Genomic DNA, 57671 nt, shown 5'->3' on the forward strand with positions numbered 1-57671 from the left:
GCCAACTCTTCAACAGCAATTGACGTAGACGGGCCACCAATACCGGTAGAACAAACAACAACAGACTTACCATCCAACTTAGCGCGGTACACCGTGTATTCACGAGAGCTTGCTAGAAACTCAGGGTTATCCATTAGGTTAGCGATTTTTTCAACTCGTGCCGGGTCACCAGGAATAATGGCTAGCTCTGCACCGTTAAGATCTGCTTTGTTCACACCTAAATGGAATACTGCGTTGTCAGACATAATCATATCCTTTCTATTGTTGCCGCCTGATAGGGAAATTGAGGCCAGCGGCTGATTCATTTTGTTTATACCCAAATGGCTTCAATAGGAAGACTCCAGCGTTGTAGCAACTTACTGGTAATCATTTGGGTATAAACAGTTTCTGCATAACAGTGCTCGTAACACATGCAATTACGATAGCTGATTAAAACCAACAATTGAGTGATCATAGTCACAGTAAGCCAAATTCAATGAATTTCAAATTTCATAAAATAGTGATTGAGATCACCAAAAATCGTTTGCGCGTGCGGTTTATCACACTATTTTTTCTCATAGAGTTAGCAGATAATAACAGCCTATTTATCCCAAAAACTGCACTACCCAGTCAGTATAGTTAACTGCAAGGAAGTTACTTGATGATCGACTTCGCCATTTTGGCTGTATTTATTCCCACTTTCTTTTTCGTCTCAGTAACACCCGGTATGTGCATGACACTTTCTATGACGCTCGGAATGACAATTGGCGTGCGCAGAAGCCTGCCGATGATGTGGGGAGAGCTCATTGGTGTGGCACTGGTGTCCATCGCCTCGGTCATCGGCGTGGCCGCGATTATGCTGAACTACCCAGCTGTCTTCTTGCTTTTGAAATATCTCGGCGGCGGTTATTTGTTCTGGCTGGGAATCCAGATGTGGCGCTCTCGAGGCAAGTTGGCCATTCCGGATAACCTCGATGAAGAAGTCGATACCTCCCCAATTGGGCTGGCGATGCAGGGCTTTGTTACTGCCATTGCTAACCCTAAAGGCTGGGCATTTATGATTTCGCTCTTGCCTCCTTTCATCAATACCGACAATACTCTGGTACCGCAATTATCAGTGCTGATCACTATTATCCTAATCACAGAGTTTAGCTGCTTGCTACTTTATGCAAGTGGTGGCCGTACCCTACGCCGTTTCCTGCAGCAGCGCGGCAATGTCCAGATGCTAAACCGTATCGCAGGCTCCTTGATGATGGGGGTTGGGGTATGGCTAGCAGCAGGATAAAACGTGTAATTGTTAGGCTTCCCTGAATAAAGGAAGCCTAATCAAATCCAAGTTTTATCGGTAAGAGCTAACTCTTAGGCTGGTAAACATACGGCGTTGTGGTGGAAACAAACACAAAGCCATGCTTTTCAACAATCGGCCTGCTCATTTCAGAAGCATCAATAATCAAATATTGTTTGCCCCTCTCTTTGGCTTCATTGATTCGCTTGTTGAGCAACAACGAATAATGCCCCCTTCCACGGTATTCAGCGATAGTACTACCACCCCAGATCCCCGCAAACGGGCTCTTAGCGTTATACACTATCCAGGCCGAGGTGACTGGTTTGCCATCCTCATACACTACGTAGATAGAGAGTTCATCTGGGGTTTGGGTCTTCATATTGAGCAAATGGGCATATTGCCATTCGTAATTTCTGCCCCATACTTGCTCCTGGACACTGACTGCATCTCGGATCCCTTTGGCGTCAATGACTTCAACAATCCGGCTCTCATCAACCTCACGCTCGGAAGCAGCTAAGAGATCTAGCGCCATAAATGACTCTGACTCTTCTTGCTCGAAACCATTGCTAAGTAACAGCTCACCAATATGGCTCGGTTCATCGGTAGAATAGGTTTTCCACTCAAACGGCTTACCGAGTGAGTAAAAGTAAGCCATCTCCTTTTCTACCGCCGCCTGGGCGGATTGTTCTGTGAGAGAAAAATAGGAGATGTAGCTTCCTTCAGGGCTGTCAGAAACAAACTTAATCACACCATCCGTATCAATGACCTTTCCACCAATAGCATTGATCACTTTTCTTTCATGCTCGTTGTAAGCATGCATAACATCCGTTGTATTCATGAAGTCCTTGTCTCTGATAAGTGTTCACATTATAAAAACGTTAGGGGTTAACTGTTGTTTTGAACAATAAAGGCGGGACTTTTAACTCAAGCACGGCGCTCTCCTTGGCCAATAATGAAAATATCTATACCCTAACGTGGCTAGGCTTTTCTAGCACGTTAGTGACAGCATCTGCAATATCTTCCATTACTTTTACGCGAGATAGTTTCACCTGTTAAATCTCCGGGCTACAAGCTTGTTAACAGATTTCGCGTCACTTCATAGTTTACGGTAATATGCCTTAAATCAAAGGCACCTTCAGGTGCCTATCGTTAGCTGTAAGCTAGCTTGTCGAAGAGACTTCGAACCGATCAACCAGCTGATGCAGTCGAATAATCGAGTTTTTCACCAAAGTTGTTCGGCGTGTTAACTGCTGCGAGGACAACTCGAGCGATGACATACTATTCTGCGCCTTTTCTGCTGTCTCACTATGCCGCTCGCTGGTGGAAGCAATGACATTAATAGTCTGGAACATAGAGTCCACGGCTTGCTGCAGCTTGTCACTGCGCTGGCTTGAATCCAATATCATCGAGCTTTGCTCGACATTATGAACGCCCTGCTCCATATAGCTGACCGCTGTTCTGGATTGGCCCCGCAACTTACTTACCGTTTCACCTATATGGTTGGCGGCGGTTGATGTTTTGGTGGCAAGGTTCCTCACTTCATCGGCCACTACAGAGAACCCTCGGCCATGCTCGCCCGCCCTGGCAGCCTCGATAGCCGCATTCAAAGCCAATAAGTTTGTCTGCTCGGTAATTTCAGAAATAAGCCGGACCACCTCTTCGATATGCTTCATCTCGTCGTTAATTTCGTTCACGCTATTTGCCGACGCTTTAACGATGTCTTTGATTTCCTGGGTATTGCTTACCGCTTGTTGATATTCTTCTTGTGCCGACTCGACCATATTCTGCATCAGTTCTTGCAACTGCTGTGCGGATTGCTCTGCTTTTTGGATTTCAGTTTGCTGATGGCGGGTCAAAGTTAACAGGGAGTCAATAGAGCCTGAGGTTTGAACCGTGCAATCATCGACTACGGTACAGCGGCGTAGCATTGAATTACTCACCTGTTCAACTTCATTGGACGCAAAGATAATGCCACCAACCACGCCTTCGAGGTTATCAATAAAACTGTTGATCCACCGCCCTAAATCCCCGGTCTCATCAGGATAAAACTGCTGGCTATCAAGCCGGCGCTTCAGATCTCCATCACCTTCCGCAATGGTTTTGATCACCCCTGTCATTTGTTCCAATTGCCTGACCATTGGCTTGGCAACCATATACTTAAACACGCCATAGCCAATCAACAATGACATGGTCATCATCAGGCCTAAAGCCGGGCTCCCCAATGACATATAGTGCGCGAGCAGTAATGGGGGCACAACGGTAAACAACCAAATCAGCGCGTATTTATTACTCAGTTTCTTGGAAAGGGAGCGGTGACGGTAGACCTCTTCCAAATCGGCTTCGCACATCATCCCCCAGCGGTCGGGAGAGCCGCGAAGCTGGAATGTCACCCCCTTCCCGATTACCGGAATATGCCGGTAGTCAGAATAGCCGGGGTATTCCACATACAGGTTTTCACCTTTAGCAATCGTCTCCCTGACACCTGGATGCAACTTCTTGGTCGCCGGATCGGTGAAGACGATTTCAAACTCAGTATGTTTATCTATCTTGACTGCACCCCAGTCAGTCCCGATACCCGATTTCAGATTCTCTCCATGAGAAAACGTACTGTCTTCAAATCGCGAACGAGAAAGGGCTGTTCCAGGCTGTATTGACGAGTCAAAATTCGAATCCACCATAAAAATGTAGTTATCACCCGACTCACTATAGATATGCCCGGCTTCTCGCTGGATAAGATCTCCCAGCACATCATTCGGAACGCGGCCACATAGGCAGCCGATAAAAGTGCCTGACACTTCTATAGGTTGATAGAACATCAATGTGACTTCATCATGGAAACTTGAACTTGAAGCGCCCGGCGCCAACGTTTGTTTATCTATATACGGTCCATGCAAAAATTGTTTTGCACATCCTTGAGTCAAAGCATCTTGTTGGCGATGCGTTTGGCCAGTATGAGCGGAAAAACTACTTGCCGTGATCATGCCGTCGGCATTGACGATAAATAGCTCTGAAAAGTCATTATTTCGTTTTAGCAATTGTGCCAACACGCTAGGCTGCTCTTGTGCCGGTTTAGTCGCGAGGTAGAACATCGCATCTTGCAGGAAGTCCCACTGTGTTTCGGTCCAAGTATGGAGCAGTCTTACCCGCGTGTTCGAAATACTGTCGAATGTCTCTTCAAGGTAAGAGATTTTATCCCGGTTTAACCAGCATGCTTTGCGCATCGCCAGCTTACCGTTAGGGCCAAAAATAGGGAGCCAGTTCTTTTCTTGCTGTGAAAGCTGCATTGTATCCATCCATATACATCATCCTATTGTTTTAAATGCAAAAAAAATACCAAGCTCTACAGTTTGTCATTTTATGGATTGATAGTAAAAGATAGGGGCAACCCACTGAAAGAAGTGATAAAAAACTTAGAATGGACACTCTTAGTCTAAATTGGTGCATCACATAGAAGCGACGCACCAATGTTGATCAGAACGAACAGGGCTAACCTTATTCCTTGTATTTAAACTTGAGCAAGCGCAGTGCATTTAGGGTAACCAAAGCCGTAGCGCCGCTATCTGCCAATACCGCCACCCACAAACCTGTCATGCCTAGTAAAGTGGTGATCAAGAAAACACCTTTCAGCCCCAAAGCCAGGAATACATTCTGTTTGATGTTAGCCAATGTTGCTTTGGATAGCGCGATCATCATTGGCAGCTCAGCAACGCGGTTATGGGTCAAAGCAGCATCGGCAGTTTCCAACGCCACATCAGTACCACCGCCCATCGCGATACCAATCGAGGCCGTTTTCATGGCTGGTGCATCGTTGATACCATCACCGACCATAGCAACATTGGCGCGCTGATTGGCAAGTTCCACATGCTTCACTTTATCTTCCGGCAACAGGCCCGCTTCAAAAGCAATACCGATTTCCCCGGCTATTGCAGCCGCTGCACGCGGGTTGTCACCGGTCAGCATCACTGAATGGATACCCATGGCCTTAAGTGCTTTCACTGCCTTGGCACTGTCTTCACGCAAGTTATCACGCCAAGCAATCAAGCCAACGGGTACTGCGTTGCGAAGAGCAACAACCAAGGTTTTCCCCTCGCCTTCAAGGTGGAAAGCTTGTTCTACTTGCTGCGCAGATAGCGCCACACCTTCAGGCAAACGGTCTGCCGCAACCAGCATCAGGATATCGCCATCAGTGTTGCCTTGGATCCCCCTGCCCGGCAGCGCTTGGCGCTCTTGAGCTTCTTCAACATTCAAACCACGCTCTTTCGCCGCATTAACGACTGCCTGGGCCAACGGGTGAGCCGACCCCATCTCTACCGCTGCTGATTGTCGCAGCAAGCGTTGCTCATCACCGTCCCAGCTAACAATATCTGTCATCACAGGTTTACCCTCGGTCAGGGTACCGGTCTTATCAAATGCCATGGTTTCAATTCTACCGAGCTGCTCCAATGCAGCACCGCCTTTGATTAATGCACCACGGCGCGTTGCGGCAGCCAAACCAGAAGTAATTGCAGCCGGGATGGAAATAACCAATGCACACGGACAGGCAATCAACAACAAGGTTAAGCCTTTGTATAGCCACTCATCCCAAGCCTGACCGAAAAGTATTGGCGGGATCACCACCACCAAGGCAGCCAGTACGATCATCGCCGGGGTGTACCAGCGACTGAACCGGTCGACAAAGCGCTCTAGTGGCGCCTTACGCGATTCTGCATCTTCAATTAAGTGAAGGATGCGGTCGATGGCGTTTTCGCCCTGCTCAGAGATAATCCGCAGGCGTACCACTTTATCAGCCACCAAGGCACCGGCCATCACTTGCTCACCCGGTAAGCGCTCGACCGGAACAGACTCGCCCGTCAAAGCACTTTCATCTAAACTGGCTGCCGCATCCATCAATTCGACATCAGCAGGTAAACGCCCACCCGGTGCCACCTCGATAATATCGCCCGGCTTAAGCTCACTCGCCGAGATCTGCTCTTTGCTACCGTCCGCCAATACACGGCTGGCTTTTTCCGGTACCAAAGCCATCAGCGCCTTTACACCGCTGCGGGCTTTCGCTGATGCATAGCCTTCTAATTGCTCACCGATAAGGAAAAGCAACAATACCATCGCCGCTTCGGCAGTTTCACCCAAATAAAGCGCGCCAATAGCTGCCACACTCATCAGGGTTTCAATAGAGAATGGCGAACCACTTTTCGCAAGCTTAATGGCTTTGCGGGCAATCGGGAACAGGCCAACTAAGGTCGTGGCAGTAAACGCGGCTAACCCCATAACCTCTGATTGTTTGCTAACGATGAAAGAGACCACCATCATCATGGCAATCATCAAAACTGGCAGATTTTCTTTCAACCGGTTGGCAGGCTTCTCATCTTCTGATACCCCACCAACAGTAAATAACTGGAAGCCGGTTTCCCGGGTTTTCGCGACGATAGCATCGGATATCGCTGCCGATTGGCAATTCACAACCAATTTTTCAGTGGCAAACATCACTTTCGCTGAAGCAACGCCTTCAAGGCCATTGATAGCCCTTTCTAATTTATTGGCGCAGCTTGGACAGTCCATACCGCCGACTTTCCAGCTTAGGGTCTTACTATGAGGGGCAGGGGAAATATCATCGGTCGTATGCTCTTCGCTAGCTGTGTCACAACAACTACCAGAACTGCAACATGACGATTTGGCCGCTACCTCTGCGGAAGTGATTTTATTTACTGAAAATCCGAGGGAGGCACCGGAGGCAGGATCGTCATCACCCGGCGATAGATCCGACTCTTGTGAAACTGAAGGGGCAGTACTGGATTGGCAGGAGCCAGACGAACAACAAGACTCAACATTGTTGTTTTCCACCACCACCGATGGCTGACCGACAGCTTTAGCTGCATGTACATGTAATTTCTTATTATTGCATTGGGCACACATGGCCTTCTCCTTGTCTTTATGAACTATGGTTTACTCGCCATAATTTTAATTATAAACCTTGGAGTACAGTCCAAGGTCAAGGTAAAAGCGGCGATTTTACGGTGTGTTCATTACGGCTAAATATCTATTTCCAGCCTCTTCAGCTGCAGTTCATCGTATTAACAAAATAAAATATCCCCTTTCGAGTCATGGACAATCAACTCAATCCCTCTATAATTTCGCTCCTTCTTCCCGATAAATACATTTTATGCCTCGTAAACCCGATCGCCGCACGGCAATGAAACTGATCATCGAACAAGTAAAGCAAGAGCTGCCATTGTATGATCCCGATACCTTTGTCTGTGGCCCGGACAACAGTTGTATCGGTTGCCCGAAAAAGCTGATGGAGTTGCTGGAATCGGAAGTGTCTTATTGGGAATGCGTACTGGAAAGAGGCGACTCGCCGGACTTCGACGATATCTCACGTTTTGGCAAGATGTGCAGAAATATCAGGCGAGGCTTGGTTAGAAACAATATCGTTGCCGCCTAAGGATCGCAGCCCCAGCCTTCAAGTAGGTTGTGATCATACAAAAGCGATTAACCTGTTACCCTGCCTATCCGTTACCCTCGCCTTCCCAAAGTCACTGATAAGGGCGATTAATGGCACGCCTATTTACCAACCGTATCCGCATTCATGATATCACCCGGCATGACGCCGATCTCAAGAGCCACTTTCGCTGGGAGACTCTCGGTGCTGTGATGTATAAGCTCGGCGGGATCTTCTTTGTGGTGGGCAGCATTTTATTTTTCCCCAGCTTTGCGACCTATTCATGGCTGGGACAAACCTTGTTCTTCGCGGGTTCGCTGTGTTACCTGACCATTAACTGCCATGATACCTATGACACCCACCGCTATTGGGCCAACCAAGCAACACAAAGCCGTGAGAAATGGCTGGAATACAGTGCAACCTATATCTACTTAGCAGGGACACTGATGTATATCGCTGGCAGGATCGCCACCTTTATCGATAGCCAGCATCAAGCCCTCAGCTCTGGCCTATTCATCGTCGGCAGCCTACTTTTTGTCCTCGGCGCAACGATCAATATTATCAATATTGGAAAGATCAACTCGCGGCCTATTGCCCAGCTGATGAACCTAACGGCAATAACCTTCATCGTGGGAAGTGTGCTTTTCGCGGTTGGCTCGGTCCCTCTGCTATGGCATGAGGAAACCATGGCAAATTCACCTTTGCTGGCAAACTTTATCTCGTGGCAGTTTTTAATCGGTAGCTTGCTGTTTTTCTTTGGCGGGGTGTTTAACTATTGGCGGGCATACCTTTTTATCCAAGATGCAGTCGCTAGCCAGCAAAAGGTTCCAGCTCTGGGACCCTCTCTATAAAAAAGGGTGAGCTTCACTCACCCTCCCTAACTTGGTAACAGGCTTGCAATTTAGAGCCTATTTATTAGACCGCAGATTAACTCAACCGCCTAAACACCACGCCGTTATCTAGGATTTCCATCCAAGGCTGGTAGTCCATCCCCATATCAAAGATGTATTCGGTGATTAAGCTCCTTGCCGTTGTCAGGAGGCTTTCGGCTTTCCAAGGCTTTTCGAAATAGCTTTCGATGCGAGCTCGGTTAATGGCAGCAATTGTATCTTGGTGCGTCGCCTGCCCAGTCAGCAGAACCTTTTTGGTTTTGTGAAAACGTGAGTCCTGTGAGATCTCGGTTAGCAGCTCAACACCTGTTTTACCCGGCATCACATGGTCTGAAATCACCAAGGCAATGAACTCGCCTTCGGCATCCAACTCATCCATCAGTTCCAGTGCCTCATCCGCTGATTCACAGTCTTCAACATGAAAGAAGTCATTCAACGGTGACAGATCTTTCAATACGGCGCTTAGTACTTCCCTCTGATCATCTACGCAGATGATGTTTAGTTTTTCCATAACCATTCCCTTACGCGATTGGCAGTTTGATACGAAACTTTGTTTTTTCCGGGTCACTTTTCAGTGCAATGGTGCCGCCATAGCTATTGACGATCCGCTGTACAATCGAAAGACCCAGCCCTAATCCGAACGACAACCCACCTTTCTTAGTCGTGAAGTTGGGTTGAAATACCTTGCGCCGCGTCGCTTCATCGATCATCGGCCCGTTGTTGCTGATAGTGATCAGCAAGCGATTTTTCGAATGCCGCGTAATGATTTCGATCTGTGGATCTGGGGTGTCCTCCATCGCATCACACGCATTCTTGATAATATTGACCCACACTTGCACCAACTCTGTGGTGCTTGCCGTCATCGTCGGCAGCACCGCCGGACGCAACACCACATTGACCCGCCTCAAGTTGCTTTGCAGCAGCGCCAGTGATTTATGGATAGTATCGTTGACATCAACCTCCGGCTGGCGGGCATTGTCTGTGCCGCCCAGCTGTTTCACCGAGCGAACAATACTGGCTGCATGCTTAGAAGCGAGCTTCATATCATGCAAATCACGCCCGATATCCCAGTACTGCAGGGCTTCGCCGAGGTTATCCAGCCAATAAGCAGGCACGTCACCGTCAGGCACTGCACGGGCAAGCTGCCTAGCTTGCTCCCTTCCCAAGCCAAGGTCTTGCTGCAGTTGCTTGGCGCGCTTGCGGGCCTGCGCCGAGGTAACCGCCTGCCCATCACAAATCCCCAAATCGAGGAACGGGCTGACTTCCGGTTTGTTCTCTTCCAAGAAACGACAGATCCCTTCCTGCAAGCCTTCGGTTTTACTGCTTAAGACACCAACAGCGTTATTCAGCTCATGGGCGATCCCTGCAGCCAATTGCCCTAAGGTGGTCATCTGCTCAGCGGCATAGAGTTTTTGCAGCGCCTTTTCTTTCTCGATGGCCTGCAGCCCGGTCATCATCTGACGCTGTGCCAACTCGTGCACCATGACAGGCATAAACTGCTCGGCCAAGGAACCATAGGTTTCCGGCTCAACGGCCTGGGTTTTAAGGTCAATCCAAGCAATTTCGCTATCTTTCTCAGCCACCACAGTGGTCGAGGCCATCAATGTTTGGGCAAAAAAGCTATGAACCCCAAAGAACATCCCCTGCTCAACCCGGAACACTTTGGCCGTAACATCCGCTTCATTCTTGAGGTAACCTGACAACTCGCCTTTTTTCACCCAATAGAGCTTGTCGTTGTAGCCGTCTTGTATCAACACCTGCGTGCCCGCCTTGACCGCTTCAGTTCTGGCGGGTTCACAGAAGTAGACATCAATGATCCGCTGCATGGCTTTTGGTTGATGCATGGCGACTCTCTTCTTAGACATGCTTAGATATGGTCAATCAGGTGCAATAGCCAGATCATGGCAAAACTCAATACCACACCGACAACCCCAATGATCACCCCGACCCGGGCCATCTGGTTGCTCTGAACGTGACCTGTCGCATGGGCAAGAGCATTCGGTGGCGTACTGATCGGCAAAGACATACCTAGTGAGGCAGCAAACGTCACCACAAGGATCAGCGTGATTTCACCACCTAATGGCACCAGCGACACCATGGATGTCCCCAAGGCGGCCATAATCGGCATCAGCAAGTTAGCGGTTGCGGTATGTGACATGAAGTTTGCCATCACCAAGCACAGCAACGCCGAGCCAGCCAATACGATATATGGCGAGAAGCTGTCGAACGGAATGCTGTGCACCATCAGCCTAGCAAGGCCAGTCTGATCCAGAGCAAGGCCGAGGGCAATACCGCCCGAGACCAGCCACAGCACATCCCATGAAATTTTCTTCAAGTCTTCCTTGTTGATAATGCCGGTCAACGAGAACACTGCCACTGGGATCAGGGCAACGGTATAAGAGTTCATACCGTGGGCTGAGCCCATCAACCAAAGAATAATTGTCAGGGCAAAGGTGACGTAGACAGTGATTGCCTTTGGCGTCATCAGGAACTTGCCTTTGATGGTCAATTCGATCTTTTCTTGTTTCGCTGGATAAAGTGCGTTGATCAGCACCCAGGCAAACACTAACAAGACCGCAACAAACGGCACACCGAAGAACATCCATTCACCGAAAGTGATCAGGTTATCACCGGTCAGGTACTTCAATGCGATGGCATTAGGTGGGGTGCCAATCGGGGTACCGATACCCCCAATGTTGGCGGCAACCGGGATACACAGGGCAAAGGCAATTTTACCCGGGTCCTTGGCACCGAACAGCGCAATCACTGGTGCCAAAATAGAGAGCATCATGGCGGTGGTAGCAGTGTTTGACATGAACATAGAGAAGATAGCGGTGATCAGCATCAACCCGAACATAACGTACTTTGGCTGGGTACCGAATGGCTTCAGCAATACCCGCGCCAAGTTAACGTCGAGGCGGTACTTGGTTGCCGCCATCGCGAGGAAGAACCCTCCGAGGAACAGCATGATGATCGGACTGGCAAAGGTTGCCATTATGTCGCTGTAGCTGAGTAGCTCACCGAAATGCGGTTGGCCCTCTGCCCCGCGGAACAGGTAAAGCCCTTTGTCAGAGAGCAGCATGAGTTCCAGCACTATGATCACCACCGAGGTGGCATAAATTGGGATCGGCTCCAGCACCCAGCACAAGGCTGCTAGCAAAAAGATCGCAATAACACGCTGCTGTACAACGGTCAGCCCTTCGACAGGAAACGCTGATGCCGGCAGCATCAGAATGATGAGTGGAATGAGGACGGGTATGATCACCCTTAGATATTGGCGCATGTTTACATTATTCCCTTAAAACACAAAATCTTGTGTGCCTGTCACTGCCAAGAACCGCTTTCATCAATAAAAAGCCAGCAGCAACAGCAGCACCGGTAGCGCTTCTGTCTACCGGTATAAATCCAGATGGGGACATTGTGCGTCTATAGGGAGGAAATTTCACCGGAGCAGATCAATAAACCTGTGAAATCTAACTCTTTTTGATGGCTGACTTTGGAATATAAGTTGTTAATTCTTTGCATCGGTTGCCAAGGTCTCATCGATAACGTCCTCATGTCCCATATATGTCCGAGAGGAGCAAAACGGAGTAAGTGGCACGCTTGGCTCAAGAATTTCAGGTTCTTCTTCTTTCTGCTCGTGTTCTGAAGCCATTTTCCGAACTTGGTTTACCACCAGCATGCCGCTGAATATACCAAATACGATGGTTCCCGCTGCCTGCCCCAACAACACGCCTTCCGCGCCGCCTAACTTACCGCCCACCCAAACAAATGGGATAGTCCCTAAAGTGGCTTTACCCATGTTCAGTGCTGTCGACCACGTGGGGCGGTTAAGGTTGTTGAAGGCCGCATTGGCAACAAACATGGCGCCATTAAAGATAAAAGTAATGGCAATCAGAGTACAAAATACCGAGACGAGACTCGCGGCATCCTCTTCCAGGCTAAATGCCGCAATGAGCCAATCCTGCCCTAACCACAGCAACACTGAAACCACCACACAATAGCCAGTGACAAACTTCAGGGCGTCAGAAAGCGAACGGAGAATACGATCCCACCGGCCAGCACCAAAATTCTGCCCGATAATCGGACCGATTGCCCCAGATAATGAGAAGACCAAGGCAAAACACACTGGCATGATCCGGCCTATCACAGCGTAGCCTGCCACGTAGCTTTCACCAAACTGTGCAATATGACTGGTCACGATAGCGTTGCCTATCGGGGTCGCGGTATTGGTTAGAATCGCCGGAAACGCAATGGCACAAATGGGTAATAAAGATGACAGAAACGAACCAATTGCTGGACGGGCAAGCAAATTATGGTGGACAATCACCGCATGAATTGAAAAGACCATCACAGCCACACGCGCAAAAACTGAAGCCGTTGCCGCGCCTTCAACCCCCATTGAGAAGCCGAAGATAAATAAAGGATCGAGAACTGCATTAACCGCCCCACCTATGATGGTTGCGTACATGGAGCGGCGAGCATCGCCTATGCCTCTGAGTGCCGCGCCTGCTGCCATTGACACAGCAACAACGGGAGCGCTGGGCATCAATATCGTCAGGTAATCCATTGCAGCCTCAGCGACAGCCCCTTTAGCCCCAATCATCGCGAGCAAAGACGGTAAATTGTCAAGAACGAAAGAGACCAACACCGCACTGAAGATAACCGCGAAGATCATGACATTTACCGTCACGACCCGTGCCTTTTCCCGTTGGTTAGCGCCTAATGCCCTTGAGACCAGCGCCCCCGTCGCAATAGACGTACCGATAGATGCCGAGGTGGTAAAAAAAACCAAGGTTCCCGCAAAACCGATTGCCGCAGCAAGCTCTATTTCGCCAAGCAAACTGATGAAGAACATGTCGAGCAGGTCGACCAGAAACAGTGCCATCAAGCCAACCGCCCCGGTACCAGACATCACCACAATGTGCTTCATGGGTGAGCCGGTGACAAACTTGGCGTCTTTGTCTGCCTGAGGAGGCGGTTTAGTGTTTTCTTTAGGGGATTGAGACGGCTGCGGCACTGGCTCTCCTAGCAACGCTTATGAAACACTTAGGGTAAGGGGGATACAAAGAAAGGCGCACACAGCGCCTTTTCTTGGTATTGTCAGTTCACTTAACATTACACCGGGTGTTTGAAGCAGTCACCAATTTGGTTACTGATCGCCGTAAGCACATCGCGGCGAGTGATCACCCCAACCAGATGACCGTTTTCTACCACCGGATAGATTTTGGGTTTTTGACCCGCCATGGTATCCGCTAGCTCGATAATCGAATCTTCAGGAGAGACAGTTAATACGTCTGCACGCATACACTCTTCGACGGTATGGGTATCCTGACAGTAGTAACCCACTTTAAGTAATTTATGGATCATATCTTGTTCAGACAAGAAACCGACCACTTTACGTGTCTCATCAACCACAGGACCGCCGATTTGCTTGGCAGAAAGTAACTTGTCCAGCGCTTTGGAAAGAGACATCTTCGGTTCGAATGTCACCGGACGCACATTCATATAATCCTTGACCTTCAACGACTCCATATATCCCCCTAATCATGCTTGCTTGAGCTATCGACGACTCTAAGTGACAGCCCTTCGCAGTAACTTTTCAGATTGGTTCTCCTACGCCGAGGAGCACCTCCTTTTGATATAAGTGTCGTCTATTTCCTTGAAATTACTAAATTGGAAAAAGCGATTTTATCAATAGGTATGACCTATTTACTGTCTATATGCAGCAAAGCTTCCTAATTGAAGGGGAATTAGATACAAAAAAACCGCCGTTACACTCGGCGGTTTCATCGACTTGGCGATTAGCAAGTACTTACATGAATAACATAAACAGCATTGCAAAAGGCAGCTGGTCCCCGTTCGATAGGATCACCTTGTCGCCTTCGATCTGCATATCGAGCAAGTAATGGGTTGCATTGCGCTCGACAATCGCGCTTTGCTCTAGCATGTCGACACGCTCACTGAGTAGCGGATCGGATTCGACCAAGTCAACCGGCAGGCTAAGGTGGATATCACCACCCAAATTCTGAGCAATTTGACCGATATTCTGAGAAATATTGCTGATCCCAGGCGCTATCGTCATATTCAAGCGACTGGTTACCTGTCCTTCCGGTGCCAAGACACTCAGATCATTCACCGAGAAAGCCAGCCCTTTAGCGACCAATGCATCCAAAGCGTCTGAGACGTCCCTGGCTTGCTGTTCGGTAAGTGGCTCTTCCAAATCATCTGTCATGTCGCCCAAACGGCTCAACGATGGATAGTCAAGATCGGAAAAGGCCATCTGGAAATTGAAGTTGCTGTACTCGCTGCCATCAAGCATTACCAACTTACCCACCTTGACATGGTTGGAGTTGGCCAGTTGTAGATCCGCTCTTTCTTCACCTTCCACGGTCTTAGGCTGTGTCAGGATATTCTCCATGCCAACGGCCACAGCAGATAAATCCAAGCTCTGTTCAGAGTTGAGGTCTTTGAAGCTGACGGCCTCAAGCGTCATGGATTGTTCACCAATCCAGAACTGGCCATCCAGATACCCCTTTCCGCCGCCTTTGAGACCTTTCAGCACCATTTCTTCTTGTGCTGTCGTTGTCAGGCTGGCTGCTGGTAACTGGTATTCAAACTCACCAGCACCTTTGGCATTAACCGTACCCTGCATAACGAACGGGGAAACGGCCACGTTGGTGCCGTTGACTTCTGTTGCTTCGATAGGATTGATCTGAAAGGTAAAGTCCGTCTTTCGGGTCAATGCCGTGCTGGTCGTAAAGGTAACAGGTGCTACATTCTCACCCCACAGTGCATTTGCCAGCGGCTGAAGCTCTTCATCCACCAGCAGTTCGCTGGTTGAAGACACCCCCATAAATCCGTGGCTAACATGGTGCTTAACAAACCAAACGGTCGGTAGGCCTTCATCTTCAAAAAGAAACTTCAGCTCATCCTTTAGCTCAATTTTGGACACGGCCTCTGAGTTAAGGTATCCGCGTTGATACGAATCATTGGATACCGCAAGATACGGGTTCTCATATTGGCCAAGTGTATCAAGATAAATGCGCTCGCCAATTTGTCCCGTCGCGAACGGCCAACACAGTGCCACTGCCACAGCACCACCAACGGCACCGATTTTTCCTAGCATTATTTTTAGGTCCCAGATCTGAAGATGAAAGACTCAGTCTATCATAGCTTGCTGAACAATGAATTTATCAATCTATATTGATTTCCTAGGAATTTTTGACATTTATCCAAACAAGTCACACCTTAAACAAGGGATGAAATTATTCTCACGCGATTGCTAGTTGGCTCTCAGTCAAGCCTGCTGTTTTCTTATACACTTAAATCAAAGTATCTAAATATAACAGTCACATAGCAATATTTTGACGTGAAAGGTGTAATGGTGAATAGTTTTGCGATTGTCTGTCTGGACGACGATCCTCTGGTTGTAGAAAAGCTCAATCAGGATTTGGCTGATTTTGCCGATCTTTTTGATATCTATAATGCCTACAGTATTACGGAAGCCAACGATATCCTTGAAGAGATTGCGACCAATAACCAGCGTGTCGCAATGGTGATCTGTGACAATGAGCTTGGCGATGACAAAGGTGTTAACTTTCTGGTCACCCTCGATCAGTACCCTGCCAGTAAACAAGCACGCTCGGTTCTGCTCAATGACATGCCTCAGCTCGATACCATCATGCAGGCCGTTAACGAGGGGCGACTTCACTACTGCCTGACAAAACCGTGGAACTCGCAAGAGCTGAAACAAGTCTTGCTCAAAGAGCTCACTCATTTCGTATTGAAACACCCTGATGAGGACTGGCTCAAATACAGCCAATTACTTGATCACCGCCGGATCCTCAATGCCCATATCGAACGCCAAATGTCTCGCTTCCGGTCTGGCTTTATCCAGCACAGCCATACCCTAGACGATACCAGTTTGGCCAACCAGGTTATCGATGCACTGCACGAGTTCTTTGCCAGCAACGATGAAACCCGTGCCTGCCGTAGCTACAGTGCCAATCATATCCTGACCCAGGAAGGGGAAGCGAATAACTTCCTCTGGTTCATCACCAGCGGTGAAGTTGCGCTGTACAAAAAAGATGAGCACGGTTGCCGCCATGAGGTAGTCAGGGCCGGCCCGGGCCACCTGGTCGGCGGTATGTCTTTCATCTCCGGCGAAAGCTCTTTCTCGACAGGGGTGACCCTATGCGGCACGGATGTAATAAAGCTAGACCGGGAGCTTTTCAACAAAGTTATGAATTCCCGCAGTGAACTGCTGCCATTGTTCACCAACCTCTTACTCCGTAATTTCAACCGCCGCCTCAAAGGCAGTATTCAAACCGAAATGCGTTTGCAGCAGACCCTGAAGTCGCTGGACGAGGCCTATCACCAGCTTGTCGAAAAAGAAAAAATGGCCATGCTGGGGCAACTGGTAGCAGGTGTTGCACACGAGCTCAATAATCCAGTCTCTGCCATATTGCGCGGCAGCGATACACTCAAGCAGACAATTGGCACCATCACCAACACCCCCCTCAGTCATGAAAATCAGGATCGTGGCAATGAGATTATGCAGCAGGCTATGCAGTCACGGCCTTTGTCCACATCTGAAGCCCGCCAACGCGCCAAGCAACTAACAGGAGTACTCGGCGACAAGCAACTGGCCCGCAAGGTCGTTCAAATGGGCATTGATGACGCAACCCACCTCGAGCAATGGCTGCTACCACAGAAAAATCAATTACCGCAGGTATTATCGGAATGGGAAAACTACTATCAGATGGGCAACTTCCTGCGCTCTATCAATGTCTGCGCCCAGCGCATTGCCGATCTGGTCAAAAGCCTGAAAAGCTATGCCCGGCAAGATGACGAGTCCATCCACTTTGTCGATATCCACGAAGGATTAGAAGACACCTTGGTGATCTTCGAGAACAAATTGAAACGCCATCACGTCGTCAAGGAATACAGCTTGCTACCCCCAGTCTATTGCCAGCCTATCGCCTTGCAACAGGTGTGGACTAACCTAATATCCAATGCCCTCGATGCTGTTGAAGAGCCGGGTGAAATCAAAGTGATCACCCGGCAAGTCACTGATGAACTTACCGGCCAGCAAGCGGTTGAAGTCATCGTTGAAGACAACGGCAAGGGTATACCGCCGGAGCAGCAAGCAAAAATTTTCGAATTGAATTTTACCACCAAGCGAGAAGGCAACTTCGGCCTTGGAATCGGGTTATCTGTCTGCCAGCAGATCATCCATCAACACAATGGCAGCATAAGGGTTGAATCCAAACCCGGATTATTTACCAAAATGATAGTGACTTTGCCTTTGGGCGAGGCAGTTAAGGAGAGCCTATGAACAAATATCTGATCCTTTGCGTTGATGATGAACGCGAAGTCCTTGATAGCGTCATCAATGATCTTCGAGCGCTGGAAGAGTACTTTGTTATTGAAGCCGCTGAGTCTGTGGATGAGGCAAAGGAAGTCCTTGCCGATACCATTGCTGATCATATCCCACTGGCACTGATTCTGTGTGACCACATCATGCCTGGCGAAACGGGGATAGATTTTCTTATCGAACTCAAGCATCAAGAAGAGTCCTGCAATGCACGTAAGGTATTGCTAACCGGTCAGGCAGGGCTTGAAGAAACCGTGCAGGCCGTCAACAACGCCAGCCTGGATTACTACATTGCCAAGCCATGGAATGGTGATCAGCTAAAACAGATCGTCATTGATCAGCTGACGACCTATATGATCGACAATGAATCAGAAGCGGAATTGCTAGCTTGGATGCAGATCCTCGATACCAACAGGATCATGGAAGCACTGAGCCACCGCCGATTATCGCTGTCGGACATATAACCCTACAAATTTAATTGTCATACAAACCTTTTCGGGACAGGGCTAAAAGTGTTATCTTGGTCACAAAACTATAAGATCAATTACACTATTCCAAGGCTTAAGCCGAGGAACAGTCAACCCGAAAAGGTGATCCATGAAAGTTGCAGTCTTCAGCACCAAAAAGTATGACCAGAATTCCTTCGAGCTGATCAATCAGCACTACAACCATCAGCTCGACTTTTACGACTTCCGCTTAACTCCACAGACCGTCAAAATCGTGCAGGGCTATGATGCCGTCTGTGCCTTCGTCAACGATGACTTAAGCCGGCCAGTGCTGGAAGCTTTGGCAGAAAACCAAGTAAAACTGATAGCAATGCGCTGTGCCGGCTACGATAAAGTCGATACTGAAGCGGCAAAATCACTCGGTATTCAAGTTGTCCGTGTTCCAGCTTACTCTCCTGAAGCAATTGCAGAGCATACCCTTGGCCTAATGCTCAGCCTTAACCGCCGCATCCACCGTGCTTACCAGCGTACCCGTGATGCTAATTTCTCCCTTGAAGGCTTAACCGGATTCAACTTCCACGGCAAAACCGTTGGGGTAATCGGTACGGGTAAAATCGGCATTGCAACTATCCGCATTTTAAAGGGACTGGGCATGAATGTTCTTGCCTACGACCCATATGAAAACCCAGTCGCTATAGATTTAGGTGTGGAGTACACCAGTTTAGATGACATCTACAGCCAGGCTGATGTCATTACCTTGCACTGCCCGATGACCGAAGAAAACTACCACATGCTCAACGCTGATGCGTTCGACAAAATGCGTGATGGGGTAATGATCATCAACACCAGCCGTGGTGAGTTGCTCAACTCCAAAGATGCTATCGAGGCGCTGAAAAGCAGTAAAATCGGCTCTTTGGGCATTGATGTGTATGAGAACGAAAAAGATCTGTTCTTTGAGGACAAGTCCAACGATGTGATCAAGGATGACGTCTTCCGCCGCCTATCTGCATGCCACAATGTGCTTTTCACCGGTCACCAGGCTTTTTTGACTGAAGAGGCCCTTGGCAATATTGCTGATACCACGTTGAAGAACATGTCCTTGTTTGAACAAGAGAAACACTCAGGCAATGAATTGATTTAATCAGCTATTTCGATTTATTCAGCAACAACTTATGGGCAGGGTATCTCCTGTCCTTTACAACTCCAAACAGTAACGAACAGAAAGCGATCACAATTTTTTACCAATTTGGTCGACTCTTAGGCCAAAATACGTAAAAAACAACCAGCAAAATTCCACAAAACTGCTATGAACACTGCCTTTTGTCCATTAAAATAGTGCAATTAATTTTTAGCCCATTGGACAAATTTGTCATGCGTAAAATTCTAATTGCTTCAGGTCTTGTCCTGGCATCTGTGTCGGCCGCTCAGGCAAATGCTCAACCGACTATGAGCAACTTCAGCTATGACTACGCTGAAGCTCGTATTGGCATCAGCCCGCTGACCTACGGTGCTGGTTTCAGCACATCTATCCACCCTAATGCCCACATTACCGGTAGCGTTGATACTGAATTCGACAGCGACTGGGATGCTGCACTTGGTGTGGGTTTCCACGCACCAGTGAACAACTGGGCTGACATCACTGGTGAACTTAAGGCCCGTAGTGCTAAAAACAAAAGCGCGCTGAAAAGCTCTAGCGGTAAGTTCGGCGTAGAAGTGAACCTAGGTATTCGCCAGTGGTTGGGTCCACAGCTAGAAGTTGGCGGCACGATAGGCCACTTGAACATCGATGAGTACGAAGAAGTGATTGGTAGCGTTTACGGCCGCTTCCACGCAACCGAGCTGTTCTCTGTCGGCGTGACAGGTCGTTTCAACGATCTTTACGGTGATCAGGTTATGCTATCAACTCGATTCAAGTTCTAAGTATCGAGAGATAAACTGATAAATAGCAAACGCCCTGCATGCACATGCAGGGCGTTTTCTTTTTGGCACGGAGCAAATCGTTAAGACTGCCTCTTGAGCGCTATTGCACTTCACCGAGCCAGTCGATAAATGCCTTTACCCGCGGTGACGTTGCCATTTCCTTGCGGCACACCAAATAATAATTTTGTGGAGAGGGTACCGATAAGGTAAATGGAGTAACCAAACGCCCTGATTGCAGTTGCTCAGCAATGAATGAAGCCCGCCCTATTGCCACCCCTATACCACGTTCAGCAGCCTGAAGAGCCAAGTCTGAACGGTCAAAAGTACACCCCGATTCAGGAAGCACTACCCCATTTTGCTGAGCCCAGTATTGCCATTCATCGTTTTTACCTGCCCTAGCCCAAGGCGCGGCATCGTGCAGTAGCATGCAAGACATCAATTTAGCTGGGTTACCATACAGGCCATGTTGCTCGGCATATTCATGGCTGCAGACAGGTACCATGCTTTCATCCATGAGTTTGACCACATGAAGCCCTGTATACTTACCATTGCCAAAATAGATAGCACAGTCGAAAGATTCAGTATGGAAGTCCACCAGCTCATTTCTGGTCCGCAAGTGAAACCGAAGCGCAGGATATTTATCCATAAAGCTGCTCAGCCGAGGCAACAGCCAACGCTGAGCAAAAGTAGGAGGTACAGAGACATTGAGATCACCACTTAGCTCTAGTGTTCTCAGATCCCTCAACTCATTGGCAATATCGCCAAAGTTAAGTGCCAATACCTCCTTGAGCCGCCTACCTTCATCCGTCAGGGTCAGCTTACGCGGCTGGCGTATAAACAGCTTTACACCTAATGATTCTTCCAGATTCTTTATTTTATGGCTTACTGCACTTTGCGTGAGGCAGAGGATTTCTGCCGCCCGGGTAAAGCTCATTTGATCGGCAGCAATAAGGAAGCAATGGAGCCCCGAGAGAACAGGCCCAGTCAAACGTGGTAATCGCATATATCTTTGAACAGCATGGATTTATCATCACATGATATACCCAAAACTCGCGATATTCCCCCTCTACAGCCCTTTGGTTCGGTAAAAAATAAAAAACCACTGAAGAGCAGTGGCTTTTTTGATTTGGTAAAATAAGAGAGCCAACTTATTCAACGTCACGTAATAAGCGTTGCTTCTGATCGTCTTTCAGTAGCGTCCAGTGGCAGCCGTCAATCGCGCCAGCAAACATCCATAACAATTTTACATCCAAATCTTTACCTTGGCTTTTCCGAACCTTGCGGAAAACTTCCACTGCACCTAAAGAGACAAAACTGCTGACATCTGGCACACCCGCTTTTTTGACCATACGCTCCAACGTTAATCGCATATTAGGTAAGTCTCTAATTCTTTTGCTTTTATCAGACATCTTGTAGTTTTTGTCAGATGTTGATATCGCAATGGAATCCCTAACCAACTTTGCACTTAACGGCAAGTCCTGGTGGTAGATGTGGGTAATATCATAATAATTTACGACAGCTGTCGTACTGCGCTTGATATGCCTGAATTTTTCGCAGCCTAACAACGTCAATTGTTGGTCGAGTTCATCACCACCGCGAAGGAATAATGCCTCATCGGTAATGATAGCGTACATGGCACTGTCGATAAAAATGCCTGTCCCCCCGAACATTGAGCGTTTTTCAAAGCCACCAAATTCGTGCAAATAATTAAATATCTCTTCCCTGAATCCTAGCACAATTATTCTCCCATTAAACGTTAATGGTTTGTCTTTTATCCAGAAACGCTGAACCGAATCGCGTTATTAAGATGACTTTGGCACAGCCTGAAAATAATCGCCACATATGAAACAATGAACATTTAAAAGTGAGAATTTAGACATATTACGGAGCGAAAAATAAGCGTTTTGTGCCAATTTCGACCGGATTTTTACTGCTAAAAAAACCGACGGATGTCCCAAAATATGCAGTAGCCACTATCTTTATTCTTATCACTAACTTTCATTTTATGGGTATTCTTTTAGGCGATACCATGAAAAAAACCGCTCTTTACCCATCAAGCGTTCATCTTCTGCCAGGAGGAAGGGCCTCGTATACCCTAGTAGAAAAGCGGCATCTGAGAATGCTGAAAGAGTCTCTGGCCAACAAGTCACCTTTTGCCGTCTGTATGATCAATGAGTCAGAGGAAGAGAGTGAGCTCAAACAGATCCCAGCTATCGCCACAGAGTGTAACGTCATCAATTTTGACCAGGCAGAAGCTAACCTGCTATCTATTGTGGTTGAAGGAACACAGAAAATCCGTCTTCACGGCATTACATTGGACAATGATGGCTTGATGCAAGGAGACTCGACGCTATACCCTAATTGGCAGTCTGAGCCTATCCTAGCGCGCGACGAAGAAATTGCTGAAAAGCTAAAAATGTTTTTCCAATCCATGCCAGAGATCGGTGCGTTATACCCATCTCCTCAATACGAGGATATTTCCTGGGTTTGTCAGCGCTGGATTGAAGTCCTCCCCCTAGAAGTTCACTACAAACAGCTCTTAATCACGCAGGATAACGCTAAGTTAACCACCCGTTTCTTACATAAATTACTCCATTCGCCTGAAAATTGAGCACCTAAACAGTAAGTCGCGAAATTCTGACGATCGCTATATCTATCCCTATCCGGTCCCGATAGAATAACGGTGTCTCTATTTTTCGTAATACAGAAATGACTCACGTATCTTTTTTTTGGCTAAGACCTGAAAACGACAAGATAATCAAGGGATTGGAGTCAGAGTTTTGCTCTCTAGTTAAATCGGCAGTCCAAAAGGACCGGCTTATCCTTCCCCCTATCCCGTCGGTTCTCAATAAACTCCAGAAGCTTTGCAGCGATGACGAAACAACGGTTCGTGATGTTGCAGACTTGCTTATCGATGATCCCGGCATCACAGCCTACATCGTCAAAATATCGAACACCTTGATGTTCAATCGACGCAGTGTGGTATGCCATGACATATACACGGCTGTCAGTCGTCTGGGCATCTTTAGGGTAAGGGATATCATTACCGCCAAGGCCATCGAAGAGCTAAAGCTCAGGTACCACTTCAGCAACGAATGTAACGAGCTACTCAAGCAAAGTGCTGTTCGTTCGCGCCAACTTGCCGCCGCCATGGCCCTGATCAGCCATGATCTCGCCAATCATGATGAATTCCCTAAAGAATTAGAGCCCGAGAAAGCGTTACTGGCGGGTCTATTTGCCGATATCGGCCTATTCAGCCTGATCCATGAGTACCAGTCCTATCTTGATAGTGGTAACTATCTTGATATCGATATTGCCAAGTATGTCTTCCAGCACAGCTGCCAGGAAGCCAGCAAGGTTATCCTCAAACACTGGGGCTTTGATATCGACTACCTCGAAGTCGCAACCAACCAGTCTTTACGTAATCCAGCTTCTGATGAAGATACCGGTTATCTCGATGTCGCCCGCATGGCCCACCATCTACTGATGTTCAAGAGCAATGATGATGCCATCAACGATCATCATGTTGAACTCGATCTTGCTGGTGCAGAAGTCATGTACGAGCTGACCAACCTCCCTTCCCAAGAGTTCAACCAGCGCCTCAAGACTGTCATCAGTAACAGCGGTCTATAAAGGCAATTACGCCCTTCAAGCTGTAACCTGCTTCCATCATGCAGTGCACGCATAAATTGGCTGAGATTGGATATTGACCCATTCTCAGCCAAGCTGATAAGCTGCTGAAAATAGTGAGCTTGATCACCATGCTATCTACTAGCTGACTGTATGCGGGTTTATGGATAATCCCGCCTGTTGCCCCTCTGACATTAAAAAGGACCACCATGTTCTCTGGTATGCTCTATATTTTCCTGCCGCTGATAATCGGCTACCTCATTACCGTCAATAAGCCCGCGGTTTTGGACTTCATCAACACCCAAACCAGCCGCTTGGTGTTGGTGATCCTGACCTTAATGGGGTTGAGCCTGGCCGGGCTGGACAATATTGGGCAAAACCTAAACCAGATCATTACCTATACCCTGGTCTTCTTTCTGATTATCAGCGGCTGTAACCTGCTTGCCTTACCCTTGCTAGATAGGTTCATGCCCACGGAAACCGAGCATGGGCACCAGACTCTTCCGCTACGTGACATGGTGATGGAGTCCATGAAGCTGATCTTTGTCGTGGCCGGTGGACTGGTTGTCGGCTTAGTGGCGGGTATTGATCTTGGCTGGGTCGATCAGGCCAGTGAAGTCATTCTGCTACTGTTGCTATTTCTGATAGGGATACAGTTGAGAAACAGCGGTATGACGCTTAAGCAAATTCTGCTCAACAAGAAAGGTATCATCATTGCGTTAACGATTATCGCAACGTCATTGCCAGGAGGCTTAATTGCAGCTTGGTTACTTGACCTTCCCTACAACCAAGGGCTTGCGATGGCCTCGGGCTTTGGCTGGTACTCGTTAGCGGGAATATTAATTGGTGACAGCCTTGGCCCGGTAATGGGTGGGGTCGCGTTCCTCAATGAGTTACTGCGTGAACTGGTCGCCCTGAGCCTGATCCCTATGATGATCAGCCGCTACCCTAGCACCGCTATCGGCTACGCCGGTGCCACGGCTATGGACTTCACCCTACCGGTGATCCAAAACTGCGGCGGCATACGCTGTGTACCTATCGCCATTGTCAGCGGGTTTATTCTTAGCTTGCTAGTACCAGTGCTGATGCTGTTCTTTTTGTCGTTGTAAGAACGGGAAGAGCGGGGTCCTAGGTTCTGGGCCCAGGGAAGAGTGGGAAGCTTCTTGGGGCGATGGGCTTTATAGCCTAACCTTGCCTACTTCGTTCATCGTGAAAAAGCGATACTTTGGGTAGTACACCCAATATGTACTTTGTTCTTCTGAATCCATGGCAAGCTGAAGAGGAACTGCTTCTCCTTTGGTATGGACCACTACATCAAAACGCTCTTTCGGATGTGAGTTTGACCCAATAACAAATTTGATATCAGTTAGCCTTTCAGCCATTAAATTACGATTGAAAGCTTCATCAGAAGAAATACCATCAATCCCTTCAGCAAACCGGCTTCGAAGCTCAGCTCGCCCTAGTTGAGACAAAGATCATCATCAGTGATAAACCCGATGATTGAAAGCAGCACCCCTACTCCTGAGACAGTAAAAAGAAAATCCAATACGCTAAGTAACATGCCAATCCCTACGCACTAATGCTAGTAACCCCCTACCCTGATCTCCAGCATAGACCTCACCGAACCTCAGAACCATAAACCCTATAGCCCATAGCCCATAGCCCATAGCCCATAGCCCATAGCCCATAGCCCATAGCCTAGCACCTATGGCCAAGCTCTTAAAAACAAAAAGGGAGCCGAAGCTCCCTTTTGGATTGTTGAATCAGTAAATCGTATTAGTTGTTACGAATCCACTCATCCATGTCAGATTTCAGGTTGTCAGACTTAGTACCAAAGATAGCCTGAACACCGCCACCAGCTACAACAACACCTGCTGCACCTAGTTTCTTCAGCTTGTCTTGGTCAACATTGTCAACGCTTGCTACTGCAACGCGTAGACGAGTGATACATGCGTCTAGACCTGTGATGTTGTCTTTACCACCGAAAGCCATTACTAGGTCTTTCGCTAGCTCAGAACCTTCAGCTACAGCGCCTGTAGAAGCTTCTTCTTCTTCACGGCCTGGAGTCTTAAGATCCATCGCTTTGATTACAGTGCGGAATACTGCGTAGTAGATTGCAGCGTAAACCAGACCAACACCAATCATCAGACCCATCTTCTGTGCGTTACCAGACAGAACTAGGAAGTCGATAAGACCGTGTGAGAACGAAGTACCGTGTACAAAGCCTAGGGTGTTAGCAACAACGTATGCAGAACCTGCTAGTAGTGCGTGAATTCCGTAAAGTACAGGAGCTACGAATAGGAAAGAGAATTCGATTGGCTCAGTGATACCTGTTAGGAATGAAGTCAGAGCAGCAGATGCCATGATACCCATTACCTTAACGCGGTTTTCAGGCTTAGCACTGTGAGCAATAGCGATTGCAGCAGCTGGCAGACCGAACATCTTGAACATGTAACCGCCCGCTAGCTGACCGAAGCCGTTACCAGCGATACGAGAAGCTTCATCAGCAACTAGGTAACAAGTAAGAACACCGTTCTGAGTTTCACCTGCAGCGTTAACACAAGAACCTGCTTCGAAGAAGAAAGGAACGTTCCAAACGTGGTGTAGACCGAATGGGATCAGAGAACGCTCAACGATACCGTAGATACCGAATGCAACTGTTGGGTTCTGCTCTGCAGCCCAGTGAGAGAATGCACCGATAGCGGCACCAACTGGAGGCCATACGATAGATAGTACGATACCCAGACCGATAGCAGAGAAACCAGTGATGATTGGCACTGCACGCTTACCAGCGAAGAAGCCCAGGTACTCTGGAAGCTGGATACGGAAGAAACGGTTGAATGCCCAAGCCGCAACACCACCGACAAGGATACCACCAAGTACACCCGTGTCGATTGACTCAACACCCATCACACCAGCCATTACGCTTAGTGTAGCGGTCATGATGCCGTAACCAACGATAGCTGCAAGACCTGCAACACCGTCGTTGTTAGTGAAGCCTAGTGCAACACCAACAGCAAATAGAAGGGCCATCTGGCCGAATACCGAACCACCTGCTTGTTCCATCAGGTTAGAAACGATGTCTGGGATGAAGCCAAGGTTAGCTGCACCAACACCAAGTAGGATACCGGCAACCGGTAGTACTGATACTGGAAGCATCAGTGCCTTACCGACTTTTTGCAGGTTCGCAAAAAGGTTCTTAAACATAATGTGCTCCTGAGTGAGTGTTTTATTTAGATTTTCAGTCTTTATTGGCGGCCTACCCCCGTAGCCATCTGCCAATCAGACCGTCATTTTTAATACAGGTTAAGTATAAAATGTGGCGCTAAATATAACTTGATGGCCATCAAAATTACCAATACGTCATGAAATATAATTTCAAAATTCAATATAGATCACAGTTGAAATTTCGACTACAAAAGACACAAATTAAATTTAAATAACTGATATTAAAAACAAAAATACACCACAAACCCACCCACACCAACCTGTAATTATCTTTCAGTAATGTAAGCTGTGTTACTTTACGTTACGAAGTTAAAAATCAATTTTAATTAGTTTTTTTTGATTTTAATTGCAGTTTTTGTTTAATTTTTTTGAATGTTGAATAGATGAGAGACAAATGGTATAAAAAAAAGGAGCCCAAGCTCCTTTTTTGCCTTTATCTTCGTTTAGCTCGCGAAAAAAGCGTAAAGAAGTTATCTGTGGTTACCCGCTCGACTTCTTCCACCGGCACCCCTTTTAGCAGGCCAATATACTCAGCAACTTCACGAACATAGGCTGGTTGGTTTTGCTTGCCACGGTATGGGATAGGCGCTAGGTAAGGCGAATCCGTTTCAACAAGAAGGCGCTCCAATGGCAACTGGTTGACAACATTCTTGAGCTCGGAGGCTTTGTTAAAGGTAACAATGCCTGAAATTGAGATATAGAAGCCCAGCTCGATAGCTGCTTGCGCCATCTCAAGGCTTTCAGTGAAGCAATGCAATACACCACCACACTTCTCGGCACCTTCCTCGCGTAAGATCTGCAAGGTATCTTCGCGTGCCATACGAGTATGGATGATCAGTGGCTTGTTCAGCTCTACCGCCAAGCGTACATGCTGGCGGAAAATCTCTTTCTGCTGCTCAGCAAGATCTGGCTGGTAATGGTAATCAAGGCCGGTTTCGCCGATAGCGACCACTCGCTCATGCTGGGCATACTCTTTCAGCTTGTCGTAATCAAAGCCAGCTTCGATATCCAGCGGGTGAACACCACATGATGCAAAGACGTTATCATGCGGCTCAATCATCTCCATCATGGTCGGGAAACTTTCCAGTGTCACCCCAACAGACAGGCAGTAATCAATGCCACGGGCTTTAGCCTTGGCTAACACATCATCAATCCCTGTATGAAGTTGCTCGTAATCCAATTTATCCAGGTGACAATGCGAATCAACTAGCACGGTTCTTTCCTCTGTATTCTTTGGTTTCATGATGCTTCTCTAACTGAAGCATTAATGTTGGGCCATAAAGCCGGTTAGCCATTCGACAATCAGCAGCTCAGCATTCAGCCCCGGATGCCGTTCAAGCTTCTGGTAAAGGCTATTTGCCGCACGAGTTTGATCCAGCAGGATCATTGGGGCAATCGCATTTGCTGCTTGCTCGACCAAGGGCAACGACTCACTGTGCACCAAGTGCGCGGTAGCGCCCTGTTGCCACTTCAAGCAATCGACCAAGAAATAACTCAACCATTTAAGACTATGGTGGCCTTCCTGAGTACACAAGCCTGCAACATCATACAAGCCGATAAATGGCGGCCGCAAAAACTCAGCAAAGGCAGCCAGCAACTTGGCGTAGCGAATATCCTGACCTTGTTCAATGAACTGCTGGGTCGCCAGCGGTGCCGAGCCGTTGAGCCTGACCGTTTCCAACTTGATAGTCTGCATTAACTGCTTTTCTACCCAGCGTTTAGTGTCTTGTTCGGTTGGCATCGCCAACCGCCACTTGTTACAGCGGCTATTGATGGTCGGCAGCAGGTTATCAAGCGAAGAGGCCAGCAAGATAAACTGACAGCCCGAAGGTGGCTCTTCCAGGGTTTTCAGCAGCGCATTGGCTGCCGCTTCCCCCATGGTATCCGCGCCATCAATCAAGATGATACGCTCGCCACCGAGCTGTGAGGTTTCCACGGCCCAACGGTTACATTGCCTAACCGCATCAACGCCAATCTGCTTGCCCTCTTGCAATGGCGCAACAACGTGAAAATCCGGATGGGTGCCTGCTTCAAACAACTTGCAGCTGTGGCATACCCCGCAAGGCTCACCGCCAGCGCCTGCCGCCCCATTCTGGCACAATACCGTTTTCGCCAGATAACGGGCCAATGCTTCACGGCCACTACCATATGGAGCAACAAGAAGGATCGCATGGTGCATCCTTCCCTGTGCAAGCAGTTGCTGCCAGCCTTGCCAAACACTTTCCTGCCAAGGGTAAAGCATCTTACTGTTGCTCCAGCCAGTGTTTAACAGCCTGACGAATATCGGCCGTCACGGCTTCCAGTGTCTGGCTCGCATCAATAATCACAACATTCGGATCAGCTTCAGACAATTCCAGGAAGCGTGCTCGTGCACGGTGGAAAAAGTCGATATTCATCTTCTCGATACGATCCAGCTCACCACGCCCGCGGGCGCGTTCAAGGCCAAGTACCGGATCAATATCCATGTAAATAGTAAAGTCAGGGCGGAAATCACCCAATACTGTGTCGCGAAGACGCTCCATCACCACCCGATCAAAACCTCGGCCACCACCTTGGTAGGCTTGGGATGACATGTCATGGCGGTCACCTACCACCCACTGGCCTTGGTTCAAAGCCGGTTTAATTACATTTTCAACCAGTTGGGAACGTGCCGCGTATAGCAACAGCAGTTCGGCCATATCCGTTAGCGGCTCGTCAGGGTGACCTTCTTTAACCAAGGCTCGCATTTGTTCAGCCAATGGGGTACCGCCCGGTTCACGGGTTGAAGTGATCTCTTCAATACCCTGCTCTGCCAGTACTTGGGTCACTTGCTGGATAGCAGTACTCTTCCCTGCGCCTTCCAGCCCTTCAATTACGATAAATTTACCAGTCATTATTTTTGTCTTAGGATTCTTAAATATTCACGTACAGCACGGTTATGTTCTGTCAGTGTTCTCGAGAATTTATGGCCGCCTTTGCCATCAGCCACAAAGTAGTAATAAGTGCTGTCATCCGGATTCACCGCAGCCAGAACCGAAGCCTCACTTGGCATTGCGATCGGTGTCGGCGGCAAGCCGAAAATAGTATAGGTGTTGTAAGGCGTCGGCGTTTGCAAATCGCGTTTGCGGATCCGGCCTTCGTACTTGTCGCCCATGCCGTAGATCACGGTTGGATCCGTCTGCAAGCGCATACCTTTATGAAGGCGGTTCATGAATACCGAGGACACCAAGCCACGCTCGTCATCCACTGCCGTTTCTTTCTCGATGATCGATGCCATGATCAACGCTTCATATGGGGTTTTCAATGGGATTTCAGCATCACGCTCATCCCATGCCGTGCCCAGCAAGTTCTGCATATCACGGTAAGCACGGCGTAGCAGTTCAAGATCTGACGTACCGGCCGTGTAATGGTAGGTTTCAGGCAGCAGATAGCCTTCCAGCTTGTCGACATCAGCGCCCAGGGCTTTAGCAATATCCGCTTCGCTCATCCCGTCAGTTGCATGGTTCACATACCGGGCTTGTCGCAGCTGTGCCAGCCAATCGACAAAGCGCTCGCCTTCTACCAAAGTAATGGCGAACTGATGCTCACGGCCGGACGCCACCAGCGCCAGAACCTGTTTCAGGCTCATGGCAGGGTTAATCTGGTAAGTACCTGATTTGAGGTTTGCCAATTGCGGCTCAAGCCTTGGGATCCAGCGCGTCCATGGCGACTCGGCAAAAAGATCCTCTCGAACCAACTGGTTAAGCAGACCACGGTATGACGTACCAGCCCTAACAGTCAACAAGACTTCCTGCTGGTTTTCCGCCTGCATATCCAGCGATGATTTCACTTGCTGATACGACCAACCCAGTCCACCAGCAGCCACCAGGCCCAGCAGAATCACAGCTATTGCCAACTTCTTTAGCACGTGTACAACCTCTTGTTCAGTTCACCCAGCAAGGTGCGCTGGGTAAATGTTATTCCATTGATTTCGTTAACTGGCACTAACGCCATAAGGGCATTAGTAATAAAGATTTCATCAGCACAAAGCAAGCTATCGAGCGGTGAATTGACAATTTCTAAACAATAATCCAATTCGGTTACCAACTGTAATACATGCCGTCGCATCACCCCCCTCACACCAGAAAGCTCTAGGCTTGGGGTATATACGGTGTTGCCCTTGCGCCAAAAGATATTCGAGGTAATGGACTCCACCACATTGCCAGCAATATCCATTACCACGGCATCCAGCCACTGGTGCTGCTCTGCTTCCCGCTTGAGCATTACTTGTTCAAGCCGGTTGAGATGCTTATACCCCGCCAGCATCGGCGAATGTGACAAACGTTGCTGACATACTCCCAGCGCAATACCGTCTTGCTGCCAGCGCTCATAATGTTCCGGCCAAGCAAACTCAGACACCACAACTTGCGTACCTTCGCAGCCTGAACCACTGTAGCCACGACCACCACTGCCCCGACTGATCAACACCTTGAGCCCGCCTTTATCCGGGTAGTTTGCCGCCAGTTTGCTTACAGCAGCAGTTAGCTCAGTCCAGTCAGGCTCGGAGATAGCCAACAAAGCAAGGGTTTCCTTTAACCGCTCAAGATGAAAAGGCCACAGCCGGATCTTGCCGTTTTCTACCAGCATAGTCGTAAAACAGCCATCGCCGTACTGCATCGCCCTGTCTGTTACCGCAACCTGGTTGCCGGGTTTACCGTTGATCAGGATCATCTCGCCGCCTGTCGAAAGTTTAAAACTCGATAGATAAAAAAACGGCCCGGTGCATAACACCGGGCCGCTCTATGATAACAGGTTATCGTTAGATTTTCTTGAACAGCAACGAGCCGTTTGTACCACCGAAACCGAAAGAGTTACACAGTGCGTACTCAAGGTTTGCCTGACGCGCTTCGCCTGGTACGTAGTCCAGATCACAGCCTTCATCAGGGTTGTCTAGGTTGATTGTTGGCGGAACAGCCTGATCAACCAGAGTCATTGCAGTGATAATCGCTTCTACAGAGCCAGCTGCACCCAATAGGTGGCCTGTCATAGACTTGGTCGACGATACCATGACTTTGTCTACTGCTGCGCCCATTGCACGCTTGATACCCAGCGTTTCAGCCACGTCACCCGCAGGAGTAGAAGTACCGTGGGCATTCACGTAGCCGATTTGGTCAGCATTGATACCAGCGTCGCGGATAGCCGCTTCCATTGCCAATGCACCGCCAGAACCGTCAGCACTTGGAGACGTCATGTGGTAAGCATCACCACTCATACCAAAGCCAACAAGCTCAGCATAGATTTTTGCACCACGCGCTTTGGCGTGCTCGTACTCTTCAAGCACCATCATACCGGCGCCGTCGCCCAGTACGAAACCGTCACGATCCTTGTCCCATGGACGAGATGCGCCTTGTGGGTCGTCGTTACGGGTAGAAAGGGCTTTAGCAGCTGCGAAGCCGCCCATACCTAGCGGAGTAGATGCTTTTTCTGCACCACCTGCTAGCATCGCATCGGCATCACCGTATGCGATCATACGTGCAGCATGGCCAATGTTGTGAAGGCCAGTTGTACACGCGGTAGAGATTGCAATGTTTGGACCACGAAGACCGTGCATGATAGACATGTGGCCAGCAATCATGTTTACAATTGTTGATGGAACAAAGAACGGGCTGATCTTACGCGGGCCCTTTTCCATCAGTGCCTGATGGTTAGCTTCAATCAAGCCAAGACCACCAATGCCAGAACCGATAGCAACACCAATGCGGGCTGCGTTTTCTTCAGTGACTTCAATGCCAGAGTCTTTTAATGCTTGTACGCCAGCTGCAATGCCGTATTGGATGAACAGATCCATTTTACGGGCATCTTTCTTCGACATGTATTCTTCACAGTTGAAGTCTTTGACCATACCAGCAAAACGAGTAGCGAATGCGCTAGCATCAAAATGTTCAATAGTGCTGATACCGCTAGTACCGGCTAGAAGTGCTTTCCAAGATGATTCAACAGAATTACCTACCGGTGATAGCATACCCATGCCAGTAACAACTACGCGACGCTTAGACACGATTTAATTCTCCGGGAATTGAGGATAAAACAGGGTTTCAAAAGAAAATCAGGCGGTCATGGTGACCGCCTGGAGGGAGTTCTTTAATTACTCAGAAGCGCCAACAACGTAGTCGATTGCAGCTTGTACTGTAGTAATTTTTTCAGCTTCTTCGTCTGGAATCTCAGTGTCGAATTCTTCTTCAAGAGCCATTACTAGCTCAACAGTGTCTAGAGAGTCAGCGCCTAGATCGTCAACGAAAGATGCTTCGTTCTTAACTTCAGCTTCGTCTACACCTAGTTGCTCAACGATGATTTTTTTTACGCGTTCTTCGATGTTGCTCATTAATCTATTTCCTTAAAACAAGAATTCGCTAATGCGATTTGCTGTAGTTTATTCAATACTGCAAAAGTTGCAATACTCAAGATGCTGGTCAAACCACGATTTTCGGTGAAAACTAGTTGAGTTTGACTTGCATCATCAAGTTATGCAACTTTTTTGATTAAATCATGTACATGCCGCCATTGACGTGCAAAGTTTCGCCGGTCACATAACCAGCATCTTCAGAGGCCAGGAAGGCCACTGCTGCTGCAATTTCACGCGGATCACCCAGGCGACCAGCTGGTACACCAGCCAGTGTGGCAGCACGCTGCTCGTCATTTAGGGCTTTAGTCATGTCGGTTTCAATGAAACCCGGTGCTACAGCGTTCACCGTAATGCCACGAGAAGCCACTTCACGTGCCATAGATTTGGTAAAGCCGATCAGGCCCGCTTTCGCCGCTGCATAGTTTGTTTGACCAGCGTTACCCATGGTACCCACCACCGAACCGATGCTGATGATGCGGCCATGGCGCTTTTTCATCATGGCACGCAGTACCGCTTTAGACAGACGGAAGATTGAGGTCAGGTTGGTGTCCATGATGTCCTGCCACTCGTCGTCTTTCATACGCATCAGTAGGTTATCACGGGTAATACCAGCATTGTTAACCAAAATGTCAACGTCACCGAACTCATCTTTGATCTGCCTAAGCACAGCTTCAATTGATTCTGGTGAAGTGACATTCAGCGCAAGGCCTTTACCGTTGTCACCCAGATAAGCACTGATCGCTTGTGCGCCGTTCTCAGAGGTTGCTGTACCGATTACAGTTGCACCACGCTCAACCAGAATCTCGGCAATCGCACGACCGATACCACGGCTCGCACCTGTTACCAGCGCAATTTTTCCTTCCAGGCTCATTGTTAATCCTCTTTGATGAAATTGGTTACTTAGCAGCGTCAAGGCTGGCGGTGTCGTTTACCGCTGCGCCGCTCAGTGAACGATTAATACGTTTTGTTAGGCCAGTCAATACTTTACCAGGACCGAACTCAAGCAGAGACTCAATGCCTTCGGCAGCCATACGCTCAACCGACTCGGTCCAGCGAACCGGGCTGTGCAACTGCTTAACTAGCGCAGTCTTGATAGCAGCAGGATCTGTCTCTGTCGCTACATCAGCGTTGTTGATCACAGGTAGTGCTGGCGCAGAGAATGTGATGTTCTCTAGGGCTTCGGCTAGCTTGTCAGCTGCTGGCTGCATCAGTGCACAGTGAGAAGGTACAGATACTGGAAGTGGCATAGCACGCTTGGCACCGGCTTCTTTACACAGTACGTTTGCACGCTCAACCGCTTCTTTGTTACCTGCGATAACAACCTGGCCAGGTGAGTTGAAGTTTACTGGTGAACATACTTGGTCTTGTGCAGCTTCTGTGCACGCTTTAGCAATCGCGTCGTTGTCCAGGCCAATGATGGCAGACATTGCACCAACGCCTGCAGGCACTGCCGCTTGCATAAGTTGGCCACGTAGCTCAACCAGCTTAACGGCATCTTTGAAATCAATCACACCCGCACATACCAGTGCCGAGTATTCACCTAAGCTGTGACCAGCAACAACTTCCGGCTGAGCACCACCAATTTCTTGCCATACACGCCAGATCGCAACAGAGGATGTCAAAAGCGCAGGCTGAGTGCGGTGAGTTTGGTTTAGGTCTTCAGCTGGGCCGTTTTGTACTAGAGCCCACAGGTCATAACCCAAGACTTCAGAAGCTTCAGCAAAAGTTTGCTTAACGACATCGTACTGCTCGGCCAAATCTGCCAGCATACCTACGGTTTGAGAACCTTGACCTGGAAATACAATCGCGAACTTAGACATTCGAGAATCCTTAATCTATGTAACTGAACACTCAGTTTTGCTAAATCGGGCGAGGAGGCAATCCTACCCCACCCTAACTAAATATAAAGAAGGTGCTTAGAACTTCACCAATGCAGAGCCCCAGGTGAAACCACCACCGAAGGCTTCAAGCAACAAGGTCTGGCCACGCTGGATACGACCATCACGTACTGCTTCGTCAAGCGCCGTCGGCACGGTCGCAGCCGAGGTGTTGCCGTGACGGTCCAGTGTGACAACAACCTGATCCATCGACATCGACAACTTCTTCGCTGTCGCCTTGATAATTCGCAGGTTCGCCTGGTGCGGCACCAGCCAATCAAGCTCTGACTTGTCCATGTTATTGGCAGCCAGGGTATCTTTCACCAGATTAGAAAGCTGGGTTACTGCAACCTTGAATACTTCGTTACCGGCCATGTACAGCCACTTGTCATCACTGAAGTCTTGACCATGCTCAGGCACGCCTAGGCTTAATAGCCCACCAAAGTGGCCATCAGCGTGAAGGTGGGTCGAAATGATACCCGGCTCTTCACTTGCTCCAATAACGACAGCACCTGCACCGTCCCCAAACAAAATGATCGTCGAGCGATCGTTTGGATCACAGCGATGCGACAGTGCATCAGCGCCTATCACCAGCACATTTTTCGCCATACCAGTTTTGATATGTTGATCGGCAACACTCAATGCATAGACGAAACCAGAACACGCTGCGGCAATATCAAACGCCGGGCAGCCTTTGATATCCAGCATGCCCTGAACCTGGCAAGCCGCTGCTGGAAACGCGTGGCTCGCGCTGGTGGTCGCGACGATAATCAGATCGATATCATCTTTCTCAATGCCTGCCATCTCAATGGCATTCAATGAAGCCTGATACCCCATTACCGCGACAGTTTCGTCTTCAGCGGCAATGCGACGCTCTCGGATACCGGTACGAGCGACAATCCACTCATCACTGGTTTCAACCATTTGTTCTAAGTCGGCATTAGAACGTACTTGCTCCGGCAGATAGCTGCCAGTACCTAAAATTTTGCTATACATGAAGACTAATAATGCCTCTCGAGTAAGACTTCTTCCAAACGGTCACTGATTTTTGTCGGTATTTGCCGTTTGACCTCGTGTACCGCTTCACCAATCGCATTAGTAAAGGCGGTTGTATCAGCACTTCCGTGGCTTTTCACCACAATACCGCGCAATCCTAACAGACTCGCACCGTTATACTGGTCGGGGTTCAACTGTTTCAAGCTATTAAATAGGTCACTAAACAGCCATCTAGCGACCAATCGCTTAAACGGATTACCGTAAATAGCACGTTTGATCGCACCGATAAACAGGTTCGCCACCCCTTCGCTGGTTTTCAGGCTGACATTGCCGACAAAACCATCACAGACAATAACATCGGCCTTGCCACTGTATAACTGATCTCCTTCAAGATAACCGATGTAATTGATATCCGGTGATTCTGCCAGCATTTCAGCACAGCGCTTGACGAGATCGTTACCTTTGATTTCTTCTTCGCCAATGTTTAGCAGCGCAACCCGTGGAGGAACAGTATGTCCCTGCTCAGCCAATACCGATCCCATTACCGCAAACTGGAACAAGGTGTCGGCATCACAAGAGACATTAGCCCCTAAGTCTAGCAGCCAGGTCTTGGTCTCGTTCTGAGTCGGAATAGCAGAGACCAACGCGGGGCGATCCACCCCGGGTAACTGCTTGAGGATATAACGAGACAATGCCATCAAGGCACCGGTGTTTCCTGCGCTCACACAGGCATCAGCCGAGCCTTCAGAAACCGCTTCCAGCGCAGCACGCATTGACGAGCCTTGGCTTCGGCGCAATGCCTGAGACGGACGGGTATCGTTTGCTATTACATGATCGCAGTGAACAATGCGAAGACGAGGGTGATTCGTTTGATTCAGGAGGGATAGTTGGGCAGTGATCGCACTTTGATCACCAAATAATATGACTTTGAGCTCTGGGAATTGCAACAGTGCCTGCACGGAGGCAGGCACTGTTGCTTGAGGACCGAAATCCCCGCCCATTGCATCAAGTGCAACGGTTAGACCACTCAAGGCTCAACCTTACTTGTTGATAACCTTACGGCCACGGTAGAAACCGTCAGCAGTTACGTGGTGACGTAGGTGAGTTTCACCACTTGCAGAATCTACAGATACAGCTGCAGTTGTTAGTGCATCGTGAGAACGACGCATACCACGTGCTGAACGTGATTTTTTGCTCTTTTGTACGGCCATTAACCCTACTCCTGTTAAATTACTTACTTAGATTTTTCAATACTGCAAACGGATTCGGACGCTCATCAGCAACGGGGATCTCACCAAAAGTCATGTTTCCGCTGGCTTTGCAGTCAGCTTCCTCATGCATAGCGACTTGAGGTAATTCCAGAATCAATTCGTCTTCGACGATTTGAATCAGGTTGATCTCACCATTTTCGTCGACATCAGCCGGCTCATAAGCTTCCGGTAAATCATCTGCTTTCTCTGGGTTGAGAAGCGGACTGTAACAGAACTCAACACGATATTCGTGTTTGAACCCTTCCTGACATCGCTGACAGGTCAGCATCACTTCGATATCTGCGCTACCGCGCATAAATGCGATTCGACGCTGGTCCAAGTCAAATGACAAGGTGACGTTTGCATCACGTGTTACGCTCTGCGTTGACTCGGCCAATCGCTCAAGTAATTCGGCTTTGATGATGCCATCATAGTCGAGTTTTTTTTGAGCAGCGCGAACCGGATCAACCGTAAGCGGCAATTTTACCTTTTGCATAGGGCGCGAATATTAGCCTTGTAATCAGTTTGAGTCAAAGGAAATGTGCGCGAATTAACAGCATTTAGCCAATTCGTATGCTCGATGCCAGATACAAGCGCTCCAGCACTGCCACTTCCACCATTTTGTCTGTTATCTGCCTATCCACCAATAACTTGTACAGCAGCATCCATCAGTTCAAATAACACACAAAAACTGGTGAAAACCCAACCAGCACGCCCACTTTACTTACCATTATAACGTAGCCTTCACAAAGCAAGATGCGTAGACTAACACAACCTAGCAATAACCCGGTAATCGTCATGCACCAACCATTACTTTTGGCTTCAACCTCCCCTTTTCGCCAATCTCTTCTGCAAAAACTTGGCCTGCCTTTTACTACGGCCAAACCTGATGCCGATGAGACCCCTTTGCCAGGAGAGCAAGCCGAGCAGTTAGTGACCCGACTCGCCGAAGCAAAAGCAAGGGCCTGTGCCAGTGAGCACAAAGCGCACCTTATTATAGGCTCCGATCAGGTTTGTGAGATTGATGGCCAAATCATTGGCAAGCCCCACACAGTTGAAAATGCCTGCAAACAGCTAAAAGCAGCCAGCGGCAAAACTATCACTTTTTATACAGGGCTATGCCTACACAACGCCCAAACAGGAACTAGCGAAGTCATTTGCGAGCCTTTCCATGTCCACTTCCGTCAGCTGGCCGAAAAAGAAATCCGCAATTATGTCGAACGCGAGCAACCGCTCAATTGCGCAGGCAGCTTCAAGAGCGAAGGATTAGGTATTGCGCTGTTCGACAAACTGGAAGGGCGCGACCCAAACACCTTGGTCGGTTTACCGCTCATTGCCCTTAGAGAAATGCTAGCCAAACAAGGTGTCAGTGTTTTATAGCAACCTGATTACCAGCGTTTCCAAACGACAACAAAAAACGGCAGCCTGAGCTGCCGTTTATTGTCTAAAAGAGCAATAGGCATGCATTACGCCTTGCGGCGCAGTTTCTCCACCGCCCGCTTAAGCTTGTTTTCCATCGGCGCACTGATATCCATCAGCTCGTCATTACCCGGGTGGGTAAACTTGATGTTCGCTGCATGCAGGAACAAACGGTCCAACCCTACCTTTTTAGTAAAAGCGTCAAAGCGCGGATCACCATAACGGTCATCCCAAGCAATCGGGTGGCCGGTATATTGGCAGTGCACACGGATCTGGTGGGTACGGCCTGTTACCGGGCTCGCCTGAACAAGAGTTGCTTGCTCTAGTCGCTCCAGTACCTTGAAACGGGTATCTGACGGTTTGCCGTTCGGGTTGACCCGCACAATGCTGTTGACCTCATTTTTCAGCAATGGCGCCGTCACTTTCTTGCAGCTGGCCTTCCACTCACCCATCACCAAGGCAAAGTAGTACTTCTGTACCGTTTTGTTTCGGAACTGCTCCTGTAGCTTGCGCAGCGCAGAACGCTTCTTCGCTACCAGCAGGATGCCGGAAGTATCACGGTCGATACGGTGTACCAGTTCAAGAAAGCGCGCGTCCGGACGTAATGCCCGCAATGCTTCAATGGCACCGAACTTCAGACCGCTGCCACCATGCACGGCGGTACCGGACGGTTTGTTGAGGATCAGCATGTGGTCATCTTCATAAATGATGCACGCTTCAAGCTCAGCGACTTTATCCAGCTTGGTGCTGATCGGTGCTTGGTCTTCTTTTTCCGGTACCTTTACCGGAGGAACCCGAACAAGATCACCGTCCTGCAGTTTGTATTCTGGTTTTATACGTTTTTTGTTCACTCGCACTTCGCCTTTGCGCAAAATGCGGTAAATCATACTTTTTGGTACATTTTTTAGCCGTGCGCGAAGAAAGTTATCGATCCGCTGGCCTGCAAAGTCATCAGATATTTCGATGAACTGCACTTTTGGTTTATCATCTTTCATGGGTTTCATTCTAACATGCATGCAAAGCAGATTGCCGCAAAAAAGTCACCCTGCTATCATTGGCGTGCAGAGGTAGGAAAATTTGCCTACTTTGCCAACAGGGTGAACAGAATAACACCCGACTGATGACTATATATACCGCTCTGATGAAAAACGCAGCATGTGGCGTAAGACGTTTATTTCTTCGGAGTGTTTTTTTAGTGCCCTTTAGTGGCAAATTATTTATTGGTGTGACAGATACCGCCGTCACCATCGGTGAGCCAGCTGTACATTTTCAGATCTAAACATCTTGGTACAGTTGGATGATACGTGTTGCCACATAGCACCCCTGAATTCCAGCCGTGAGGTTGCATTTAAGATCAGACTTGGGGTCCGGCACCACCAATAAAGACACGTTGCTAACGTGCACTAGCACATGAAAAAAACGAGTACAATATAATGAAAAGAATGTTGATTAACGCAACTCAGAAGGAAGAGTTGCGCGTCGCATTAGTTGATGGGCAGAAGCTGTTCGATCTTGATATCGAGAGCCCTGGCCACGAATCTAAAAAAGCAAATATCTACAAAGGACGCATCACACGTATCGAACCAAGTCTGGAAGCAGCGTTCGTTGACTACGGTGCTGAACGCCACGGTTTCCTCCCTCTTAAAGAAATCGCCCGCGATTACTTCCCTGCAGACTACTCTTACCAAGGCCGCCCTAATATCAAGGAAGTGCTGAAAGAAGGTCAGGAAGTTATCGTTCAGGTTGACAAAGAAGAGCGAGGCAACAAAGGCGCCGCCCTTACCACCTTTATCTCTCTTGCAGGTAGCTACCTGGTACTGATGCCAAACAACCCACGCGCTGGCGGTATTTCTCGCCGTATCGAGGGTGAAGAACGTACCCAGCTGAAAGCGGCTCTAAGCACGCTTGAATTGCCTCAGGGCATGGGCCTGATTGTACGTACTGCCGGTGTTGGTAAATCAGCTGAAGATCTGGAATACGATCTGAACTACCTACTTAACCACTGGGAACGTGTTAAAGACGCTGCTGACTCGGCTCCTGCGCCTTTCCTGATCCATCAGGAAAGTAACGTTATTGCCCGCGCTATTCGTGACTACCTACGCCGTGATATCGGTGAGATTGTTATCGACAGCAAGAAAATCTTTGACCGTGCCCGCGATCACATCCAGCAGGTTCGTCCAGACTTCCTGTCTCGAGTGAAACTATACGAAAACAGCGAAACGCCGCTGTTCAACCACTACCAGATTGAAAACCAGATCGAATCCGCCTTCCAGCGTGAAGTTCGCCTGCCATCTGGTGGTTCGATTGTTATCGACCCGACTGAAGCCCTGACCTCAATCGATATCAACTCTGCCCGTGCAACCAAGGGTGGCGATATCGAGGAAACCGCGCTTCAAACTAACCTCGAAGCGGCAGACGAAATTGCTCGCCAGCTTCGCCTACGTGACCTTGGTGGTCTGGTTGTTATCGACTTCATCGATATGACTCCGGTACGCCACCAACGTGAAGTAGAAAACCGTCTGCGTGAAGCAGTACGTATGGACCGTGCACGCGTTCAGATCGGCCGTATTTCTCGCTTCGGTCTATTGGAAATGTCACGCCAGCGTCTGAGCCCGTCTCTTGCTGAAGCCAGCCACCATGTATGTCCTCGCTGTAGCGGTACTGGTGTGATCCGTGACAGCGAGTCACTATCGCTTTCAATTCTTCGCCTGATCGAAGAAGAAGCACTGAAAGACAACACCTCGCAGGTACTGGCTATTGTGCCAGTGGCAATTGCGTCATACCTGCTCAACGAAAAGCGTCGCTCGGTGCAGTACATTGAGAAATCTCACAATGTACGCGTGATCATCGTCCCGAACGCCAACATGGAAACCCCTCACTTCGAGGTGGTTCGTGTACGTTCTGGTGATGAGCACGATACGCTGTCTTACAACCTGCCAAGCACGTTGGAAGCACTGCGTGAAGCTGAATCTGCAGAAGCCGCTCCGCAAGAGCGTGTAACGAAGAAGCGTGAAGAACCAGTTCTTCAGGGCTTCAGTGCACCAACCCAAGCACCTTCAACGCCGAAAGCCAAGCCACAACCAGCCAAGAAAGCTGAGCCGGCGGCTAAAGCAAGCGAAGAGAAACCTGGTTTCTTCAGCCGTATCTTCACTGCGATTGCAAGCTTCTTCTCAGGCCCTGAGCAGGAAGAGCAACCAAAAGAGAAGAAAGAGGCGAATAAACGCAACCAGCGTGACCGTAAGGACAACCGCCGCAGCCAAGACAGCCGTCGTGGTGAGCGTCAGGAAGGCCGTCGCGGTGAGCGCCAACAAGACAACCGTCGTGGTGGCAAAGACAACCGCCGTGGTCGTCAGGATCGTACAGACCGCCAGGAAGCGGATAGCAACAAGAAGCAGCAGGTAGCTGAACAGCGTGAACAGCGCCAAGCACGTCGTCGCAACGAAAAAGCGAAAGACAAGCAGGAGCAAGGCGCCGAGAAGCCAACCCAGCAGCAGCGTAAAGACAAAGATCAGAAACGCCAGCGTCGTGACCGTGATGATGCCCAGGCCCAGAAACCTCGTCGCGAGCGCGATCAGGAGCAGAAAACCAAAGCAGATAAGCCGGTTGTTGAAGAGCAGCGTCAAGAGCAAGAAAAAACCGTCAAGGTAAAACAGCGTCGCCAGCGTCGCGAAATGCGTAAGAAAGTACGTATTACTGATGACGCTGAAGTGAAAGCGGTTGAAACCGCGAAGCCTGAAGTCGCTGAAACGCCAGTTGCCAAGTCTGAGCTCCAAGAAATTGGCACTGCTATGGCTCAAGAAGCGAAAGCGGTTGGTGAATCTTCTGAAGAGAAGAACGGTGAGCAAGAAGGCCAGCGCCGTAACCGTCGCTCCCCTCGCCACCTACGTGCAAGTGGCCAGCGCCGCCGCCGTATCCGTGACACTCGTCCTGAGAAAGGCGAAGACATGGAGAAAATGGTAACTGACGCTGTCGGTCATGCGGTTGAAGAAGTCACCGATACCTTAAACGATATCGAGAATGTGGTTTCTATCGTTGAGAAACGCAAGCCAACAGTCCGCCTGAAGAGCGGTGTTGCTTCGCCTGAAATGGCAATGGGTAAAGTATGGCCGGCAGCTGGTAAGCCAGCAGTGGCCGCTATTGAGGCATCCGCACAGGTTGAAGAACCTGCTGCTGAGAAATCAGCCCCAGCCCTTGGTGGTGTCGCTATGCCTGAGCTAGCGATGGGTAAAGCGTTCCCACTTCGTTCTGAAGTTGTTGACGCGCCTGTTGTTGAAGAAGCTAAGGCTAAAGAAACCGCTGTTGAAGAGGCAGTTGTTGAAGCTCCGGTAGTTGAAGAGCAAGCCGTAGAAGCACCTGCAGTAACTGAAGCAACTGTTGCACAAGAGACTGTTTCTGAAAAACCTAAGGCAGAAGCAGAATCAGACGTAGCGGCAGCTATCGCTGCAGCACAAGCGGCAATGCTGGGTATGCATGCCCAACAGCCAGCGGAAGAGCCCGTAGCAGATGTTAGCCCTGAAGCACCAGTAGAAGCAGCGAAAGCACCTGAAGCGACTGTTGCGAGCGCAGAAACGGCGCCAGCACAGATTTGTGCCACGTCTCCGCGCGGCCAGCATGCAACAGCGGCAATGGCTGCAGCACCGGCTCCTGCTGAAGCAGCTGAGTCAACGGTTGTTGCTGTTGCACCACTGCGTGAAGCACGCTTCGCGGCCCGCCAGGCAGGTAGCCAAACAGCCACCAGCCATGCGGCATCGGGTGCCCAATCAACGATGCCAAAAGCCGAGTAAGCTAACGCTTGCAACCTGATAGAAAAGCCATGCATAATTGCATGGCTTTTTTTTAACTGCTCTTTAGCCCTCAACGGGTACCTTTCTTTGCAACCACTGCAACTTTTTACTAATAACATTACTGACATCAAACTTTCTTACACTAAGTAACAAGCACGATGAATAATTCAGCTTGAAAGTTGAACTGAATCACAGATTTCTGTAGGATCCGCGGCTTTGTAGCCTCAAAAGCAAGGCTACTCCAGTCAATCACCAGAGTCAGAACAAAACCTATAAGCATGTTTGAATTCCCACAATTTTCACGACAATCCGTCAAGAATGACGTTCTTTCGGGGCTCACTGTTGCCCTTGCCCTTGTACCTGAAGCAGTAGCATTTGCCTTCGTGGCGGGTGTTGACCCGATGGTTGGCCTGTACGCAGCCTTCATCGTTGGCTTGGTGACAGCTGTACTGGGCGGTCGTCCGGGTATGATCTCTGGTGCTACCGGTGCAATGGCAGTTGTTATGGTCAGCCTAGTCGCAGAACACGGTATTCAGTACCTTTTTGCCGCCATTATGCTGGCCGGTGTTCTGCAAATACTAGCCGGTGTATTCAAACTCGGTAAATTCATCCGCATGGTACCGCACCCGGTAATGATTGGTTTCGTTAACGGTCTGGCTATCGTGATCTTCCTGGCCCAGCTGGGCCAGTTTAAGGTGCCAGATGCCTCCGGTACCCTGCAGTGGATGCAAGGCTCTCAGCTTTATATCATGCTTGGCTTGGTTGCCCTGACCATGTTCATTATCCACTTCCTGCCAAAGCTAACCAAAGCAGTCCCTTCTTCACTGGTAGCGATTATCACGGTAACCGTACTGGTTCACGGCCTAGGTCTTGATACCCGCACAGTCATTGATTTTGTACGTTCAATGAGTGGCGATGCTAACGCTACCCTGGCAGGCTCACTGCCAACATTCGCTATCCCAGAAGTGGGTTTCAACATGGAAACCCTGCGCATTATCCTGCCATATTCTTTGATTCTGGCAGCGGTTGGCCTGATTGAGTCGCTGCTGACCCTGACTGTGATTGATGAGATGACAGGCACCCGCGGTCAAGGCAACCGCGAATGTGTTGGCCAGGGCCTGGCGAACGTGACGTGTTCCGTATTCGGCGCGATGGGTGGCTGTGCGATGATCGGCCAGTCAATGATTAACATCAACTCTGGTGGCCGTGGACGTCTGTCAGGCATCACAGGCGCAGTAGGTCTGCTGCTGTTTATCCTGTTCGGTTCTTCGCTGATCGAAATCATCCCTCTGGCTGCGCTGGTTGGTGTGATGTTCATGGTTGTTATCGGCACCTTTGAATGGGCGAGCTTTAAGATGGCGCGCAAAGTGCCTAAGCACGACTTCTTCGCCATTATTCTGGTAACCGGCGTTACCGTTGCGTTTGACCTGGCTTTGGCTGTTATCGTTGGTGTGATTTACTCAGCACTCGTATTTGCCTGGAAACACGCCAAGCACATCTACGCATCAAGCTATGTCGATGACAATGGCTCTAAGGTATACGCACTAGACGGACCGCTATTCTTCGGTTCAGTCTCTAACTTCCTAGAGCTGTTCGATGCCAAGAATGATCCAGCCGATGTGATCATTGATTTTGCCAAGTCACGTGTTGCAGACCACTCAGCCATCGAAGCCATTGATACCATTGCCGAACGCTACGCCAACCAAGGCAAGACGCTGCATATCCGCCACCTAAGCCCTGAGTGTCGCTCGCTGCTGAAAAAAGCGGGGAACCTGGTGGAAGTGAACCTGATGGAAGACCCAACCTACAAGGTTGCGACCGATACACTGGGTTAATCACCTTGGTGATTTAAATACAAACAACGCCCGCATTGATGAATGCGGGCGTTTTTTATTGCTGTTTCAAAACATTATAGCCTATCGAGCAAAGCGTCAGACGCTTCTTCGACCAAATCAAGAACATAGTTAAAGCCGCGCTGGCCACCATAGTAAGGGTCCGGAATTTCTTCGACATCCGGGCGGCCGTATTCAAGAAAAAGCGCAAGTTTACGATGCAAGTGGGTTGGGCAGCTACGTTTCAAATCGCGCAAGTTATCGTTATCGGCAGCCAAAACCAGGTCAAACACTTCGAAATCACCTTCGACCACCTGTCTGGCACGGATCCCCTCGAAGCTGTATCCCCGTGCTTCACCAGCAGCACGCGCACGGTGATCTGGTTGCTCACCTTGGTGATAACCTATTGTGCCGGCTGAATCCACCTCGATATCTAAACCTCGCTCTGCAATCTTCGCTCGAAGCACGGCCTCCGCCGTCGGTGAACGACAGATATTGCCCATACATACCACCAAAATCCGCTGTGTCATTGTCACTCCTTAACCACATCTGATCACTGTTAGTTTTGCTCGTTGTTCTTCGCAGTATAAGCGCTCAACCGGATAAAATGGACTATGTCTTGGGTAAAACGGTCAACTGTTTGTTGCCTTGATTACGGCCCTCTCATCGTTACTGGTATCTTGACAAAGGTTGAAGTAACGTATGAGTCTTCGTTATTTCAGCAAGGCCGCTAACCATGTCGCTCCCTCTTCCGGCGTTAAAGCAACAAGGGCAAATTTTCCTGATCGCACTCGCCTTCTTTACCCGTATCCCCATTCCAGCAGATACCCCCTACTCCCCGGAGCTGCTAAACAAGGCCAATCGCTATTTCGCCTTGGTGGGGCTGGTAGTCGGCCTGATAAGCGCGGGCAGTTTCTGGCTGGCGCACCTTTTATTGCCCGCCTCTGTTGCCGTTATCTTTGCCATGGCTGCAAGCCTGCTGCTGACCGGGGCATTCCATGAAGATGGATTAGCCGATGTGTTCGATGGGTTTGGCGGTGGCTGGCAGCCAGAGCAAAAACTGGAAATCATGAAAGACTCCCGGCTCGGTACCTATGGTGCTGCAGCGCTGTTTATTGTCCTTGCGATGAAATGGGCAAGCCTGACAGCCTTAGCCGAGGTATCACCCGCTTTCACCGCCCTGGCACTGTTTTGCCTCCATGGCCTAAGCCGTGCTATTGCTGCTAGCCTTATCTTCAGCTACCCCTATGTTCGCCTCGATGAACAAAGCAAGGTCAAGCCGCTAGCCAATGAGCAAAGCCAACAAGATTTGTGGGTTTTAATTATCACCAGTTTCTTTATATTACTGTTTTTGCCACTGCCAATGGCACTCACGCTCACCATCGCCCTGCTACTGGTTCGCTATGCCTGTGGTCGCTGGTTTACCCGGCAACTAGGGGGCTATACTGGAGATTGCCTTGGCGCATGTCAGCAACTTGCTGAAATTACAGGTTATCTGATCATATTGGCAATAGTAGCCCAACAATAATAAGGATCATCATGGTAGAGCAAACCCAGAAAGACAGCCGTTACAAAGCCCGTCAGCAAAAAGTCAAAGCAGAAATAGATGCCAAAGTCGCCTCTGCGCAAGAAGAAAAGGGTCTATTCCTGATCATTACCGGTAATGGCAAGGGTAAATCCACGTCGGGGTTTGGCACCATCGCCCGTGCTGTCGGGCATGGCCAGAAATGCGGCGTCGGCCAGTTCATCAAAGGCACCTGGGACTGCGGCGAGCGTGCTCTGCTCGAACAACACGATGTTGATTTTGCCGTCATGGCAACCGGGTTTACTTGGGAAACCCAAAATAAAGAAGCGGATACAGCCGCAGCCCAAGCTACCTGGGCGGAGTGTAAAAAAATGTTGGGAAGTGATCGCTATGATGTCATTCTTCTCGACGAACTGACCTATATGGTGTCCTACGGCTATATTGAACTCACTGAGGTCATCGAAGCCATTAATAACCGCCCTGCATCACAGTCTGTTATCGTCACTGGCCGTGGAGCCCACAGGGAACTCATTGATTTAGCAGATACAGTTTCGGAAGTCCGTAATGTGAAACATGCCTTCGAAAGTGGTGTAAAAGCCCGTAAAGGTGTGGACTGGTAACTGATAAGCTTGTTGAAAGTAGCCACTTATTACTTGATGGTGGCTACTTTTTCATCTCGACCTTTGTCACATTTTTCACTTGACCCTTAGCAAGAAAAAGCCAATATTTGGCTCATAACAGGTCTATTTTCTAGACCCATTACAAGTCTTACAAGGGACACAAATGCCTTCACATTTACCAAAAAAATTCAGTGAGATATTCCTCAAACTGTTCCATATTCTCGAAGCTATCTTGCTAGTTGGTATCACCTTGGCCACCTTGGCTGCCATGATCAATGAGTTCATTGTGATCTATACCAACCGCCAGATCGCGCTGACAGATATCTTGCTGATGTTTATTTATCTTGAAGTGCTGGCCATGGTTCAGCAGTTCGTCACCAACGGCAAGATTCCTGTTCGGTATCCGATTTACATCGCAATAATGGCGATAGCACGATACATCACTCTTGGCATGAAAGAGCTCGATGGTGCCTATATTGTCTGGCTATCGGTTGCCGCCTTCATTTTGGCCGCGGCAACCTTGCTCATCCGCCTCGGCCACCATTATTGGCCTTACGAAGATGCCGAAGAACCCGGCTATCGTAATTCGCACGACTAAAAGTAAAAGGGGAGTGAATATTCACTCCCCCCTTCTTTCAAAGATGATTCTACTCTTGGTGCGATTGAGACTTCTTGGATTTGCCCAGCTTGTTCTTGTAGTAAGCCTCAGCTTTTTTAACGACTTTGTTATGCATTTTTGCACGAAGCGACTCGAAGTCTGTCACCGTCAAAACCCGTTTTAAACTATTAATTTCTACCTCACCAATTTCCTAGATACACTCAACCATCACAATAGCGGTTAATAACAAACCACCAAACCCTAACGAAATAAGATACTTTTTAATCAATTATATACTCAATTAATTGCTTGGTTGACTATTTTTTGTCGCGATTTACATAACTTTAATTACTCAGTGCATTTCAATATACATAAAAAAGCCAGTGACCGTAATCACTGGCTTGAGTTTAAAATTAACGCATTGCATTAAATGCGCTGACAACCCTCTCAATCCCGCACCTTGAGGTAACTTGGGTATTATTATTTTTTAAACTATCAATTGCGCAATCGTGTAACCAAACGCACAGGCTGAAACCACCCCAATCAAACCCGGTACCATGAAACTATGGTTGAAGTACCATTTACCAATTTTTGTCGTGCCGGTGACGTCAAAGTTACATGTCGCGATATCCGATGGGTAGTTCGGAATGAAGAAGTAACCATACGTGGCAGGCATCAAACCAATCAATAGTGCCGGGTTCAAACCCATTGCCATACCGACCGGCAACATCATTCGTGCTGTTGCCGCCTGGCTGTTAACCACCACAGAGACAATAAACAGCGCTAGAGCAAAGGTCCATGGGTAATCCTGAACCATCTCAGTAATGCCCGTTTTAAATGAAGGCATTGCATACTGGAAGTAGGTATCACTCATCCAGGCAATACCAAAAATAGCAATGGCCGCCACCATACCCGATTTGAACACGACTCCTTCAGGGACTTTCTGCACATTAGTGCGAGTCACCAGCAAAATCAGACCACCAAATGCCAGCATCATCATCTGGATAATCACCGACATCGGGATCGCCTTGGCACTGTCGCCAATGGTACGAATTTCAGGCACCATCGCAACCACAACAATGGATACCAAAGCAAGGATGAATAGCAGCACTGCATGTTTGGCTGACTCAGGTAGTTTTTCGTCCAGTGATGTCGCCGTAGTATGAAGAATTTTATCTTTCCATAGCGGATCGCGCAGGCGACGCTGGTACTCGAGATCTTCAGACAAATCCGCTCCACGGCGCAAACTATACAGTGATAGCAGGAAGGTACCGAGCAAAGTCGATGGCACGGTAACCATCAGGATAGTCAGCAGGTGAATACTCTCCTGCACACCAGATAACTGGGCAAGATAGTATACAACCGCCGCCGAAATAGGGCTCGCCGTGATGGCCAATTGGGAGGCAACAGAAGAAGCAGCCATCGGGCGTTCCGGGCGAATACCGTTCTTTAGCGCCACATCACCAATAATCGGCATGATGGAGTATACGGCATGACCGGTCCCCAACATAAACGTCATGGTGTAGGTAACCAACGGGCCAAGGAAAGTCACACGCTTAGGGTTGCTACGCAAAATGCGCTCAGCCACCTGGAGCATGTACTTAAGGCCACCAGCAGCCTCCAGAATAGACGCACAAGTAACCACGGCCAAAATAATCAGCATCACCGTAATTGGCGGTGAGGTCGGTGGCATCCTGAAGATAAAGACCTCAATCAGCAAACCAAGACCGGATACTACACCCAAGCCGATACCGCCAAAGCGGCTACCGGCGTAGAGTACCAAGAGGAGAAATAAAAACTCCAAGTACAGCATATTCGCTATCTCCCTATATCGAAACGTTTACCCCATAAGAGGCAGTCAATTGAAATTGGGAGCATAGTGGCAGTCTGGAGCTTGCAGCTAATTGATACTTATCAATTTCTACAAGTTATTTTCTGCAGGTGAATTGAAGTGTGAATAACAGCGTATAAACGCCGTACGCTAAGCGAGAAGTAGCTACACAAATTGTACTAGTGACAAACCTGATATTAACCAACATGCTACATACTTATCGGCTCGCCAGCGGTACGTCAGGCTTCGGGCATTCAGACACGTGGCATAAGTTGGCATCAATATCTTGGTTACCGAGTAATCGCAGCCACAGGTTTGGAATTTGAGCCAGTCTGCCCCTTGGGCTTTCAACCTTCACAGGATCAATGCTTGTCCACTCGCCATCCTTTTCCGCCAATGCGAACTGGAAAGCTAACTGCTCCCCCATCCCCAGCCGTAAATCTGACGCTACCAAGTTTGACTGGCGCAGCTCATACTTGATAAAGCCACCAGTGAAGTGCTCAAGCATTTTTTGGTGGTCAGAAGCCAGCTCTTTAGGCCAAACGCCCAAAGGCTTTTGCAGAAAGTCTATCTCGGTATCGCCGTCCAGTACCGAGGATAAGCCTTCGTAATAATTGTCTTCACCTTTTACTAACACTCGCCATAGCACGGTGTTAAATGGTGTCGGAGTAATAAAGACTGGCTGTCCGGCAAGCGGAGTGCCCACGAGCTGCTGCTCGACCCTGTTATCGATGACATTCATCGCACTTACCGACCAGGCGATATATAGCATTGAAACCGTCAGACCGGCACGGCAGAGCTTCGCGATACGATCACGCCACAGTAGGCTGGCCAAAATGACGAGCAACAACGGGATAGTGTAAAGTGGGTCGATAATGAACAAGCTTGGCACCGCTATCGGGATATTGATCGGCCAAAACAGCTGGGTGCCATACGCGGTCATCGCGTCAAGCAGCGGGTGGGTCACCAGACAAGCCGCAACCAGCAGCCAAAGCTGACTGAAGCTGAAACGGGTTGGCCGCCATTTTTGCCACAACCCGCTCAATAGAAAAGAAAACGGCAAAAGCACAAACAACGAGTGGCTGAAGCCACGGTGCTTAACCATGTCCGAGACAGGGTCACCATAGCTAATGAGCACATCAAGATCCGGCAGCGTGCCCAGAGCCGCACCTGCCAACAAAATCTTCGGGGAACACTTCCTGCCAGCGACTGCACCGGCAACTACTGCCCCCAATGCCGCTTGTGTTACTGAATCCACAATTAATCCTTATTCATTTTGTGAGCCGCCACCTTAACAGAGCTATTAGTAGCTACGCAACAAGTTACAAAATTGTTTACATACGAATAAATTGTTGCGTTAAAACTGGGGGTGGCTCGCAGATCAACCGCGCAATATTCGCTACGGTAAATCAGGCAACATCCATCAACTTTGATAAAAGGAAGATGCAATGCCAACAAAAGTCTCGGAATACATGACACGCAAAGTCATCACTACCTCCCCTGAAACCGGTCTAAGAGAAGCCTTCTTTTTGATGCGCGATGAAAATATTCGTCACCTCCCCGTTGTCAATGATGAAGGAGAGCTAGTCGGGATAGTGAGTGACAGAGAGCTCCGCCGTCCAGGCTGGGTCGATGAATCACCTGAAATCGGCCATGAATACCACCTGACGGATGAGTGGCACATCAGCGATGTGATGATCCGGGATATTGTCCACGTCCGCACCTACGACACACTGACAAAAGCTATCAGCACAGTATTGGATTTCCATGTTGGCGCGGCGCCCGTATTGGACAAAACAGGCCAGTTGGTCGGGATGCTGTCGGCCATTGATCTGCTGAAGGCCTTCCAGGACATTCTAGAAAGCCAGAAGTCGGCCAAGAAAAGAAAACAGCTGGTTTGACCCTTCATCTCCCCGCATGTGGAACTGCACCTGTACCCGACCTCCCCTCAACAGTGTGAGGGGCTCCCCCTCACACTAAAGTGCTTTGCCATCAATTTGAATTAGGATAGCATTTGATAACAAATACTTATTTCACCTGAACCTACCATCCACCTCAGGTATTGGAAAAGAGTCAATAACATGTCCAAAGCGGAAAAGTCCTCCAGAAAGCTAAGCTATTTCATCATCGGCCTCATTCTTACCATCTGGCTCTACAGCCTATGGGCCGATCGGGTAACCCCGATCACAGGGGTCGCCAGGGTCCACTCCTACCTAGTTAGAATCGCCCCCGAAGTCTCGGGAAATATCATCGAAGTGCATGTCAAAGATAACCAAGTAGTTCGTGCCGGTGACGAACTGTTCAAGGTTGATCCCAGGGACTACCAAATTGGCCTACGCACGGCCCAGGCCAACCTAGCCATGGCGGGGCAAAATATCGGATCGAACACGGCAGCCGTCGAAGTCGCGCAGGCAAACGTCGTCGATGCGCTCGCTGCCCGCAATAATGCGAGGGAGCAGGCAGCAAGAATCACCGAGCTGGCTGCAAAGGGGGTACTGAGCAAAGCAGATTTGGACAATGCCACCGAGGCCCGGCAGCGTGCTGAAGCTGCGTTGGACGCGGCTGAAGCGGCGCTAGTGCAGGCCAAACACAACCTTGGCCCGGAAGGAAAAGACAACCCGCAAATCCTTGCCGCGATTGCAAGTTTGGAAAAAGCCCAACTGGACTTGCAAAAAACCCAGGTACTCGCTCCCTCAGATGGCATCGTGACTAACTTGCAACTGACCATCGGCCAGCAGGCAACCGTTGGCTCGCCGATGCTAACGTTTATCGATCCAAGAGGTGTCTGGATCTCAGTATTAGTCAGGGAAAATTCACTGGAACATATTCGTGTCGGCCAGAAAACAAAAATCGTCTTGGATGCCCTACCGGGGCGGGTTTTAGAAGGCCGTGTTGATAGTATCGGCTGGGGCACGGGCGGAAGTAACGACATCGATCAGTCGACGGGCTTCCTTATTGCTGATAACACCTCTTTAAATGCACAACGTTATCCTGTCAACGTCGTGTTTGAAAGCGGCAATGTGCCAAAGAATATTCGATATGGCTCACAAGCAACCGTCGCCTTTTTCACCGAGCAAAGCACAGTCGGTCAGTGGTTGGCATCGCTGTGGATGCGGATTTTGAGTGTGTGGACTTATGTTTCATAGTGCGGCAAATCCAGTCATTCGCCTTGTCTTTGTCCCGATATTGCTGCTGTTCTACCTGCAATATCAAGGGGCCGCACTGCCGTTTATCGCGCCGATCTTTGTGGTGATTTTCTTAACCCTGATGCCATCAAGGCCACCGCTCAACATGATGCTGAAATTATTGTTGATACTGGTTTTTGTCAGCTTTGGCGTCGTCACCCTGGGCCGGCTGCTGCTGGATTCCCCGACAGGTTTCATCATGTACAGCTGGTCATTACTGTTCTGGAGCTACTACCGCAGCCACCATAACCCAAAAGATATTGTGTCGACCCTGGTATTGATCGTTGTGCTGATCATGGTGGTAATGAGCAAGCAAATGGGCTTGCCGCTGAACGGCTTGCCCTGGCTGCTTTTTAGCAGTTTCATCCTGGCTTTAGTGGCCACCTACCTCGGTTTCTGGCTCTTTCCTGGCGATGAAAAAGACATTCTTCCAGACGAGGCGAGTTTAGAGGGGGCAGAGAAGCATGTTGGCCTGATCGCCTTCAAAGCGACAGCGATGGTTATCGTGCTAATGGCACTGATATCAGCAGACAGCTCACAGTCTTTGCTTATTGCGATTACGTTCGGCAGCATGATCAAACCCCCTTCATACCGAGACAACCAAACCTTTGGCTACTACAGGCTTGTGACGACCACTGTCGGCATATTGTTTACTATTCCCTGCATGTTATTAGTCACGGCGGGGGTCCCTTCATTTGTCGTATTGGGGGTGACTCTGTTTTGTGGTCTGCAGTTGGCTGCTTTTGCAATACGCCGGCAAACACACTTAACCATTTACCAGCTACTGTTTACCAACTTCACTGTATTGACCTACCAGATAATCAGCAACCCGGGGAGCGATTCCTTTTCGGCACAAATGATGAGGCTGGTTTCCATTGCTACCGCCATTTTGCTGGGGACGTTAGTGCTCAATTTAGTCCGGGATATATCACACAACCAAACCCACTAGAACAAGCAAGGGCCACACTATGTGGCCCTTTTCATCAGCTAGACTGAGTTATTCAGTTAAACAGCCCTTTGAGCAGCTTGTCTGCCGCCTTTTTAATATCTTCGTCTTGGGCTTTGTCGCCCAGCAGCTTCTCGAGGCCGCGCTCCACTTCGCGCTGCGCCTTCTGCTCAAGCTCATTGTTCTGCTTCAGCAGCTGAGCAATATTGAGTGAGAACGCTGGCTCGCTCCAATGACCTTTAACGTCAATAGGCACAGTCAGGTCGGCCACTTCATCAATATCTTTACCGCCCTGTCCTTTACTGGTAGCAACAACAGAGGTATTGACCGCAAAGTCGATAGTTTCATCGACCAGACTGGTAGAGCCATTGCCGTTAATGCGCAACAACGGCGAGTCAATATCAAGGTTACTGGTAGAGGCTATGCCTTTGCCCAAATTGATCGTTGAAGACATTGAAGAGAAATCCGTCTTCTTCTCTTCTTTAACGTATTCCGCCTTTTGGCCTTTCAAGGTTGCACGGGCCTCGCGAATCATTTCTGGAATATTCACACCATAGATAGCGCCATCGGCAAAACGGATATCCACCGTACCGGCGATATTTTCGCGAATGCGTTTTTCGGCGAGTCCGGTGCCCAACACATTAACCGTAATATCACCGCTACCGGCCAAAGTATCATTTTGCGCTACGTCCACCAGCAAAGGTTGAACTTGTACGCCCTTGATCTTCTTGGTTACACGGTAGGTTGGCAGCTTCCCGTTAGCATCGATTTTAGCAGTGGCATGAATAGTGCCTTGATAAAGCTTGGCATCAAGACCGCTCAGATCAAACACGCCATTTTTCACCGTCATCGCCAGCGTCACATCACTCATGTGAGCATTAGCGGCTTTGAATTGGCCAACAGCAAGTTTACCGGCCAGATCGAGTGTTTTTAGCACGCTCAGATCAGGCTCTTTATCTTTTTCACTCGCAGATCCTGTATTCGCTCCGGCAGTGCCAGCTTGATTCGAATCATCACCTTGCTGTGATGAGGCGCTCTCATTGCCTGTACCAAGGAAAGCGTCAACATCAATGTGGTCGGAAGACAAATCAAAACGGATCACTGGTATATCGGCTGACTGGAAAGATGCACTCCCCGCCACTGCCAGTTCATTGACTGACGCCTTTAACGAAGGCAACTCAGCCAATCCATTCTCCAGGTGATATTTGGCATCCGCCTCTAGGCCAATTTTCATCTCGGGGCGTGGCAGGCTGGTACCTTTAGCATCAACATTTACCTTGGCCGCTTTCAAATCAATGACCTTAACCGCTTCATCCACCATCAGCTGGGTCGATCCCTGGGTGTTGAAACTCAAATCCGGTACCTGACCTTCAATGGCAAACTCAATCGTTGACCACTCACCCAGTTTGAAGCTATCCAACGAGATAGTGGCATTGCGAATATCATTGACCGAGTCTTTAGCGCTAGCCTTAAACGACAATGCTTTAAGCTCAGCACCATCCAGCGTCTTGGCAATCAACAGATCCGTTTGACCTTCGGCACTGAAGCTGAGCTCACCCGCGCTGCCGGTAATATTGAACTTCGCGGCCGTCCACTCACCCGGGGCAAATTGGTCGATGGAGAAGTCAAGGCGCTCAACTTCTGTTTTGCTACCGGCTTTATCGTCAATGATCAGAGCACTGGCATTGTTGATTTCAACGCCCGCCAAGCTGATCTGCCAGGCTTGTTGCTCTGGTTGTGGTACGGGTTGTTCAGTCTCTGTAGGTGACGGTTCGGCCACTGACTGATCTGCAGCAGAACCTGTTTTATCTTGTCCTGACAAGCCATCAAGGTTGCTGACACCATTTTCGAGGGTTTGGATAAACACCCGGCCACCGAGCAAACTGACATTGCCGATTTCCAGTTGTTGGGAGAACAGTGGCGTAACAGAGACGGATAGCTCTGCCTGCTCGAACTGGGCGAGGTTAGGCTCGGCAAAACCCTGCGGGTTGCGGAATTCTGTTTTGCCGATATCAAACCCGATACTCGGGAAGAAACGCCAGCTGATGTCGCCTTCGATCACCAAATCACGCCCGGTCGCTTTTTTTACCTGCTCGGCAATCATCGGTTTAAACTGGTTTGGATCAACCAGTGCCACCAAGGCCGCGATACCGATAACGACTACAACGAGTATCGCAACCAAAGCCATTATTATTTTTTTCATTACATCCCCATCTTTCATCCATGCTCATCAATCGAGCCTAGCGCAAAGTTATCTGATCCCATTGTGGCATATAGCCCAACGACTTCAAGTGATTGAAGTCTATACCCAACATACAACCGCTTTGTTTTTTCTAGGTAAAAAAATAGGCAGCGTAATGCTGCCTATCGATATTCATTGGTCAGGGGTGACGTTAAGCACGTAGCAACTTGGCAATGTGTGCTTTCAGTACGTCAATCGCAATACGGTTTTTACCGCCACGAGGAACAATGATGTCTGCGTACTGCTTAGATGGCTCGATGAACTGCATGAACATCGGGCGTACTGTCTTCTGGTACTGCTCAAGAACAGATTCCATCGTACGGTCACGTTCAGCAACATCACGCTGAAGACGTCGAAGCAGACAGATGTCTAGCGGCGTATCCATGAATACGCTAGCGTGCATGATTTCACGCAGACGAGGATCAGTTAGCAGCAGGATACCTTCCAGGATGATCACCTTCTTCGGCGTCAGCGTGGTGGTTTCCGTCATACGCGTATGCTCGCTGTAGCTGTACTGAGGAACTTCCACCGCTTCACCGCGGATCAACTGCTCAAGATGGTCACAAAGTAGGTCGTGATCCAAGGCATTTGGGTGGTCGTAGTTGGTCTTTACCCTTTCATCCATGCTTAGGTGGCTTTGATCGTTGTAGTAGCAATCTTCCGTGATAACACCGATCTGATGATCGCCTACTTTTTCTTTTAGCTCTTTATAAACTGTGCTGGCAATCAGACTTTTACCGGATGCAGAGGCACCTGCAATACCGATAATAACGCATTGGTGAGAGTGTTCAGACATATCAGAAAGCACCTGTAAAACAACGTGGCGTAGTGGACAAACCGTAACAAAAAGCCCACGTCCCATCACTCACTGTGTCGGGAAGTGGCTCAAATAGGCATAAATAAACCGCATGATTATAGGCAGATGTAGGGGCAGATGCCAGTAAAAAAGCGGCATCCGCCACGTTTGCTCAGAAACTCTGCAAGTTTGCGCGAAGCAATGGTTTACATTGTA

Annotated in this window: 53 protein-coding genes (2 of these 53 running past the window's edge); 19 read left to right on the forward strand and 34 right to left on the reverse strand. The window is 49.0% G+C overall.

From position 1 onward, the window contains the following. A protein-coding gene (gene udp, locus R2X38_RS09965; protein ID WP_107300108.1) for a uridine phosphorylase crosses the window boundary here: on the reverse strand, positions 1 to 245 show its 5' portion. The gene continues 523 nt to the left of window position 1, outside the view; the window shows 245 of its 768 coding nt (coding positions 1-245); it begins with the start codon at positions 243 to 245; its stop codon lies off the left edge, out of view. A gap of 395 nt (positions 246 to 640) precedes the next feature. Between udp and R2X38_RS09970 the strand changes: the two genes are divergently transcribed. After that, a complete protein-coding gene (locus tag R2X38_RS09970) occupies positions 641 to 1264 on the forward strand; it encodes a LysE family translocator (protein ID WP_317522072.1) in 624 nt (207 codons plus the stop codon). A gap of 67 nt (positions 1265 to 1331) precedes the next feature. Here the strand turns inward: R2X38_RS09970 and R2X38_RS09975 are convergent, their stop codons facing one another. The 3 genes from R2X38_RS09975 to R2X38_RS09985 all read right to left on the reverse strand — a co-directional run bounded on the left by R2X38_RS09975 (position 1332) and on the right by R2X38_RS09985 (position 7174). Further along, positions 1332 to 2102 (reverse strand): GNAT family N-acetyltransferase, encoded by a 771-nt coding sequence (locus tag R2X38_RS09975; RefSeq protein ID WP_317522073.1) that lies wholly within the window; start codon positions 2100 to 2102, stop codon positions 1332 to 1334. A gap of 322 nt (positions 2103 to 2424) precedes the next feature. Beyond that, on the reverse strand, positions 2425 to 4557 hold the full coding sequence (locus R2X38_RS09980; protein ID WP_411184951.1) for a methyl-accepting chemotaxis protein: 2133 nt from the start codon (positions 4555 to 4557) through the stop codon (positions 2425 to 2427). A gap of 199 nt (positions 4558 to 4756) precedes the next feature. After that, positions 4757 to 7174 carry a zinc/cadmium/mercury/lead-transporting ATPase gene (locus R2X38_RS09985; RefSeq protein ID WP_317522074.1) on the reverse strand — a complete coding sequence of 806 codons (2418 nt, stop codon included), beginning with the start codon at positions 7172 to 7174 and terminating at the stop codon, positions 4757 to 4759. A gap of 247 nt (positions 7175 to 7421) precedes the next feature. Between R2X38_RS09985 and R2X38_RS09990 the strand changes: the two genes are divergently transcribed. Both R2X38_RS09990 and R2X38_RS09995 read left to right on the forward strand, forming a co-directional pair. Next, the gene (locus tag R2X38_RS09990; RefSeq protein WP_317522075.1) at positions 7422 to 7703 is read left to right on the forward strand and encodes a hypothetical protein; all 282 of its coding nucleotides are present in this window, start codon (positions 7422 to 7424) and stop codon (positions 7701 to 7703) included. Between the two features lie 110 nt (positions 7704 to 7813). Beyond that, the gene (locus R2X38_RS09995; RefSeq protein ID WP_317522076.1) at positions 7814 to 8551 is read left to right on the forward strand and encodes a YrhK family protein; all 738 of its coding nucleotides are present in this window, start codon (positions 7814 to 7816) and stop codon (positions 8549 to 8551) included. 76 nt (positions 8552 to 8627) lie between these two features. Here R2X38_RS09995 and R2X38_RS10000 read toward each other — a convergent pair whose 3' ends face one another. The 6 genes from R2X38_RS10000 to R2X38_RS10025 form a co-directional block, all read right to left on the reverse strand. Further along, entirely contained in the window at positions 8628 to 9101 is a 474-nt protein-coding gene (locus tag R2X38_RS10000) for a response regulator (protein ID WP_317522077.1), read from the reverse strand. Positions 9102 to 9111: 10 nt separating this feature from the next. Next, positions 9112 to 10434: an ATP-binding protein gene (locus R2X38_RS10005; RefSeq protein ID WP_317522078.1), complete on the reverse strand. Its 1323-nt coding sequence runs from the start codon at positions 10432 to 10434 to the stop codon at positions 9112 to 9114. 23 nt (positions 10435 to 10457) lie between these two features. After that, positions 10458 to 11873, reverse strand: a complete 1416-nt coding sequence (locus R2X38_RS10010) for an SLC13 family permease (protein WP_317522079.1) — start codon at positions 11871 to 11873, stop codon at positions 10458 to 10460. 228 nt (positions 11874 to 12101) lie between these two features. Further along, positions 12102 to 13505, reverse strand: a complete 1404-nt coding sequence (locus tag R2X38_RS10015; RefSeq protein ID WP_317522261.1) for an MATE family efflux transporter — start codon at positions 13503 to 13505, stop codon at positions 12102 to 12104. A gap of 203 nt (positions 13506 to 13708) precedes the next feature. Beyond that, positions 13709 to 14125, reverse strand: a complete 417-nt coding sequence (locus R2X38_RS10020; protein ID WP_317522080.1) for a CBS domain-containing protein — start codon at positions 14123 to 14125, stop codon at positions 13709 to 13711. Positions 14126 to 14405: 280 nt separating this feature from the next. Further along, complete coding sequence (locus tag R2X38_RS10025) at positions 14406 to 15719, reverse strand: DUF945 family protein (protein WP_317522081.1); 1314 nt, start codon at positions 15717 to 15719, stop codon at positions 14406 to 14408. 258 nt (positions 15720 to 15977) lie between these two features. On the opposite strand from R2X38_RS10025, the gene R2X38_RS10030 reads away from it, so the two are divergent. The 4 genes from R2X38_RS10030 to R2X38_RS10045 all read left to right on the forward strand — a co-directional run bounded on the left by R2X38_RS10030 (position 15978) and on the right by R2X38_RS10045 (position 20335). Then, entirely contained in the window at positions 15978 to 17930 is a 1953-nt protein-coding gene (locus R2X38_RS10030) for an ATP-binding protein (RefSeq protein WP_317522082.1), read from the forward strand. Continuing rightward, positions 17927 to 18433, forward strand: coding sequence for a response regulator (locus R2X38_RS10035; RefSeq protein ID WP_317522083.1), 507 nt, complete (start codon positions 17927 to 17929; stop codon positions 18431 to 18433). The genes R2X38_RS10030 and R2X38_RS10035 overlap by 4 nt, the downstream gene beginning before the upstream one ends. A gap of 133 nt (positions 18434 to 18566) precedes the next feature. Continuing rightward, the gene (locus R2X38_RS10040) at positions 18567 to 19556 is read left to right on the forward strand and encodes a 2-hydroxyacid dehydrogenase (RefSeq protein WP_317522084.1); all 990 of its coding nucleotides are present in this window, start codon (positions 18567 to 18569) and stop codon (positions 19554 to 19556) included. Positions 19557 to 19786: 230 nt separating this feature from the next. Next, the gene (locus tag R2X38_RS10045) at positions 19787 to 20335 is read left to right on the forward strand and encodes a hypothetical protein (RefSeq protein ID WP_317522085.1); all 549 of its coding nucleotides are present in this window, start codon (positions 19787 to 19789) and stop codon (positions 20333 to 20335) included. 100 nt (positions 20336 to 20435) lie between these two features. On the opposite strand, the gene dsdC is transcribed toward R2X38_RS10045, so the two are convergent. Continuing rightward, positions 20436 to 21338, reverse strand: coding sequence for a DNA-binding transcriptional regulator DsdC (gene dsdC, locus R2X38_RS10050; RefSeq protein WP_317522086.1), 903 nt, complete (start codon positions 21336 to 21338; stop codon positions 20436 to 20438). Positions 21339 to 21483: 145 nt separating this feature from the next. Beyond that, on the reverse strand, positions 21484 to 22071 hold the full coding sequence (locus R2X38_RS10055) for a TfoX/Sxy family DNA transformation protein (RefSeq protein WP_317522087.1): 588 nt from the start codon (positions 22069 to 22071) through the stop codon (positions 21484 to 21486). A 293-nt stretch (positions 22072 to 22364) separates the two neighbouring features. Here R2X38_RS10055 and R2X38_RS10060 point away from each other — a divergent pair, with 293 nt between their 5' ends. From R2X38_RS10060 to R2X38_RS10070, 3 genes are all read left to right on the forward strand, one after another. Continuing rightward, positions 22365 to 22946 carry an LON peptidase substrate-binding domain-containing protein gene (locus tag R2X38_RS10060; protein WP_317522088.1) on the forward strand — a complete coding sequence of 194 codons (582 nt, stop codon included), beginning with the start codon at positions 22365 to 22367 and terminating at the stop codon, positions 22944 to 22946. Between the two features lie 98 nt (positions 22947 to 23044). After that, positions 23045 to 23968 carry an HDOD domain-containing protein gene (locus tag R2X38_RS10065; protein ID WP_317522089.1) on the forward strand — a complete coding sequence of 308 codons (924 nt, stop codon included), beginning with the start codon at positions 23045 to 23047 and terminating at the stop codon, positions 23966 to 23968. Between the two features lie 206 nt (positions 23969 to 24174). Further along, complete coding sequence (locus R2X38_RS10070; protein WP_317522090.1) at positions 24175 to 25074, forward strand: lysine exporter LysO family protein; 900 nt, start codon at positions 24175 to 24177, stop codon at positions 25072 to 25074. Between the two features lie 69 nt (positions 25075 to 25143). On the opposite strand, the gene R2X38_RS10075 is transcribed toward R2X38_RS10070, so the two are convergent. The 15 genes from R2X38_RS10075 to yceD form a co-directional block, all read right to left on the reverse strand. Next, entirely contained in the window at positions 25144 to 25437 is a 294-nt protein-coding gene (locus R2X38_RS10075; protein ID WP_317522091.1) for a hypothetical protein, read from the reverse strand. A gap of 304 nt (positions 25438 to 25741) precedes the next feature. Further along, positions 25742 to 27172 (reverse strand): PTS glucose transporter subunit IIBC, encoded by a 1431-nt coding sequence (gene ptsG / locus R2X38_RS10080; RefSeq protein WP_317522092.1) that lies wholly within the window; start codon positions 27170 to 27172, stop codon positions 25742 to 25744. A gap of 454 nt (positions 27173 to 27626) precedes the next feature. Continuing rightward, positions 27627 to 28406 carry a YchF/TatD family DNA exonuclease gene (locus R2X38_RS10085; RefSeq protein ID WP_317522262.1) on the reverse strand — a complete coding sequence of 260 codons (780 nt, stop codon included), beginning with the start codon at positions 28404 to 28406 and terminating at the stop codon, positions 27627 to 27629. Positions 28407 to 28457: 51 nt separating this feature from the next. Further along, positions 28458 to 29435 (reverse strand): DNA polymerase III subunit delta', encoded by a 978-nt coding sequence (holB, locus tag R2X38_RS10090; RefSeq protein WP_317522093.1) that lies wholly within the window; start codon positions 29433 to 29435, stop codon positions 28458 to 28460. 1 nt (position 29436) lies between these two features. Beyond that, positions 29437 to 30066 carry a dTMP kinase gene (gene tmk / locus R2X38_RS10095; protein WP_317522094.1) on the reverse strand — a complete coding sequence of 210 codons (630 nt, stop codon included), beginning with the start codon at positions 30064 to 30066 and terminating at the stop codon, positions 29437 to 29439. Next, complete coding sequence (gene mltG, locus R2X38_RS10100) at positions 30066 to 31079, reverse strand: endolytic transglycosylase MltG (protein WP_317522095.1); 1014 nt, start codon at positions 31077 to 31079, stop codon at positions 30066 to 30068. Before mltG ends, tmk begins: the two co-directional genes overlap by 1 nt. Then, positions 31073 to 31882, reverse strand: coding sequence for an aminodeoxychorismate lyase (gene pabC, locus R2X38_RS10105; protein ID WP_317522096.1), 810 nt, complete (start codon positions 31880 to 31882; stop codon positions 31073 to 31075). The genes mltG and pabC overlap by 7 nt, the downstream gene beginning before the upstream one ends. An 88-nt stretch (positions 31883 to 31970) precedes the next feature. Continuing rightward, positions 31971 to 33209, reverse strand: a complete 1239-nt coding sequence (gene fabF, locus R2X38_RS10110; RefSeq protein ID WP_317522097.1) for a beta-ketoacyl-ACP synthase II — start codon at positions 33207 to 33209, stop codon at positions 31971 to 31973. A gap of 87 nt (positions 33210 to 33296) precedes the next feature. After that, complete coding sequence (acpP, locus tag R2X38_RS10115) at positions 33297 to 33533, reverse strand: acyl carrier protein (RefSeq protein ID WP_007467184.1); 237 nt, start codon at positions 33531 to 33533, stop codon at positions 33297 to 33299. A 157-nt stretch (positions 33534 to 33690) separates the two neighbouring features. Further along, entirely contained in the window at positions 33691 to 34425 is a 735-nt protein-coding gene (gene fabG / locus R2X38_RS10120; protein ID WP_317522098.1) for a 3-oxoacyl-ACP reductase FabG, read from the reverse strand. A 25-nt stretch (positions 34426 to 34450) separates the two neighbouring features. After that, a complete protein-coding gene (gene fabD / locus R2X38_RS10125; RefSeq protein ID WP_317522099.1) occupies positions 34451 to 35374 on the reverse strand; it encodes an ACP S-malonyltransferase in 924 nt (307 codons plus the stop codon). Between the two features lie 96 nt (positions 35375 to 35470). Continuing rightward, positions 35471 to 36427, reverse strand: coding sequence for a beta-ketoacyl-ACP synthase III (locus tag R2X38_RS10130; RefSeq protein WP_317522100.1), 957 nt, complete (start codon positions 36425 to 36427; stop codon positions 35471 to 35473). A 5-nt stretch (positions 36428 to 36432) separates the two neighbouring features. After that, positions 36433 to 37458 carry a phosphate acyltransferase PlsX gene (gene plsX, locus R2X38_RS10135; protein ID WP_317522101.1) on the reverse strand — a complete coding sequence of 342 codons (1026 nt, stop codon included), beginning with the start codon at positions 37456 to 37458 and terminating at the stop codon, positions 36433 to 36435. A gap of 9 nt (positions 37459 to 37467) precedes the next feature. Continuing rightward, positions 37468 to 37638 (reverse strand): 50S ribosomal protein L32, encoded by a 171-nt coding sequence (rpmF, locus tag R2X38_RS10140; RefSeq protein WP_039468809.1) that lies wholly within the window; start codon positions 37636 to 37638, stop codon positions 37468 to 37470. Positions 37639 to 37657: 19 nt separating this feature from the next. Further along, on the reverse strand, positions 37658 to 38173 hold the full coding sequence (gene yceD / locus R2X38_RS10145) for a 23S rRNA accumulation protein YceD (protein WP_317522102.1): 516 nt from the start codon (positions 38171 to 38173) through the stop codon (positions 37658 to 37660). A 302-nt stretch (positions 38174 to 38475) separates the two neighbouring features. On the opposite strand from yceD, the gene R2X38_RS10150 reads away from it, so the two are divergent. Then, entirely contained in the window at positions 38476 to 39057 is a 582-nt protein-coding gene (locus tag R2X38_RS10150) for a nucleoside triphosphate pyrophosphatase (RefSeq protein ID WP_317522103.1), read from the forward strand. Positions 39058 to 39143: 86 nt separating this feature from the next. Here R2X38_RS10150 and rluC read toward each other — a convergent pair whose 3' ends face one another. Continuing rightward, positions 39144 to 40091 (reverse strand): 23S rRNA pseudouridine(955/2504/2580) synthase RluC, encoded by a 948-nt coding sequence (gene rluC / locus R2X38_RS10155; protein ID WP_317522104.1) that lies wholly within the window; start codon positions 40089 to 40091, stop codon positions 39144 to 39146. A gap of 447 nt (positions 40092 to 40538) precedes the next feature. On the opposite strand from rluC, the gene rne reads away from it, so the two are divergent. Both rne and R2X38_RS10165 read left to right on the forward strand, forming a co-directional pair. Further along, positions 40539 to 43880: a ribonuclease E gene (gene rne, locus R2X38_RS10160; RefSeq protein ID WP_317522263.1), complete on the forward strand. Its 3342-nt coding sequence runs from the start codon at positions 40539 to 40541 to the stop codon at positions 43878 to 43880. Positions 43881 to 44158: 278 nt separating this feature from the next. Further along, positions 44159 to 45715: a SulP family inorganic anion transporter gene (locus tag R2X38_RS10165; protein ID WP_317522105.1), complete on the forward strand. Its 1557-nt coding sequence runs from the start codon at positions 44159 to 44161 to the stop codon at positions 45713 to 45715. Between the two features lie 74 nt (positions 45716 to 45789). On the opposite strand, the gene R2X38_RS10170 is transcribed toward R2X38_RS10165, so the two are convergent. Continuing rightward, entirely contained in the window at positions 45790 to 46242 is a 453-nt protein-coding gene (locus tag R2X38_RS10170; RefSeq protein ID WP_317522106.1) for a low molecular weight protein-tyrosine-phosphatase, read from the reverse strand. Between the two features lie 206 nt (positions 46243 to 46448). Here R2X38_RS10170 and R2X38_RS10175 point away from each other — a divergent pair, with 206 nt between their 5' ends. From R2X38_RS10175 to R2X38_RS10185, 3 genes are all read left to right on the forward strand, one after another. Next, a complete protein-coding gene (locus tag R2X38_RS10175) occupies positions 46449 to 47240 on the forward strand; it encodes an adenosylcobinamide-GDP ribazoletransferase (protein WP_317522107.1) in 792 nt (263 codons plus the stop codon). Positions 47241 to 47251: 11 nt separating this feature from the next. Further along, positions 47252 to 47857, forward strand: a complete 606-nt coding sequence (cobO, locus tag R2X38_RS10180) for a cob(I)yrinic acid a,c-diamide adenosyltransferase (protein WP_317522108.1) — start codon at positions 47252 to 47254, stop codon at positions 47855 to 47857. A gap of 163 nt (positions 47858 to 48020) precedes the next feature. Beyond that, a complete protein-coding gene (locus R2X38_RS10185; protein ID WP_107301433.1) occupies positions 48021 to 48455 on the forward strand; it encodes a phosphate-starvation-inducible protein PsiE in 435 nt (144 codons plus the stop codon). Between the two features lie 487 nt (positions 48456 to 48942). On the opposite strand, the gene R2X38_RS10190 is transcribed toward R2X38_RS10185, so the two are convergent. Both R2X38_RS10190 and R2X38_RS10195 read right to left on the reverse strand, forming a co-directional pair. Next, complete coding sequence (locus tag R2X38_RS10190) at positions 48943 to 50268, reverse strand: anaerobic C4-dicarboxylate transporter (protein ID WP_317522109.1); 1326 nt, start codon at positions 50266 to 50268, stop codon at positions 48943 to 48945. 235 nt (positions 50269 to 50503) lie between these two features. Beyond that, positions 50504 to 51544, reverse strand: a complete 1041-nt coding sequence (locus R2X38_RS10195) for a metal-dependent hydrolase (RefSeq protein WP_317522110.1) — start codon at positions 51542 to 51544, stop codon at positions 50504 to 50506. Positions 51545 to 51734: 190 nt separating this feature from the next. On the opposite strand from R2X38_RS10195, the gene R2X38_RS10200 reads away from it, so the two are divergent. The 3 genes from R2X38_RS10200 (at position 51735) to R2X38_RS10210 (ending at position 54420) form a co-directional block, all read left to right on the forward strand. Beyond that, entirely contained in the window at positions 51735 to 52187 is a 453-nt protein-coding gene (locus R2X38_RS10200; RefSeq protein WP_317522111.1) for a CBS domain-containing protein, read from the forward strand. A gap of 180 nt (positions 52188 to 52367) precedes the next feature. Further along, complete coding sequence (locus R2X38_RS10205; RefSeq protein WP_317522112.1) at positions 52368 to 53432, forward strand: HlyD family secretion protein; 1065 nt, start codon at positions 52368 to 52370, stop codon at positions 53430 to 53432. Then, positions 53422 to 54420: a DUF2955 domain-containing protein gene (locus tag R2X38_RS10210; protein ID WP_317522113.1), complete on the forward strand. Its 999-nt coding sequence runs from the start codon at positions 53422 to 53424 to the stop codon at positions 54418 to 54420. Before R2X38_RS10205 ends, R2X38_RS10210 begins: the two co-directional genes overlap by 11 nt. A gap of 52 nt (positions 54421 to 54472) precedes the next feature. Here the strand turns inward: R2X38_RS10210 and R2X38_RS10215 are convergent, their stop codons facing one another. The 3 genes from R2X38_RS10215 to apbC all read right to left on the reverse strand — a co-directional run. Further along, entirely contained in the window at positions 54473 to 56620 is a 2148-nt protein-coding gene (locus R2X38_RS10215) for an AsmA family protein (RefSeq protein WP_317522114.1), read from the reverse strand. Positions 56621 to 56810: 190 nt separating this feature from the next. Continuing rightward, on the reverse strand, positions 56811 to 57455 hold the full coding sequence (udk, locus tag R2X38_RS10220; protein ID WP_107301439.1) for a uridine kinase: 645 nt from the start codon (positions 57453 to 57455) through the stop codon (positions 56811 to 56813). A gap of 206 nt (positions 57456 to 57661) precedes the next feature. After that, positions 57662 to 57671: the end of an iron-sulfur cluster carrier protein ApbC gene (gene apbC, locus R2X38_RS10225; RefSeq protein ID WP_317522115.1), read on the reverse strand. The gene runs 1082 nt beyond the window's last position; only the last 10 of its 1092 coding nucleotides appear in the window; the start codon falls outside the window, past its right edge; it ends in the stop codon at positions 57662 to 57664.

Origin of the sequence: Photobacterium rosenbergii (assembly GCF_033022775.1) — a bacterium.
GTDB classification, from domain to species: Bacteria; Pseudomonadota; Gammaproteobacteria; order Enterobacterales; family Vibrionaceae; genus Photobacterium; species Photobacterium rosenbergii_A.

Excerpts from the sequence above, each read along its gene's own strand:
- pabC (WP_317522096.1), bottom strand. The coding sequence starts at position 31,882 with ATGATCCTGATCAACGGTAAACCCGGCAACCAGGTTGCGGTAACAGAC.
- R2X38_RS10215 (WP_317522114.1), bottom strand. The coding sequence starts at position 56,620 with ATGAAAAAAATAATAATGGCTTTGGTTGCGATACTCGTTGTAGTCGTT.
- R2X38_RS10025 (WP_317522081.1), bottom strand. The coding sequence starts at position 15,719 with ATGCTAGGAAAAATCGGTGCCGTTGGTGGTGCTGTGGCAGTGGCACTG.
- ptsG (WP_317522092.1), bottom strand. The coding sequence starts at position 27,172 with ATGTTTAAGAACCTTTTTGCGAACCTGCAAAAAGTCGGTAAGGCACTG.
- R2X38_RS10060 (WP_317522088.1), top strand. The coding sequence starts at position 22,365 with ATGAAAAAAACCGCTCTTTACCCATCAAGCGTTCATCTTCTGCCAGGA.
- R2X38_RS10150 (WP_317522103.1), top strand. The coding sequence starts at position 38,476 with ATGCACCAACCATTACTTTTGGCTTCAACCTCCCCTTTTCGCCAATCT.
- R2X38_RS10065 (WP_317522089.1), top strand. The coding sequence starts at position 23,045 with ATGACTCACGTATCTTTTTTTTGGCTAAGACCTGAAAACGACAAGATA.
- tmk (WP_317522094.1), bottom strand. The coding sequence starts at position 30,066 with ATGACTGGTAAATTTATCGTAATTGAAGGGCTGGAAGGCGCAGGGAAG.
- R2X38_RS10210 (WP_317522113.1), top strand. The coding sequence starts at position 53,422 with ATGTTTCATAGTGCGGCAAATCCAGTCATTCGCCTTGTCTTTGTCCCG.
- acpP (WP_007467184.1), bottom strand. The coding sequence starts at position 33,533 with ATGAGCAACATCGAAGAACGCGTAAAAAAAATCATCGTTGAGCAACTA.
- rluC (WP_317522104.1), bottom strand. The coding sequence starts at position 40,091 with ATGAAAGATGATAAACCAAAAGTGCAGTTCATCGAAATATCTGATGAC.
- dsdC (WP_317522086.1), bottom strand. The coding sequence starts at position 21,338 with ATGCGATTACCACGTTTGACTGGGCCTGTTCTCTCGGGGCTCCATTGC.
- R2X38_RS09990 (WP_317522075.1), top strand. The coding sequence starts at position 7,422 with ATGCCTCGTAAACCCGATCGCCGCACGGCAATGAAACTGATCATCGAA.
- rpmF (WP_039468809.1), bottom strand. The coding sequence starts at position 37,638 with ATGGCCGTACAAAAGAGCAAAAAATCACGTTCAGCACGTGGTATGCGT.
- R2X38_RS10190 (WP_317522109.1), bottom strand. The coding sequence starts at position 50,268 with ATGCTGTACTTGGAGTTTTTATTTCTCCTCTTGGTACTCTACGCCGGT.
- R2X38_RS10175 (WP_317522107.1), top strand. The coding sequence starts at position 46,449 with ATGTCGCTCCCTCTTCCGGCGTTAAAGCAACAAGGGCAAATTTTCCTG.
- R2X38_RS10130 (WP_317522100.1), bottom strand. The coding sequence starts at position 36,427 with ATGTATAGCAAAATTTTAGGTACTGGCAGCTATCTGCCGGAGCAAGTA.
- R2X38_RS10040 (WP_317522084.1), top strand. The coding sequence starts at position 18,567 with ATGAAAGTTGCAGTCTTCAGCACCAAAAAGTATGACCAGAATTCCTTC.
- R2X38_RS09975 (WP_317522073.1), bottom strand. The coding sequence starts at position 2,102 with ATGAATACAACGGATGTTATGCATGCTTACAACGAGCATGAAAGAAAA.
- udk (WP_107301439.1), bottom strand. The coding sequence starts at position 57,455 with ATGTCTGAACACTCTCACCAATGCGTTATTATCGGTATTGCAGGTGCC.
- R2X38_RS09970 (WP_317522072.1), top strand. The coding sequence starts at position 641 with ATGATCGACTTCGCCATTTTGGCTGTATTTATTCCCACTTTCTTTTTC.
- R2X38_RS10020 (WP_317522080.1), bottom strand. The coding sequence starts at position 14,125 with ATGGAGTCGTTGAAGGTCAAGGATTATATGAATGTGCGTCCGGTGACA.
- R2X38_RS10200 (WP_317522111.1), top strand. The coding sequence starts at position 51,735 with ATGCCAACAAAAGTCTCGGAATACATGACACGCAAAGTCATCACTACC.
- R2X38_RS10005 (WP_317522078.1), bottom strand. The coding sequence starts at position 10,434 with ATGCATCAACCAAAAGCCATGCAGCGGATCATTGATGTCTACTTCTGT.
- yceD (WP_317522102.1), bottom strand. The coding sequence starts at position 38,173 with ATGCAAAAGGTAAAATTGCCGCTTACGGTTGATCCGGTTCGCGCTGCT.
- R2X38_RS10035 (WP_317522083.1), top strand. The coding sequence starts at position 17,927 with ATGAACAAATATCTGATCCTTTGCGTTGATGATGAACGCGAAGTCCTT.
- R2X38_RS10045 (WP_317522085.1), top strand. The coding sequence starts at position 19,787 with ATGCGTAAAATTCTAATTGCTTCAGGTCTTGTCCTGGCATCTGTGTCG.
- R2X38_RS09980 (WP_411184951.1), bottom strand. The coding sequence starts at position 4,557 with ATGGATACAATGCAGCTTTCACAGCAAGAAAAGAACTGGCTCCCTATT.
- fabG (WP_317522098.1), bottom strand. The coding sequence starts at position 34,425 with ATGAGCCTGGAAGGAAAAATTGCGCTGGTAACAGGTGCGAGCCGTGGT.
- R2X38_RS10000 (WP_317522077.1), bottom strand. The coding sequence starts at position 9,101 with ATGGAAAAACTAAACATCATCTGCGTAGATGATCAGAGGGAAGTACTA.
- R2X38_RS10170 (WP_317522106.1), bottom strand. The coding sequence starts at position 46,242 with ATGACACAGCGGATTTTGGTGGTATGTATGGGCAATATCTGTCGTTCA.
- fabD (WP_317522099.1), bottom strand. The coding sequence starts at position 35,374 with ATGTCTAAGTTCGCGATTGTATTTCCAGGTCAAGGTTCTCAAACCGTA.
- R2X38_RS10010 (WP_317522079.1), bottom strand. The coding sequence starts at position 11,873 with ATGCGCCAATATCTAAGGGTGATCATACCCGTCCTCATTCCACTCATC.
- R2X38_RS10185 (WP_107301433.1), top strand. The coding sequence starts at position 48,021 with ATGCCTTCACATTTACCAAAAAAATTCAGTGAGATATTCCTCAAACTG.
- R2X38_RS10015 (WP_317522261.1), bottom strand. The coding sequence starts at position 13,505 with ATGTCTGGTACCGGGGCGGTTGGCTTGATGGCACTGTTTCTGGTCGAC.
- holB (WP_317522093.1), bottom strand. The coding sequence starts at position 29,435 with ATGCTTTACCCTTGGCAGGAAAGTGTTTGGCAAGGCTGGCAGCAACTG.
- R2X38_RS09985 (WP_317522074.1), bottom strand. The coding sequence starts at position 7,174 with ATGTGTGCCCAATGCAATAATAAGAAATTACATGTACATGCAGCTAAA.
- R2X38_RS10205 (WP_317522112.1), top strand. The coding sequence starts at position 52,368 with ATGTCCAAAGCGGAAAAGTCCTCCAGAAAGCTAAGCTATTTCATCATC.
- rne (WP_317522263.1), top strand. The coding sequence starts at position 40,539 with ATGTTGATTAACGCAACTCAGAAGGAAGAGTTGCGCGTCGCATTAGTT.
- R2X38_RS10070 (WP_317522090.1), top strand. The coding sequence starts at position 24,175 with ATGTTCTCTGGTATGCTCTATATTTTCCTGCCGCTGATAATCGGCTAC.
- cobO (WP_317522108.1), top strand. The coding sequence starts at position 47,252 with ATGGTAGAGCAAACCCAGAAAGACAGCCGTTACAAAGCCCGTCAGCAA.
- R2X38_RS10165 (WP_317522105.1), top strand. The coding sequence starts at position 44,159 with ATGTTTGAATTCCCACAATTTTCACGACAATCCGTCAAGAATGACGTT.
- R2X38_RS09995 (WP_317522076.1), top strand. The coding sequence starts at position 7,814 with ATGGCACGCCTATTTACCAACCGTATCCGCATTCATGATATCACCCGG.